Below are 57,671 nucleotides of genomic sequence, written 5' to 3'. Positions count from 1 at the left end.
GCACACCCTCGAACACAAACGGCACCCGAGGACCACCGGACTCACCCGCCAACAACAACCCCACCGAATGCAACGCCGCATCCAACAACGCCGGATGCACCCCAAACGCGGCAGCCTCCCCCACCACATCCTCCGGAAGCGCCACCTCCGCGAACACCTCACCATCAGCTGCCCATGCCCGACGCAAACCCCGGAACACCGGCCCATACGACAAACCACGCCCATCAAGCCCGTCGTACCAACCACCCAAATCCACCTCCACCGCACCCACCGGCGGCCACACACCCCCCACCACCGGCTCCACCAACGACGACGGCTCCAACACACCATCCGCATGCCGAACCCACTCGGCCGCCGGGTCACCCTCGGTCTGCGAGTGCACCGCCACCGACCGCACGCCGGACACATCGGCCGCGCCGACCCGCACCTGGACGCGCACCCCGCCGGAGGCGGGCAGCACCAACGGCGCGGCCACGGTCAACTCCCGCACCCGTGACGCGCCCACCTCGTCCCCGGCCCGCACCGCCAACTCCACCAGAGCCGTACCGGGAACCAACGTCACCCCGGAAACCACGTGATCGGCCAACCACGGATGAGTCGCCACCGACAACCGGCCGGTCAGCACCACCATGTCTTCGCCCGCGACGGTTAGCGCCGCGCCGAGCAGCGGGTGTCCGGCGTCGCCGAGACCGGCGCCGGACACGCCGCCCGCCCGGGCCCGGCCGATCCCGAGCCAGTAGCGGTCGTGCTGGAAGGCGTACGTCGGCAGGTCGATCCGCTGCGGGTCCGTGCCGGCGTACCACTGCTGCCAGGTCACCGGGACGCCGTGGACGTGCAGGGCGGCCAGGGCGACCAGCAGCCCCTGCGGTGCGGAGCGGTCCCGGCGCTGAACGGCCAGCGCCAGGGTGTCGCCGGTCAGCAGGTCGGCGTTCATGGCGGTGAGCACGCTCTGCGGGCCGACCTCCAGGAAGGTGTCCACCCCGGCGGCGCGCAACGCGGTGATGCCGTCGGCGTACCGGACGGCCTCCCGGACGTGCCGCACCCAGTAGTCGGCGGAGGTGATCTCTCGTGGGTCGGCCAGCGCCCCGGTCAGGTTCGACACCACCGGCACCAACGGCGCGGCGAACGTCAACCCGTCGAGGACCGTGCGGAACTCGGCCAGCATCGGCTCCATGAGCGGGCTGTGGAACGCATGGGACACCGCCAACCGGCGGGTGCGCGCGCCCCGCTCCCGCCAGCCGGCCTCCACCTCGTCCAGCACGTCGACCGCACCCGAGACGACCACGGAGGAAGGCCCATTGACGGCGGCGATCCCCACCCGGTCGGTCAGGCCGGTGAGGGACTCCACCACGGAAGCCTCGGACGCGGCCACGGCCAACATCCCGCCACCGGCCGGCAACGCCTGCATCAACCGACCCCGCGCCGCCACCAACGCGCACGCATCGGCCAGGGAAAGCACACCGGCCACATACACGGCGGTGATCTCACCGACCGAATGCCCACCCACGAAGTCCGGCACCACACCGAAGGACTCCACCAGGCGGAACAACGCCACCTCGACCGCGAACAACCCCGCCTGCGTGAACAGGGTCTGGTCCAGCAACTCCGCTTCCGAGGAGCCCTCCGAAGCGAAGAGCACCTCGCGCAGCGGGCGGGGCAGCAGCGGGTCCAACACCGCGCAGACCTCGTCCAACGCCGACGCGAAGACCGGGTACACCCCGTACAGCTCCCGGCCCATGCCGGCGCGCTGCGCGCCCTGACCGGAGAAGAGTAGGGCGAGCGGGCCACGCGTCGATGCCAGGCCGGTGACCACCCCGCCGGCCGGCTCGCCGCCGGCAAGGGCGCGTAGCCCGGCCAGCAGTTCGTCGGGGTCCGCTGCGGCGACCACGGCGCGGTGTTCCAGGGCTGCCCGGCCGACCATGGACGACCAGCCCACGTCGACGGGGCGCGGGGTCTGGTCGGCGGCGAGCCAGCGGGCCCAGCGGTCCGCCTGCGCGGCCAGGGCCACGTCCGAGCGCGCGGAGAGCAGCACCGCTGCCGGCAGGGCCGGCTCGGGCCCGTCGCCGGCCCGGGGCTGCCGGGCCTCGGCGGGCGGCTGCTCAATGATGATGTGGGCGTTGGTGCCGCTGACCCCGAACGAGGAGACCGCGGCGCGGCGCGGCCGGCCGGTCTCCGGCCACTGCCGAGCCTCGGTGAGCAGCTCCACGGCACCCGCCGACCAGTCGACGTGCGGGGACGGCTCGTCCACGTGCAGGGTGCGCGGCATCGTCCCGTACCGCATCGCCATGATCATCTTGATGATGCCGGCCACCCCGGCCGCCGCCTGGGTGTGCCCGATGTTGGACTTGATCGAGCCGAGCCAGAGCGGGCGGTCGGCCGGGCGGTCCTGCCCGTACGTCGCCAGCAACGCCTGCGCCTCGATCGGGTCGCCCAGTGTGGTGCCCGTGCCATGCGCCTCGACCGCGTCCACGTCGCCCGTGCTCAGCCGCGCGTTGGCCAGCGCCTGCCGGATCACCCGCTGCTGCGACGGCCCGTTCGGGGCAGTCAGCCCGTTGGACGCACCGTCCTGGTTGACGGCGGTGCCCCGCACCACGGCGAGGATGCGCCGGCCGTCCCGCCGGGCGTCGGAGAGTCGCTGCACCAGGAGCACGCCCACGCCCTCGGACCAGCCCGTCCCGTCCGCCGAGGCGGCGAAGGACTTGCACCGCCCGTCGGCGGCGAGACCACGCTGGCGGGAGAACTCGACGAACGTGCCCGGCGTCGCCATCACCGTCACCCCACCGGCCAGCGCCAGATCACACTCACCGCTGCGCAGCGCCTGCACCGCCAGGTGCAACGCCACCAACGACGACGAGCAGGCCGTGTCCACGGTGAGGGCCGGCCCCTCCAGACCGAACGTGTACGCCACCCGACCGGAGACCACGCTGCCGGAGTTGCCGGTGCCGATGTAGCCCTCCAGCCCCTCCGGCAACTCCTGCACCTGCGAGGCGTAGTCGTGGTACATCAGGCCGGCGAAGACGCCGGTGCGGCTGCCCCGCACCCGCGCCGGGTCGAGCCCGGCGGACTCGAACGTCTCCCAGGACGCCTCCAGCAGCAGCCGCTGCTGCGGGTCCATGGCGACCGCCTCCCGGGGTGAGATCCCGAAGAACGCGGGGTCGAACTCGGCCGCCCCGCGCAGGAACCCGCCGTGCCGGGCGTACGAGGTGCCGGGGTGGTCGGGGTCGGGGTGGAAGAGCCCGTCGAGGTCCCAGCCCCGGTCGGTGGGGAACTCACCGATGCCGTCGGCCCCGGCGGCCAGCAGCTCCCAGAGTTGCTCGGGGCTGGACACCCCGCCCGGGTAGCGGCAGGCCATGCCGACGATCGCGATCGGCTCGTCGACGCCGACGGCGGCGACCGCGTCGGCCCGGGCGTCGGTCTCTCCGGTGAGCCGCTCGTGCACGTGCACCGCGAGGGCGGCCGGCGTCGGGTAGTCGAAGACCAGCGTGGAGGCCAACCGCAACCCGGTCACCGCATTGACCCGATTACGCAGATCCACCGCCGTCAACGAGTCGAAGCCCAACTCCCGGAACGCCCGATCGGCCGGCACCGACTCCGCACCACCATGCCCCAACACCTGCGCCACCAGGCCCCGCACCAACAGGCCGACCTGCGCGCGGGCCTCGTCGGGGGCGAGCGCGGCGAGGCGCTGCGCCCAGCCGCCGGCCGCGCCGCCGCCGGCCTGCCGCCGGGTGGTCACCGTTCCGACCAGGGCGCGCAACATCGGCGGTACGCCGGCGGCGGTGGCCGCCGCGCGCAGGGCCGGCACGTCGACGACGGCGGGTACGAGGGCGGGGGTGTCGGTGGCGACGGCCGCGTCGAAGAGCGCGACGCCGACCGGCCCGGTGATCAGGCCGAGGCCGGAACGGGTGACCCGGGACCGGTCGGTGGCACTGAGGGTGGCGGCCATGCCGTCGGTGTCCCACATGCCCCAGGCCAGGGAGTGGCCGGGCAGTCCGGCGTCCCGGCGGTGGCCGGCGAGGGCGTCGAGGAAGCTGTTGGCCGCCGCGTACGCGCCCTGGCCCGGGGAGCCGAGCACCCCGGCGATGGATGAGAAGACCACGAACAGGTCGAGGTCCAGCTCGGCGGTGGCCTCGTGCAGCCACCAGCCGGCATCGACCTTCGGGGCGAGGACCCGGGCCAGCCGGTCCGGGTCGATGCCGGTGACCACGGCGTCGTCGAGGACACCGGCGGTGTGCACCACCCCGGCGAGCCGGTCGCCGTCGGTGAGCCGCCCGACGAGGGCGCGCACGGCGTCCCGGTCGGTGACGTCGCAGGCGAGCACCCGGACCCGGGCACCGAGGCCGGTCAGCTCGTCGGCCAGCTCGGCCGCGCCGTCGGCGTCGGGGCCGCGCCGGCTGACCAGGGCGAGGGAGTCCACGCCCCGCTCGGTGACGAGGTGCCGGGCGAGCAGCGCGCCGAGGGCACCGGTGCCGCCGGTGACCAGGACGGTGCCGCCGCGAAGACTCGGGGCGGTCGCGGGCGGGGCGTCGGCGCGTACCAGCCGGGGGGTGCGGGCCGCGTCGCCACGGACCGCGAGCTGCGCCGCGGCCGGGTCGTCGGCGGCGGCGGCGAGCAGCGCGACGGCCGGTCCGTCGAGGTCCCGGTCCAGGTCGGCCAGGACGATCCGGCCGGGGTGCTCGGACTGGGCGGAGCGCACCAGGCCCCACACGGCCGCGCCGGCCAGGTCCCCGGCCGGGTCGCCGTCGCCGGCCTGCACCGCGCGGTGGGTGACCACCGCGAGGCGGGCGTCGGTCAGCTCGTCGGCGGCCAGCCACGCCTGCACCGAGGCGAGCACGCCGGCGGTGATCTCCCGGACCGCCGCCGGCAGCTCCTCCGCCGGCAGGCCGATCGGCGTCGCGGGCACAACCAGCAGAACCAACCGGGGTACGTCGCCGGCGGCGAGCAACTCCGCGACCCCCGGGTACGCCTGGGCGCCGGGCAGCGCGGGCGCACCCAGCAGGGCGTACCGGGGCAGGTCGGTGGGGGCGAGCGGCTCGGCCTGCCAGGCGACCCGGAACAGCGACCGGGCGGCGAGGGTGGCCGCCGACGGGTCGACGGTGGTCATCTCGCGCAGCACGAGGGAGTCGATCGAGACGACCGGGCGGTCGGTGTCGTCCACGGCGAGCAGCCGCACGGCCGCGCCGGCGCGGGTCAGCCGGACCCGCAGGGTTTCCGCGCCGACGGCGTGGACCTGGACGCCCTCGAAGGCGAAGGGCGCCCGGGGGCCGCTGGTCCCGTCGGCCAGCAGCAGGGCGGTGGGGTGCAGGGCAGCGTCGAGGAGCGCGGGGTGCACGCCGAAGCCGGTGTGCCCGTCGGGGGTGGTGGGGAGCGCCACGTCGGCGTAGACGGTGTCGTCGCCGGCCGTCCAGGCCCGCCGGAAGCCCCGGAACATCGGCCCGTAGGTCATACCGTGGCCGGCGAGGGTGTCGTACCAGCCGGTGAGGTCGACCTCGACGGCGTGCGCCGGTGGCCACGCGCCGAGGCCGGTGTCGGCGGCGGCGTCGACGGCGGTGAGGATGCCCTCGGCGTGTCGCACCCAGTCGCCGTCGGGGTCGTGGTCGGGCTGGGAGTGCACGGTCACGGTCCGCCAGCCGACGCCGTCGCGGGGGCCGACCCGGACCTGGACCCGGATGCCGCCGGTCTCGGGGAGCACCAGCGGGGCGGAGATGGTCAGTTCGCGCACCCGGCAGGGGCCGAACTCGTCGCCGGCCCGCAACGCCAGCTCGACCAGCGCCGTACCGGGGACGACCACTGCGCCGGCCACCACGTGGTCGGCCAGCCAGGGCTGGGTGGAGACGGAGAGCCGGCCGGTGAGCACGGCGGCGTCCTCGCCGGCGAGCCGGACGGCGGCGGCGAGCAGCGGGTGCCCGGCCGCGCCGAGGCCCGCGCCGGAGACGTCCCAGGCCCGGCCGGCGGGCCGCAGCCAGAACCGCTCCTCGGCGAAGGCGTACGTGGGCAGGGCGACCCGGGTGGGTGCCGCGTCGGCGAAGATCGGGGCCCAGTCGACGGTGCGGCCGGCGGCGAAGAGCTCGGCGAGGCCGGTGAGCAGGGCGCGGGGTTCGGGGCGGTCCCGGCGCTGGGCCGGCACGGCGAGGACGGTGTCGGAGTCGCCGGTCAGCGTCTCGCGGACCAGGGCGGTGAGTACCGCGCCGGGCCCGATCTCCAGGAAGGTGTCCACCCCTGCTGCGCGCAGCGCGGTCACCCCGTCGGCGAAACGCACCGCCTCCCGAACATGCCGCACCCAGTAATCAGCGGAGGTGATCTCCTTCGGATCCGCCAACGCCCCGGTCAGGTTCGACACCACCGGCACCAACGGCGCGGCGAACGTCAACCCGTCAAGGACCGTGCGGAACTCCGCCAACATCGGCTCCATCAACGGACTATGGAACGCATGGGACACCGCCAACCGACGAGTCCGCACACCCCGCTCCCGCCACACCCGCTCGACCTCGTCCAAGGCGTCCACCGCACCCGACACGACCACCGCGTTCGGCCCGTTCACCGCCGCGATCCCGACCCGATCAGTCAGCCCAGCGAGAGACTCCACCACCTCCGCCTCGGACGCGTTCACCGCCAGCATCCCGCCGCCGGCCGGCAACGCCTGCATCAACCGACCCCGCGCCGCCACCAAGCAGCACGCATCCGCCAGGGAGAACACACCGGCCACGTGCACGGCGGTGATCTCACCAACCGAATGCCCACCCACGAAGTCCGGCACCACACCGAACGACTCCACCAGGCGGAACAACGCCACCTCAACCGCGAACAACCCCGCCTGCGTGAACAGGGTCTGGTCCAACAACCCCGCTTCCGAAGAACCCTCCGCCGCGAAAAGCACCTCCCGCAACGGGCGGGGCAGCAACGGATCCAACACCGCGCACACCTCGTCCAGCGCCGACGCGAACACCGGGAACACCCCGTACAACTCCCGACCCATGCCGGCACGCTGCGCACCCTGACCGGAGAAGAGCAGGGCGATCGGTCCCCGGTCGGTGGCGCGGCCGGTGACCACGGCGTCGGTGGGTTCGTCGGCGGCGAGGGCGGCCAGGCCGGCGGTCAGCCCGGCGTGGTCGGCGACGAGCAGCACCGCCCGGTGTTCGAGGGCGGCGCGGGCGGTCAGCGACGTCCAGCCGGCGTCGACCAGCCGGGGCGGGTCGCCCGCGCCGGGCACGTCGAGGGTGCCGGGGTGCCCCGGCTGTCCGAACCGCTCGGCCCAGCGGCGGGCCTGCCGAATCAGGCCGCCCTCGCCCCGGGCGGAGAGCAGCACCGGCACCAGCGGCGGCGCGGCGGGCTCGACCACCTCACCGGAGATCACCTCGGCCGGGGGCTGCTCGATGATGATGTGGGCGTTGGTGCCGCTGACCCCGAACGAGGAGACCGCGGCGCGGCGCGGCCGGCCGGTCTCCGGCCACTGCCGGGCCTCGGTGAGCAGCTCCACGGCACCCGCCGACCAGTCGACGTGCGGGGTGGGCTCGTCCACGTGCAGGGTGCGCGGCATCGTCCCGTGCCGCATCGCCTGCACCATCTTGATCACCCCGGCGACGCCGGCGGCGGCCTGGGTGTGGCCGATGTTCGACTTGATCGAGCCGAGCCAGAGCGGCCGGCCGGCCGGGCGGTCCTGCCCGTACGTCGCCAGCAACGCCTGCGCCTCGATCGGGTCGCCCAGCGTGGTGGCGGTGCCGTGCGCCTCGACGAGGTCGACGTCGGCGGTGGTGAGTCCGGCGTTGGCGAGGGCCTGGCGGATCACCCGCTGCTGCGAGGGCCCGTTCGGGGCGGTCAGCCCGTTGGACGCGCCGTCGGAGTTCACGGCGGTGCCGCTCACCACGGCGAGGACGCGGTGGCCCCGGCGCTGCGCGTCGGAGAGCCGCTCGACCAGCAGCACCCCGACGCCCTCGCCCCAGCCGGTGCCGTCGGCGGCGGCGGCGAAGGACCGGCAGCGGCCGTCGGCGGCCAGCCCGCCCTGCCGGCTGAACTCGACGAACGCGCCGGGGGTGACCATCACGTTCACGCCGGCGGCGACGGCGAGGTCGCACTCGCCCTGCCGCAGCGACTGCACGGCGAGGTGCAGCGCGACCAGCGACGACGAGCAGGCGGTGTCCACCGTGACGGCCGGCCCCTCCAGGCCGAACGTGTACGCGACCCGGCCGGAGATGACGCTGTGCGCCCCGCCGGTGAGCCGGTAGCCATCCAGGTCGGGGGTCTCGTCGCCGGCGCCGTAGCCGGACGGGGACGCGCCGACGAACACCCCGGTTGCGGTGCCGTGCAGCGCGTCGGGGTTGACGCCGGCCTGCTCGAACGCCTCCCAGCTGCCCTCCAGCAGCAGCCGCTGCTGCGGGTCCATGGCCAGCGCCTCGCGGGGGCTGATGCCGAAGAAGACCGGGTCGAAGTCGGCGGCCCGGTCGATGAACCCGCCGTGCCGGGTGTACGAGCGACCGGCCGCACTGTCGTCGGCGGACAACAGCCGGTCCAGGTCCCAGTGCCGGTCGGTGCGGAACTCGGTGATGCCGTCGCGGCCGGCGGCAACGAGGTCCCACAGCCCGTCGGGGTCGCTGACCCCGCCCGGGTAGCGGCAGCTCATCCCGACGATGGCGATCGGCTCGTCGGCGACGGCCGGGCCCGCCCCAACGACGGGGGCCGGCTCCGCCTCGTGCAGCCGCAGCAGGGACGCCAGGTGCCCGGCCAGCGCGGCCGGGTTGGGGTAGTCGAAGATCAGGGTGGTGGGCAGGGCCAGCCCGCTCGCGCCGGTGAGCTGGTTGCGCAGCTCCACGGCGGTGAGCGAGTCGAAGCCCAGCTCCTTGAACGCCCGCTTCGGCGGGACCGCGTCGGTGCCGGCGTGGCCGAGGACGGCGGCGGCGTGGTCGCGGATCAGGTCGGTGAGGTGCCGGTCCTGTTCGGCGCGGGTGAGCGCGGCGAGTTGCTGGCGCAGCCCGGTGGCCTGGTCGGTGGCGCCGTCGGCGGGGTGGGCGGCGAGCGCCTCCCGGGCCTCGGCGATGTCGTCGAGCAGCGGGCGCGGCCGGGCCGAGGCGTACGCGGGGGCGAAGTGCTCCCAGGCGACATCGGCGACGATCAGGTTGGTCTCGCCGTGTTCGACGGCGCGGCGCAGGGCGAGCAGCGCGGCGGCCGGCTGCATCGGGTTGAGGCCACGGCGGCTGAGCAGCCGTTGGGCCTCCTCGGTGGTGGCCATGCCGCCCTCGGCCCAGGCACCCCAGGAGATGGAGGTGGCGGTGAGCCCCCGGGCGCGGCGCTGCTCGGCGAGCGCGTCGAGGTACGCGTTCGCCGCCGCGTACGCGGCCTGGCCGCCGCTGCCCCACACGCCGGAGATCGAGGCGAAGGTGACGAACGCGTCGAGTTCCCGGTCGCCGAGCAGCTCGTCGAGGTGCAGCGCCCCGGCGACCTTGCCGGCCATCACGTGGTCGAGGACGTCGAGGTCGGTGTCGACAAGGGCGGTGAGCTGGGTGATGCCGGCGGCGTGCAGCACGGCGGTGAGCGGGGCGACCTCGTCCAGCCCGGCGACCAGCGCGGTCACCTGGTCGCGGTCGGCCATGTCGCAGGCGACGACGCTGACCCGTACGCCGGTGGCGGTCAGCTCGTCGGCCAGCTCGCGGGCCCCGGCGGCGTCGAGGCCGCGGCGGCTGGTGAGCACCAGGTGCTCGGCGCCGTTGGCGGCCAGCCAGCGGGCAGCCTGCGCGCCGATCGCGCCGGTGCCGCCGGTGACCAGGACGGTGCCGCGCGGCTGCCACGGGGTGACCTGCCGGGCGGCGCCGGCGGTGGCGCGGGCGAGCCGGCGGACGAAGGTGCCGAAGGTGCGGACGGCGAACTGGTCCTCGTCGCCGCCGCCGGTGACGATGCGGGCGACCTCGGCCCAGCTCGCCGCGGCGGGCTCGGCGGGCAGGTCGACCAGGCCGCCCCAGCGCTGCGGGTGCTCCAGGCCGATCACCCGGGCCATTCCCCACAGGGCGTGCTGGGCGGCGCTGGCGACCGGCTCGCCCGCGCCGGTGCCGACGCCGCCGACGGTGACGCACCACAGCGGGGCGGGCAGGTCGGCGTCCTGCGCGGCCTGCCCGAGGCGGATGGTGGCGACCAGCCCGGTGGGGATGCCGGGGTGGCCGGGGTACTGCGCCTCGGCGAGGCCGAGCAGGGAGACCACGGCAGCCGGCGGGGCGTCGGAGTGCCCGGCCAGCGCCTCGGCCAGCTCCTCCCGGGTGACCCGGGCCGGGTCGACGGCGAGCCGACGCACCGGAGTGCCGAGAGCGGCGGCGAGCTGGTCCACCCAGCCGTCGACTCGGGCATCGCTCGCGGGGTGCACCACGAGCAGGTCGCCGTGAAGGGTCGGCCCGGCGGGCGACGGTGCGGGCTTCCACACCACCCGGTAGGACCAGCCGTCGAGGACCGCCCGCTGCAACCGGGCCCGCCGCCAGGACGACAGCACCGGCAGCGCCGGGGCGAGCACCTCCAGGTCGGCCGGCGCGCTGTCGAGCTGGGCGGCGAGCGCGGCCACGTCGGAGCGCTCCACCGCCGACCAGAACTCCACGTCGAGCACGTCGGGGCTGACCGGCCCGGCGACGGTGGCCGTCCGCTCGGGCCAGTAGCGCCGGCGCTGGAAGGCGTAGGTGGGCAGATCGGTGAGGACCGGCGCGGGGACGAGGATCCGACGGGGGTCCACCGGCAGGCCGTGGGCGTGGGCGGCGGCGAGGCTGGTCAGCAGCCGCACCGTCGCGTCCTCGCCCCGGCGCAGGGTGGCCAGCGCCCGGCCGGCGACGCCGGCATCGTCGAGGATGGCGGTCAGCGGCATGTTCAGCACCGGGTGCGGGGACACCTCGACGAAGTCGGTGTGTCCGGCGTCGATGGCGGTCCGCACGGCCGTGTCGAACAGCACCGGTCGCAGCAGGTTGTCGGCCCAGTAGTCGGCGTCCATGTCGACACCGTCGATCCAGGTGCCGGTGACCGTGGAGACGATCCGCACGTCCCCTTCGCGGGGGGCCACGCCGGCCAGTTCGGTGCGGAACCGGTCGGTGACGGGTCGCACGTGCGGGGAGTGCGACGGGTAGTCGACCTCCATGATGCGGGCCCGGACGCCCTCGGCGACGCAGGCGGCGACGAGGTCGGCGACGGGCTGCGACGGCCCGGAGACGACGGTGATGCGGGGGGCGTTGACGACGGAGACGCTCACCCCGTCGGGGAGCCGGGCGGCGACCACGTCGGCGGGCAGGTCGATCGCGGCCATCGCCCCGGTGCCGGCGATGTCGGTGAGGGCGAGGGCCCGCAGCGCCATGGTCCGCACGGCGTCGGCCAGGGTGAGCACCCCGGCGACGTGGGCGGCGACGATCTCGCCCTGGGAGTGGCCGATGACCGCGCGCGGGGTCACGCCGGCGTGCCGCCACAGCCGGGCCAGGCCCACCCCGACGGCGAACAGGGCCGGCTGGACGATCTCGGTGCGCCGCAGCCAGGAGTCGTCGGCGCCGGTGAGGACGGCGACCACGTCGAGGTCGAGCCACTTGTCGAACTCGGCCTGGCACTCGGCGAGGGCGGAGTCGAAGACCGGGCAGGCGCCGATCAGCTCGGCGGCCATCGTCACGTACTGGGCGCCCTGGCCGGGGAAGACCCAGACGGGGCCCTCGCCGGGCTCGCCGGCCACGCCGGTGACGACGGTGCCGGCCGGTGCGCTGGCGGCGAGGGCGTCCAGGCCGGCGAGCAGCTGCGCGGGTTCGGTGGCCACGACGGCGGCCCGGTGCTCGAACACCGACCGGGTGGTGGCCAGCGACCAGGCCAGCCGGGCCGGGTCGAGTTCGTCGTGGGCGCGCACGTGGCGGGCCAGCCGGGCGGCCTGCTCGCGCAGGGCCGCCGTGGAGCGGGCCGACAGCGCCCACACGGTCGCGGGCGTGCTGAGCAGGGCGGGCTGGTCCTGCGGCGCGGCGGCCGGGTCGGGCGCGGGGGCGGCCTGCTCGAGGATGATGTGGGCGTTGGTGCCGCTCATGCCGAACGAGGACACGGCGGCCCGGCGCGGCCGGTCCACCTCCGGCCAGGGGCGGGCCTCGGTGAGCAGACAGACCGCCCCGGCGGACCAGTCGATGTGCTCCGACGGGGCGTCGACGTGCAGGGTGGCCGGCAGCAGGCCGTGCCGCATCGCCATGACCATCTTGATGATGCCGGCGATGCCGGCGGCGGACTGGCTGTGCCCGATGTTCGACTTGATCGATCCGAGCCAGAGCGGGTCGCGCCCGTCGCGTTCCCGCCCGTACGTGGCGAGCAGGGCCTGTGCCTCGATCGGGTCGCCGAGGGTGGTGCCGGTGCCGTGCGCCTCGACGGCGTCCACGTCGGCGGGGGCCAGCCGGGCGTTGCTCAGCGCCTGCCGGATCACCCGCTGCTGCGACGGGCCGTTCGGGGCGGTCAGGCCGTTGGAGGCGCCGTCCTGGTTGATCGCGGAGCCCCGGATCACGGCGAGGACCCGGTGGCCGTTGCGCTGGGCGTCGGAGAGCCGCTCGACGAGCAGCAGGCCGACGCCCTCGGCCCAGCCGGTGCCGTCGGCGGCGGCGGCGAAGGCCTTGCACCGGCCGTCGGAGGCGAGGCCGCGCTGCCGGGAGAAGCCAACGAACGCGCTGGGCGTGGCCATCACGGTCACGCCACCGGCCAGGGCCAGGTCGAACTCGCCCTGGCGCAGCGCCTGGCAGGCGAGGTGCAGCGCGACCAGCGACGACGAGCAGGCGGTGTCGACGGTCACCGCTGGCCCCTCCAGCCCGAGCACGTACGCGATCCGGCCGGAGACGACGCTGCTGGCGGTGCCGGTGAGCAGGTAGCCCTCGTCGGTGCCGTCCGCGGTGCCGTCCTGGCCGACTCCGTAGCCGTTGGAGGCGGTGCCGACGAAGACGCCGACCTTCTGCCCGCGCACCGACGACGGGGCGATGCCGGCGGTCTCGAACGTCTCCCACGACGTCTCCAGCAGCAGTCGCTGCTGCGGGTCCATGGCCAGCGCCTCGCGGGGGTTGACGCCGAAGAACTCGGCGTCGAAGTCGGCCGCGTCGGGCAGGAAGCCGCCCTGGTCGGTGGTGGAGCGGCCGGTCCGGCCGGCCTCCGGGTCGTACAGGTTGTCCAGGTCCCAGCCCCGATCGGTGGGGAAGGCGCCGACCGCGTCACCGCCCGCGGCGACCAGGTCCCAGAGCTGGTCGGGGGTGGACGCCCCGCCGGGGTAACGGCAGGACATCGCCACGATGGCGATCGGCTCCCGGGCGGCGGCTGCCAGCTGCTGGTTGAGCTGCTTGAGCCGGCTGGTCTCCTTGAGGGAGGCCCGAAGCGCCTCGACGGCCTTATCTGCAGACGTGGACATCATGTACTCCGTACGTGGGGCAAGGGTCAGGACTCGGAGCCGTCGAGCGCCAGCCTGATGAGGGTGTCGGCGTCCATTTCGTCGATGAGGTCGGCCTCCTCGTCGGTGGAGGTGGGTTCGGCCTCATCGCCGTCGCCGAGCTTGAGCAGGAGGTCGAGCAGCCCGGCCTCGCGGATGCGGGCCAGCGGGATGGTGGCCAGGGTGCGGCGTACCGCCGTCTCGGCCGGGTCGGCCGACTCGTGGCGGTGCGCCTCGGGAACCAGCTCGGTGAGCAGGTGCCCGGCGAGGGTGACGGGGTCTGGGTAGTCGAAGACCAGCGTGGTGGGCAGTGCCAGGCCGGTGGCCCGGGTCAGCCGGTTGCGCAGTTCCACGGCGCTCAGCGAGTCGAAGCCGAGGTCCTTGAACGCCCGCCGGGGTTTGACCAGTTCGGGGCCGGGGTGGCCGAGCACGGCCGCGGCCTGGGCCCGGACCAGGTCGGTGAGGTGCCGGTCCTGCTCCTCCCGGGGCAGGGCGAGCAGCCGTTCCCGCAGGACACTTCCGCCCTCGGCGGGCTCGTCGCCGCCGGCGGGCGGGGCGGCCGGCCGGGTCTCGGGCAGGTCGGCCAGCAGCGGCCGGGGCCGGGCCGAGGCGTACGCCGGGGCGAAGGTCGCCCAGTCGACGTCGGCCACGGTGAGGCAGGGCCGGCCCCGGCCCACGGCGACCCGCAGCGCGTGCACGGCGTCGGCCGGGGCCATCGCCCGCAGGCCACGTCGGGACAGCTCCCGGCGGGCCTCGTCGGTAGCCATCCCGCCGTCGGCCCACGGCCCCCACGCCACGGAGGTGGCGGTGCGGCCCCGCGCGCGCCGCCGCTCGGCCAGGGCGTCGAGGTACGCGTTGCCGGCGGCGTACCCGGCCTGCGCGCCGCTGCCCCAGATCCCGGCGATCGAGGCGAAGAGCACGAACGCGTCGAGCGGCCGGTCGCCGAGCAGTTCGTCGAGGTGCACCGCCCCGGCGATCTTGCCGGTCATCACCCCGGCCAGCCGGCCCAGGTCGGTGTCGAGCAGCGGCGTCACGTCGCTGAGTCCGGCGGCGTGTACCACGGCGGTCAGCGGCGCCTCGGCACCGTCGAGCCGGTCGAGCAGCGCGGCCACCGCCGTGCGGTCGGCCACGTCGCAGGCGGCGATCGTGACCCGTGCGCCGAGGGCCGTCAGCTCGTCGCGCAGCTCCGTTGCGCCGGGAGCGGTATCGCCGCGCCGGCTGGTGAGCACCAGGTGGGCGGCGCCGTTGCCGGCCGCCCACCGGGCCACGTGCGCGCCCAACGCGCCGGTGCCGCCGGTGATCAGCACCGTCCCGGAGGGCTGCCAGCGGTCGGCCGCCGCCGCGTCGGCCGGGGCGGCCCGGGTCAGCCGGCGCGCGTACACGCCGGTGGACCGGAGCGCGAGTTGGTCCTCGTCGCCGGGGGCGGTGAGCGCCGCCGCCAGCCGGGCCGGGTCGGCGTCGGACTCGGGCAGGTCGAGCAGGTTGACCCGCAGCGGCAGCTCCAGGCCGGCGACCCGGCCCAGGCCCCACAGCCCGCCCTGGGCAGGGCTGCGCACCGGGTCGCCGTCGCCGGTGCCGACCGCACCCCGGGTCAGGCACCACAGTGGCGCGGTCGCTGCGGCGTCGTGCAACGCCTGGATCAGCAGCAGCGTGGCCGCCGTGCCGACGGGCACGGCCGGGTGGTCGGGGTGGGGGTCGTCGCGCAGGCCGAGCAGCGACACCACGCCGGTGACCGGCCCGGCGGCCAGGGCGGCGGTGAGCCGCCCGGCCAGGCGGCCACGGGTGACGGTCGCCGGCTCGACGGTCACCCGCCGCACGGCCCCGCCCGCGGCGGTCAGCGCGGCGGCGACCGCCTGCGCCGTCGCGTCGCCGGGGGGGCCGACCAGCAGCCAGTCGCCGGCCGGGCCAGGCCCGTCGCCCAGCTCGATCCGCGGCCACCGGACCTGGTACGACCAGGCGTTGACGGCGGTGTCGCGGGTGCGGGCCCGCCGCCAGTGCGACAGCACGGGCAGGGCCGGGGAGAGCGCGTCCAGGGCGGCGGTGTCGCCGAGTTGGGCGGCGAGGGCGGTCAGGTCGCCGTCCTCGACGGCGGCCCAGAACTCGGCGTCCCCGCCGGCTGCGGTGGCCTGCCGGCGGGGAACCGGTTCGGGCCAGTACCGCTGGTGCTGGAACGCGTACGTCGGCAGGTCGACCCGGGCCGCGCCGGTGTCGGCGAACCACGGCGTCCAGCTCACGGCCGCGCCGTTGACGTGCAGCTCGGCCAGGGCGGCCAGCAGGGCGGGAGCCTCGGGCCGGTCCCTGCGCTGGGCGGCGACGGCGAGCACGCCGATGTCGCCGGGCAGCACGTCGGCCGTCATCGCCGTGAGCACGCTCTGCGGGCCGATCTCCAGGAACGTGTCCACCCCCGCCTTGCGCAGCACGGTGATCCCGTCGGCGTACCGGACGGCCTGGCGGACGTGCCGCACCCAGTACTCCGGGGTGCGGATCTCGTCGGCGTCGGCCAGCGCGCCGGTCAGGTTCGACACGATCGGCAGCAGCGGCGCGGCGAACGTCAAAGCGTCGAGGACGGTGCGGAACTCGGCGAGCATCGGCTCCATCAGTGGGCTGTGGAACGCGTGGGACACCGTCAGCCGGCGGGTCCGCACGCCCCGGCCCTGCCAGCCCCGCTCCACCTCGTCCAGCGCCTGCACCGCGCCGGAGACCACCACCGCGTTCGGGCCGTTGACGGCGGCGATCCCCACCCGGTCTGCCAGCCCCGCGATCGACTCCGCCACGGCGTCCTCGTCGGCGGCGACCGCCAGCATCCCGCCGCCGGCCGGCAGCGCCTGCATCAGCCGCCCCCGCGCCGCCACCAACGCGCACGCGTCGGCCAGGGAGAGCACCCCGGCCACGTGCGCGGCGGTGATCTCCCCGATCGAGTGCCCGCCGACGAAGTCCGGCACCACCCCGAAGGACTCCACCAGGCGGAACAGCGCCACCTCGACCGCGAAGAGACCAGCCTGGGTGAAGACGGTCCGGTCCAGCAGTTCCGCCTCGGCGGAACCCTCGGCCGCGAAGAGCACCTCGCGCAGCGGGCGGGGCAGCAGCGGATCCACCACCGCGCATACCTCGTCCAGCGCCGACGCGAACACCGGGAACACCGCCGACAACTCCCGGCCCATGCCGGCGCGCTGCGCCCCCTGGCCGGAGAAGATCAGCGCGAGTTGGTGACGCTGCTCCGGGACTCCGGTCACCACGGCACCGGACGGCTCGCCCGCAGCGAGGGCGCGCAACGCGGCGAGCAGGCCGTCACGGCCGGCGGCCGTCACCACGGCCCGCCGCTCCAGGGCCGGTCGGGTGGTTACCGACGACCAGGCCACATCCACCGGGCGCAGCGCCTCGTCGCCGGCCAGCCACCGCACCCACCGACCCGCCTGCCCCACCAACGCCGCCTCGGACCGCGCCGAGAGCAGCACCGGCAGCACCGGCGGCACCGCCGCGCCAACGACCTCACCCTCGACCACATCCGCCGAAGGCTGCTCGATGATCACATGCGCGTTCGTGCCGGAAATCCCGAACGAGGAGACCGCCGCCCGACGCGGCCGATCCAACGCCGGCCACGGCATCGCCTCCGTCGCCAGAGCAACCGCCCCAGCCGACCAGTCAATATGCGGAGACGGCTCGTCCACATGCAACGTGGCCGGAACGAGACCGTGCCGCATGGCCAGGACCATCTTGATGATGCCCGCGACGCCCGCCGCAGCCTGGGTGTGGCCCATGTTGGACTTGATCGAGCCGAGCAGCAGCGGCCGGTCGACCGGCCGGTCCTGCCCGTACGTGGCCAGCAACGCCTGCGCCTCGATCGGGTCGCCGAGGGTCGTGCCGGTGCCGTGCGCCTCCACCGCGTCCACATCGGCCGTGGTGAGGCCGGCATTCGCCAGGGCCTGCCGGATCACCCGCTGCTGCGAGGGCCCGTTCGGCGCCGTGAGCCCGTTCGACGCGCCGTCGGAGTTCACCGCCGTGCCCCGCACCACCGCGAGCACCCGGTGCCCGTGCCTCCGTGCGTCGCTGAGCCGCTCGACGAGCAGCATGCCGACGCCCTCGGACCAGCCCGTGCCGTCGGCCGACGCGGCGAACGACCTGCACCGCCCGTCGGCAGACAGGCCGCGCTGCCGGGAGAAGCCAACGAACGCGCTCGGGGTGGCCATCACGGTCACCCCACCGGCCAGCGCCAGGTCACACTCGCCCGACCGCAGTGACTGCGCGGCCAGGTGCAGCGCGACCAGCGACGACGAGCAGGCGGTGTCCACGGTGACCGCCGGCCCCTCCAGGCCGAAGACGTACGCCACCCGGCCGGAGGCGACGCTGCCGGCGGTGCCGTTGACGAGGTAGCCCTCCAGTTCCTCGGATGCCTCCAGCCGCCCCGCGTAGTCGTGGTGGATCAGCCCGGCGAAGACGCCGGTGGTCACCTTCGCGTCGCGTGGGTCGAGGCCGGCGTGTTCGAACGCCTCCCACGAGCTCTCCAGCAGCAGCCGCTGCTGCGGGTCCATCGCCAGGGCCTCGCGCGGGCTGATGCCGAAGAAGTCCGGGTCGAACTGCGCCGCCTCGTACAGGAAGCCGCCCTGCCGGGTGGTCGACGTGCCCGCCCGGTCCGCGTCCGGGTCGTAGAGCGCGTCGAGGTCCCAGCCCCGGTCGGTGGGGAACCCGCCGATGGCGTCGCCGCCCGAGGCCACCAGGTCCCACAACTGCTCCGGGTCGGACACCCCGCCCGGGAAGCGGCAGGACATCCCGATGATCGCGATCGGGTCGTCGTCTCCGGGGGTGGTGACGGCACGCGCGGCGGCGGTGGCCGGCGACGAGGACTGGCCCAGTTGCTCGTGCAGGTGCTCGGCGAGGCGTTCCGGGGTCGGGTAGTCGAAGACGAGGGTCGCCGGCAGCCGCAGCCCGGTCGCCGACGCCAGCCGGTTGCGCAGCTCCACCGAGGTCAGGGAGTCGAAGCCGAGCTCCTTGAACGCCCGGCCGGCCGGCACCGCCTGTGCGGAGGCGTGCCCCAGCACAGCCGCCGCCTGGCCGCGCAGCAGCTCGACCAGCAGCCGGCGCGCCTCGTCCGGCGACAGCCCGGCCAGCCGGTCGACCCAGGCCGATCCCGTGCCGGCCGGGCCTGAGCGGACCTGACGGCGTCCCCCGGCGCGGGCGAGCAGCCGGACGATCGGCGGGACCTGCCCGGCGTCGCCGGTGATCCGCAGCCGGGCGGCCACCACCGCCGGCAGGGGGCCGGCCGTCGCCGCGTCGAAGAGGGCTGTGCCCTCGGCTCCGGTCAGCCCGGTCATACCGAGCCGGCCGAGCCGCTGCCGGTCGTCGGCGCTCAGCTCACCGGCCATCCCGCCGGTGGCCCACATGCCCCAGCCGATGCTGGTGGCCGGCAGGCCGCGTTCGCGCCGGTGGTGGGCAAGGGCGTCGAGGAACGCGTTGCCGGCGGCGTAGTTGCCCTGGCCGGGCGAGCCCAGCGTCGCCGCGATCGACGAGAAGAGCACGAAGGCGGAGAGGCCCAGGCCGGCGGTGGCCTGGTGCAGCGCCCAGGCGGCGTCGACCTTGGGCCGCAGGACGGCGGTGACGGCGTCCGGGTCCAGGGAGGTGATCGTGGCGTCGGCGAGGACGCCCGCGCAGTGCACCACGGCGGTCAGCGGGTGCGCCGGGTCCACCCCGGCGACCAGGCCGGCCACCTGCTCCGGGTCGGCGACGTCCACCGGCACGGTCGTCACGCTCGCCCCGGCCTCGGTCAGCTCGGCGACCAGCGCCGCGTAGTCGCTGCCCTCGACGGGGGCCCGGCGGGAGGCGAGCAGCAGGTGCCGGGCGCCGCCCGTGGCGACCAGGTGCCGGGCCAGTACGCCGGCCAGGGCGCCGGACCCGCCGGTGATCAACGTCGTGCCCTCGGGATCGGCCGGGGTCGGCACGGTCAACACGACCTTGCCGACGTGCCGGGCCTGGCTGATATGCCGCAACGCCTGCCGCGCCTGCCGCACGTCCCACACCCGCGTCGGCAACGGCGTCAACACACCACTCTCGAACAGGGCCAACAACTCCGCCAACAACTGCCCGATCCGCGCCCCACCAGCCTCGTTCAGGTCGAACGCCCGATAGGTGACCCCCGGATGCGCCGCCGCCACCGCGTCGGCGTCCCGCACATCACTCTTGCCCATCTCCACGAACCGGCCGCCACGCGGCAACAACCGCAACGACGCATCCACGAACTCACCCGCAAGCGCATCGAGCACCACATCCACACCCGCGCCGCCCGAGGTCGACCGGAAAGCGTCCTCGAACTCCGTGGTCCGCGACGACGCGATCCGCTCCTGCGCCACACCCAGGCCCCGCAGCACGTCCCACTTGCCGGGGCTGGCCGTGGCGTACACCGTCGAGCCGAAGTGCCTCGCGATTTGGATCGCGGCCATGCCGACCCCACCCGCACCCGAATGGATCAACACCGACTCACCCGACCGCAGACCCGCCAGATCACGCAACGCGTAGAACGCCGTCAGGAACACCACCGGCACCGACGCCGCCTGGGTGAACGACCAACCGGCCGGGATCCTCGCCAGCCGCTGCCGCTGCGCCACCACCTGCGGGCCGAAGCCGGGCTCGAACAACCCGAACACCGGGTCGCCGGGCGCGAGGCCCTCGACGCCCGCGCCGACCTCCAGCACGACGCCGGCGCCCTCGCTGCCCATCACCGCCGCCGGGTCCGGGTACATGCCCAACGCGATGAGGACGTCGCGGAAGTTCACCCCGGTCGCCCGCACCGCCACCCGCACCTCGCCGGAGGCGAGGACGGCCGGGGTGGCCGGGACGATCTCGACGCCGTCCAGCGTGCCGGGGCGCACCACGGCGAGGTGCCACCCGCCCTCCGCCGGCGGGGTCAGCTCCGCGCCGGCCCGCCGCACCAGCCGGGGTACGAAGACCCGGTCGGCGCGGATCGCGAGCTGGCCGCCCACGGTGGACGGGTCGGCCGCGACGGCCGCCAGCACGCCGAGCGCCCCCGCGTCGACGGGCCCGTCGGCGTCGGCGAGCACGATCCGGTCCGGGTGCTCCGACTGCGCCGAGCGCAGCAGGCCCCACACCGCCGCACCCGCCAGGTCGGCGACCCGGTCCTCGTCCCGCGCCGCCATCGCACCCCGCGTCACCACCACCAGGCGGGAGTCCGCGAGAACACCGGCCGCCAGCCAGGCCTGCGCCACGGCCAGCACCCGGGTCGTCGCCGCCCGTACCGCCTCCGGGACCGGGCCGGCGCCGGCCGCCACTGCCACGAGCACCGCCGACGGGGCCGGCTGCCCCGCCTCGACGGCCGCCACCAGCGCCGGAACATCCGGGTACGCCGCCACCCCGGGCAGGTCGTCGGGGGCGTCGCCGAGCGTCACCCAACCGGACGCCGGCACGGCCGTGATCTCCTCCACCCGCCAGGAGACCTCGAACAGGGATCGGTCCACCCCGGACGCCGCCGGCACCGCGCCCAACTCCCGCAGCACCAGCGAGTCAACCGACACCACCGGCGTGCCCGAGGAGTCGGCCGCGACGAGGCGCACCCCGGAGCCGGCCCGGGTCAACGTCACCCGCAGCGCCGACGCGCCGGAGGCGTGCACCTGCACGCCGGAGAACCCGAACGGCACCCGGGGGCCCCCCGCCTCGTCAGCCAGCAGCAGCCCGATCGGGTGCAGGGCCGCGTCGAGCAGGGCGGGGTGCAGCCCGAAGGCCGCCGCCCCGGACACCTGCTCGGGCAGGGCGACCTCGGCGTGCACCACCCCGTCTCCGGTCCACACCCGCCGCAGTCCCCGGAACACCGGCCCATACGACAGGCCGTGCCCGGCGAGGGCGTCGTACCAGCCGGTGAGGTCCGTCTCGGCGACGCCGACCGGAGGCCACGCCCCGAGGTCGGGCTCCGCAGCGGAGGCCGGTTCCAGCACCCCCTCGGCGTGCCGGACCCACTCGGCCTCCGGGTCCTGGTCGGGCTGCGAGTACAGAGTCACGTCCCGGCCACCGGCATCGTCGATCCCACCGACCCGGACCTGCACCCGGACGCCGCCGGTGGCGGGCAGGGCCAGCGGCGCGAGGACGGTCAGCTCCCGCACCCGGGCCGCGCCGACCTCGTCGCCGGCGCGCACCGCCAGCTCGACCAGGGCGGTGCCCGGCACCAGCACCGAACCCGCTATCACGTGGTCGGCCAGCCAGGGATGCGACGACACGGACAGGCGGCCCGTGAGGACCACCTCGTCGGCGCCCGCGAGCCGCACCGCCGCGCCGAGCAGCGGGTGCCCGGGGGCGGCAAGGCCGGCGCCGGAGAGGTCGCCGGGGCTCCCGGTGACCGCGTCGGGCCAGAACCGCTGCCGCTGGAACGGGTACGTCGGCAGATCCACCGGGCGCCCGGCAGCACCACCACCGGTCAGGGTGGCCCAGTCGACGGGCACCCCGCCCACGTATGCCTCGGCGAGGGCCCCGAGCAGCGCGGACCCCTCGGCGCGGTCCCGGCGCAGGACCGGTACGACCAGCGGGGCGGTGGCCTCGTCCGCGCCGTCGGCCAGGCAGTCCTGGATCATGCCGGCGAGGACGCCGTCCGGCCCGACCTCCAGGTACGTGCCGACGTTGCGCTGCCGCAGGTAGCCGATCCCGTCGGCGAAGCGGACGGCCTCGCGTACGTGCCGCACCCAGTACCCGGGGTCGCAGAGCTGTGCCGCGTCGGCCGCCACACCGGTCAGGTTGGACACCACCGGCAGCAGCGGCGGGGAGAACGTCAGCGCGTCGAGAACCGCGCGGAACTCGGCCAGCATCGGCTCCATCAGCGGGCTGTGGAAGGCGTGACTGACCCGGAGCCGGCGGGTGCGCACGCCCCGGTCCCGCCAGACGGTTTCCAGGTCGTCGAGGGTGTCGACGGCACCGGAGACCACCACGGCCGACGGCCCGTTGACGGCGGCGATCCCGACCCGGTCGGTGAGCGCGCCCAGGGTGGCGGCGACGTCGGCCTCCGGCGCGGCGACGGCGAGCATCCCGCCGCCGGCCGGCAGGGCCTGCATCAGCCGGCCCCGGGCGGCGACGAGCGTGCAGGCGTCGGCCAGGGACAGCACCCCGGCCACGTGCGCGGCGGTGATCTCCCCGACCGAGTGGCCGCCGACGAGGTCCGGCACCACCCCGAGCGACTCGACCAGCCGGAACAGCGCCACCTCGACGGCGAAGAGGCCGGCCTGGGTGAAGGCCGTCTGGTCGAGCAGCTCGGCCTCCGGGGAGCCCTCGACGGCGAAGAGCACGTCGCGCAGCGGGCGGGGCAGCAGCGGGTCCAGGTGCCCGCATGCCTCGTCGAGCGCGGCGGCGAAGACCGGGAACGTCTGGTACGCCTCCCGGCCCATACCGGGGCGCTGCGCGCCCTGGCCGGAGAAGAGGACGGCGAGCCGGCCGGGTCGCACCACGCCCGTGACGACGACGGCGGACGGCAGGTCGTCGACGACGGTCTCCAGGCCGGCGAGGAGGCTCTGCCGGTTCCGGGGCAACAGCACCGCGCGGTGGGTGAACGCGGACCGTCCGGTCGCCAGCGTGTGGCCCAGCTCGGGCAGCGTCACCGTCGGGTTCTCGCCCAGCCAGGCGTGCAGCCGGCGGGCCTGCTCGCGCAGGGCGTCGCCGTCGCGCGCGGAGAGCACGCAGGGCGTGGCGAGGTCGCCGGGGGCCACGGCGGCCGGCGCGGTCACGGCCGGCGCGGGCGTCGCCTCGGGGGCCTGTTCCAGGATGGTGTGGACGTTGGTGCCGCTGATGCCGAAGGAGGAGACGGCCGCCCGGCGGGGCCGGTCCACCGCCGGCCACGGCGTCGCCTCGGTCGCCAGGACGACCGCTCCCGCCGACCAGTCGATGTGCGGGGACGGCTCGTCGGCGTGCAGGGTCGCCGGCAGCAGGCCGTGCCGCATCGCCATGACCATTTTGATCACCCCGGCGACGCCGGCTGCGGCCTGGGTGTGGCCCATGTTGGACTTGATCGAGCCGAGCAGCAGCGGCCGGTCGGCGGGCCGGTCCTGCCCGTACGTGGCAAGCAGCGCCTGCGCCTCGATCGGGTCACCGAGCGCGGTGCCGGTGCCGTGCGCCTCCACCACGTCCACGTCGGCCGTGGAGAGCCGCGCGCTGGCCAGGGCCTGCCGGATCACCCGCTGCTGCGACGGCCCGTTCGGCGCGGTCAGGCCACTGCTCGCGCCGTCCTGGTTGACCGCGCTGCCCCGGATGACCGCGAGGACGCGCCGCCCGTTGCGCCGGGCGTCGGAGAGCCGCTCCAGCAGCAGCATGCCGACGCCCTCGGCGAAGCCGGTGCCGTCGGCGTTCGCGCCGAACGCCCGGCACCGCCCGTCGGGCGACAGGCCGCCCTGCCGGGCGAACTCGGTGAGCATGCCGGGGGTGGACATGACGGTGACACCACCGGCGAGCGCCATCGCGCACTCGCCGGAGCGCAGCGCCTGGGCGGCGAGGTGCAGGGCGACCAGCGACGACGAGCACGCGGTGTCGACGGTGACGGCCGGCCCCTCCAGCCCGAACAGGTAGGAGATGCGGCCGGAGGCGACGCTGCCGGCGCTGCCGTTGCCGACGTACCCGTCAAGCTCCTCGGACGTGCCGGCCGCCGCCCCGGCGTAGTCGTGGTAGATCAGGCCGACGTAGACGCCGGTGTCGCTGCCCCGCGAGGCGTGCGGGTCGATCCCGGCCCGCTCGAACGCCTCCCACGAGGTCTCCAGCAGCAGCCGCTGCTGCGGGTCCATGGCCAGGGCCTCGCGCGGGTTGATCCCGAAGAAGGCGGCGTCGAAGTCGGCGGCGTCGTACAGGAAGCCGCCGCGTCGCGGGGTCTCCCCGGCGCCGGTGAGCAGGTCGGCGGTGGTCCAGCCGCGGTCGGTGGGGAACGGCGCGATGACGTCCGCGCCGGCGGTGACGAGGTCCCAGAGCTGCTCGGGGGTCCGCACGTCGCCGGGGAAGCGGCAGGCCATGCCGACGATGGCGATCGGCTCGTCGACGTCGGTCGCCACGGTGACGGCCCGCGCCGGTGCCGGGTCGGCCCGTCCGGCGATCTCCTGGTCGAGGAAGTCGGCGAGCACGACCGGGCTGGGGTAGTCGAAGGCGACGGTCGCTGGCAGCCGCAGGCCGGTCGCGGCGGCCAGTCGGTTGCGCAGCTCCACCGACGTCAGCGAGTCGAACCCGAGTTCCCGGAACGACCGCTGCGGGTCGACGGCATCGGCCGAGCGGTGGCCGAGCACCGCCGCCACGCCGCCGGTGATCAGGTCGAGCAGTTCGCCGCGCCGCTGGGCCGGGCCGAGCGCGGCGAGCCGCCCGCCCGAGGAGAGGTCGGCGGCTGCCCGGGCGGCCACCCGCCGCGCCGGGCGGGCCGGGCGCAGCAGGCCGCGCAGCGGCGCGGGGACCCGGCCGGGCTCCGGCGCGTCGGGCACCGCCGGCAGATTCATGAGTACGACGTGCGCGTCCCCGTGTCGCCGGGCGGCGTCGAGGAGGGCGAGCCCGTCGGCGTCGGTGAGCGGGGCGCTGGCCGCGCGCCGGTGCCCGCCGGTCTCGAGGTGGGCGGTCATGCCGCTGGCGGTGGCCCACAGTCCCCAGGCCGCGCTGGTGGCGGGCAGACCCCGCTCGCGCCGGTGCGTGGCGAGGGCGTCGAGGAACGCGTTCGCGGCGGCGTAGTTGCCCTGCCCGGGCGTGCCCAACGTCGCCGCGACGGACGAGAAGAGCACGAACTCCGCCAGGTCCAGCCCGGCCGTCGCCTCGTGCAACGCCCAGCCCGCGTCCACCTTCGGCCGCAGCACCCGGGCCACTGCGTCCGCGTCGAGCGAGGTGACCGTCGCGTCGGCCAGCACGCCGGCGCAGTGCACGACCGCCGTGAGCGGGTGCGCCGGGTCCACCGCCGCGACCAGCTCCGCCACCTGCCCCGCGTCCGCCACGTCCACCGAGACGGCCCGCACCGACGCGCCCGCGCCGGTCAGCTCCGCGACCAACGCCGCGTAGTCGCCGCCCTCGGCCGGCAGCCGGCGCGACGCCAACACCAGCCGTCGCGCCCCGCCGGCCACCAGGTGCCGGGCCACGAGGCCGGCCAGCGTGCCGCTCGCACCCGTGATGAGGGTCGTGCCCTCGGGGTCGGTCGGGGCCGGGACCGTCAGCACGACCTTGCCCACGTGCCGGGCCTGACTGAGGTGCCGCAGCGCCGACCGGGCCTGCCGCACGTCCCACACCCGCACCGGCAGCGGCGACAGCGCGCCGGCCTCGAAGAGCGCCAGCAGCTCCGCGAGCATCTGACCGATCCGCTCGCTGCCCGCCTCGTTGAGGTCGAACGCCCGGTAGGCGACTCCCTCGTGTTCGCCCGCCACCAACTCGGCGTCGCGGACGTCGGTCTTGCCCATCTCCACGAACCGGCCGCCGCGCGGCAACAGCCGCAGGGAGGCGTCCACGAACTCACCGGCGAGCGCGTCGAGAACCACGTCCACGCCCGCCCCGCCGGAGGCCGAGGAGAACGTCTGCTCGAACTCCGTGCTGCGCGACGACGCGATCCGCCCGTCGGCCACGCCCAGGCCCCGCAGCACGTCCCACTTGCCGGGGCTCGCCGTCGCGTACACGGTTGCGCCGAGGTGGTGGGCGAGCTGGATCGCGGCCATGCCCACGCCGCCCGCGCCCGAGTGGATCAGCACGGACTCGCCCGCGCGGAGACCGGCCAGGTCCCGCAGCGCGTAGTACGCGGTCAGGAAGACCAGCGGCACGGATGCCGCCTGGACGAACGACCAGCCGGCGGGGATCCGGGCCACCCGCTCCCACCGCGCGATCACGCGCGGGCCGAAGCCGGGCTCGAACATGCCCATCACCCGGTCGCCGGGGGCGAGGTCATCGACTCCGGGGCCAACCTCGAGGACGATTCCCGCGCCCTCACTGCCCATCACCGCAGCCGGGTCCGGGTACATGCCCAGCGCGATCAGGACGTCGCGGAAGTTCACCCCGGCCGCGCGCACCGCGATCCGCACCTCGCCGGCGGCCAGCGGCCGCTCGGTTGCGGGCACCAGTTCGACACCGTCGATCGTGCCCGGGGTGACCGGCGCGAGGTGCCACGTACCGCCGGGCGGCGGGGCGAGCGTGTCGCCCGTGGGCCGGGTGAGCCGGGGCACCAGCACGCCGTCGCCGCGGACGGCGAGCTGACCGCCGGTCGGTGCGGGGTCGTCGGCCACCGCCGCGAGGAGCCCCGCCGCCTCGGCGTCCAGCCGGCCGTCAAGGTCGGCGAGCACGATCCGGCCCGGGTGCTCCGACTGCGCCGAACGCAGCAGCCCCCACGCCGCCGCGCCCGCCAGGTCGGTGACCCGGTCGCCCGGCTGCGCTGCCACGGCGTTGCGGGTGGTCACCACGAGTTTCGTGTCCGCGAGCACGTCGGCGGCGAGCCACCCCTGGACGGTCTCCAGGGCTGCCGTGCTGACGGTCCGGACGCGTGCGGGCAGGTCGTCGCCCGGCGCGTCGGCCGCGCCCACCGCCAGCAGCACGACCCGTGGGGCCGTCCCCGCCTCGGCCGCCGCCACCAGGGCCGCCAGGTCGACGAACGCCGGCACGCCGGGCAGTCCGGCGGTCGCGTCGCCGAGCGTGGCCCAGCCGGCGACCGCTGCGGCCGCGACGTCCTCCGGCTGCCAGGTGACCTCGAACAGGGAACGGTCCACCGCGCTCGGTGCCGCCACGGCGGCCATCTCCCGCAGCGCCAGGGAGTCCACCGACACGACCGGGGCGCCGGCCTCGTCGGCCGCCACCAGCCGCACCGCCGAACCGACCCGGGTCAACCGCACCCGCAACGTACGGGCACCCGAGGCGTGCACCTGCACACCCGAGAACTCGAACGGCACCCGCGGACCCGACCCCGACCCCGCGTCCAGCAAACCGATCGGATGCAGGGCCGCGTCCAGCAACGCCGGATGCACCCCGAACCCGTCCCCCGCCGCCCCCTCGGGCAGCACCACCTCCGCGAACGCCTCGCCATCGCCGGCCCACACCCGCCGCAGCCCCCGGAACACCGGCCCGTACGACAGGCCCCGCTCAACGAGCGCCGGATACCACCCGGCCAGGTCCACCTCGGGCACGTCCACCGGCGGCCACGCCTCGACGGTCGGCTCCTGCGCCTGCGCCGGCTCCAGCACCCCCTCGGCGTGCCGCACCCACCGCCCGTCGGCGTCCTCCTCGGGCTGGGAGAACACGGCCACGTCGCGTACGCCACCGGCACCCGCGGCGTCCACCCGCACCTGCACCCGGACGCTGCCTGCGGCGGGCAGCACCAGCGGGGCGGAGATCGTCAGCTCCCGCACCCGGGGCACGCCCACCTCGTCGCCGGCCCGCACCACCAGCTCGACCAGGGCCGTCCCCGGCACCACCACCGCGCCCGACACCACGTGGTCGGCAAGCCACCCGTGCGACGACACCGACAGGCGGCCCGTCAGCACCACCTCGTCGCCGTCGCCGGCCAGCCGCACCGCCGCGCCCAGCAGCGGATGCCCCGCCACACCGAGGCCCGCGCCGGACACGTCGCCGACCCGCCACGGCCGCGCCTCGGGCCAGTACCGCCGACGCTGGAACGGGTACGTCGGCAGGTCCGGCACGGACGTCGCGGCCACGCCGCCGATCAGTGCCGTCCAGTCGACGCGCACCCCGCCCGCGTACGCCTCGGCCAGGGCCGACAGCAGCGCGGACGCCTCCGGGCGGTCCTTGCGCAGGCAGGGCACCACCACCGCAGCCGGGCCCTCGCCGTCGCCCAGGCAGTTCTGGATCATCCCGGCGAGCATGCCGTCGGGCCCCACCTCCAGGAAGGCGCTGACGCCGCGCTCCCGCAGGCACGCCACCTCGTCGGCGAAGAGGACGGCCTCCCGCACGTGCCGCACCCAGTACTCGGGGGTGCAGATCTCCTCGGCGTCGGCGAGGGTCCCGGTCAGGTTCGACACGATCGGCACCAGCGGCGGGTGGAACGTCAGCGCCTCGAGTTCCGCCTGGAACTCGGCCAGCATCGGCTCCATCAGGACGCTGTGCCCCGCGAGGCCGACCGCCAGCCGATGGGTGGGCACCCCCCGGTCCCGCCAGCGCGCCTGCACCACGTCCAGCGCCGCTACCTCGCCGGAGACCACCACCCCGGCCGGGCCGTTCACGGCGGCGACGCCGACCCGGTCGCTCACGCCGTCGAGGGAGGACACGACGTCCGCCTGCGACGCGGCGACCGCGAGCATGCCGCCGCCGGGAGGCAGGGCCTGCATCAGGCGTCCCCGCGCCTCGATCAGCCGGCAGGCGTCCACCAACGACAGCACCCCTGCCACGTGGGCCGCGGTGACCTCGCCGACCGAGTGCCCGCCCACGAAGTCCGGCACCACGCCGAACGACTCCACGAGGCGGAACAGCGCCACCTCGACGGCGAGGAGGCCGGGCTGGGTGAACAGGGTCTGGTCCAGCAGCTCCGCCTCGGGGGTGCCCGCCTCGGCGAACAGCACCGCCTTCAACGGCTGCGGCAGCAGCGGGTCCAGCAGCCCGCACACCTCGTCCAGCGCCGAGGCGAACACCGGGAACGCCTCGTACAGCTCCCGGCCCATCCCGACGCGCTGCACGCCCTGGCCGGAGAAGAGGACGGCGAGGCCGCCGGGGCGGGCCGCCCCGGCCACGACGGTGGGGGACGGCAGGTCGTCGGCAACGGCCGCCAGGCCGTCGAGGAGGCCCTGCCGGTCGTGCGGCAGGAGCACCGTCCGGTGCTCGAACTGGGCCCGCCCGGTCACCAGCGCGCGCGCCACGTCCGGCAGCGCCGCCGTCGGGTTCTCCCCCAGCCACGCGTGCAGCCGGCGCGCCTGCGCCCGCAGCGCCGCCGGGGTCCGCGCCGTGAGCACGCACGCAACGGCGAGCTCGGCGGGGCCCGCCGCCGGCGGCCCGGCCACCGGCGGCGCGGGCGGCGCCTCGGGGGCCTGCTCCAGGATGACGTGGGCGTTGGTGCCGCTGATGCCGAAGGAGGAGACGGCCGCCCGGCGGGGCCGGCCCGCCTCCGGCCAGGGCCGGGCCTCGGCGAGGAGACTGACCGAGCCGGTGGACCAGTCGATGTGCGGGGACGGCTCGTCGACGTGCAGGGTCGCCGGCAGCAGGCCGTGCCGCATGGCGAGGACCATCTTGATGATGCCCGCGACGCCGGCCGCGGCCTGGGTGTGGCCGATGTTGGACTTGATCGAGCCGAGCAGCAGCGGCCGGTCGGCGGGCCGGTCCTGCCCGTACGTGGCGATCAACGCCTGCGCCTCGATCGGGTCACCGAGGGTGGTGCCGGTGCCGTGCGCCTCGACGGCGTCCACGTCGGCGGCGGTCAGGCGCGCGTTCGCGAGGGCCTGCCGGACGACCCGCTGCTGCGACGGACCGTTCGGGGCGGTCAGCCCGTTCGATGCGCCGTCGGAGTTGACGGCGCTGCCCCGGATGACCGCGAGGATGCGTCGCCCGTTGCGGCGGGCGTCGGAGAGCCGCTCGACCAGCAGCATGCCGGCGCCCTCGCCCCAGCCGGTGCCGTCGGCGGCGGCGGCGAACGCCTTGCACCGCCCGTCGGGGGCCAGGCCGCCCTGCCGGGAGAACTCGGCGAACATGCCCGACTGCGCCAGCACCGCCACCCCGCCGACGAGTGCCATCCCGCACTCGCCGGAGTGCAGCGCCTGGGCGGCGAGGTGCAGCGCTACCAGCGACGACGAGCACGCCGTGTCGATGGTGACGGCCGGGCCCTCCAGCCCGAAGACGTACGCGAGCCGGCCGGAGGCGACGCTGCTGGCGGTGCCGGTGAGCAGGTGACCCTCCAGCCCTTCCAGGCCGTCCCCGCCGCCGGAGGCGTAGCCGGAGGAGGCTGCGCCGACGAAGACGCCGGTGACGGTGCCGGGGCCCCTGGTGGGGTCGATGCCGGCGTGTTCGAACGCCTCCCACGAGGTCTCCAGCAGCAGCCGCTGCTGCGGGTCCATCGCCAGGGCCTCGCGCGGGCTGATGCCGAAGAAGTCCGGGTCGAACTCGGCGGCGTCGTAGAGGAAGCCGCCCTGCCGGGTGGTCGACGTGCCCGCCCGGTCCGCGTCCGGGTCGTAGAGCGCGTCGAGGTCCCAGCCCCGGTCGGTGGGGAACCCGCCGATGGCATCCCCGCCCGAGGCCACCAGGTCCCACAGTTGCTGCGGAGTGTGCACGCCGCCGGGGAAACGGCAGGACATCCCGATGATCGCGAGGGGCTCGGCGGAGCCCACCGTGCCGGCGGCGCGGACGACCGGCACGGCGGCACCGGTGGACTCGCCGAGCTGCTCGCGCAGGTGCCCGGCGAGGCGTTCCGGGGTCGGGTAGTCGAAGACGAGGGTCGCCGGCAGCCGCAGCCCGGTCGCCGACGCCAGCCGGTTGCGCAGCTCCACCGAGGTCAGGGAGTCGAAGCCGAGCTCCTTGAACGCCCGGCCGCCCGGTACCGCCTGCGCGGAGGCATGTCCCAGCACCGCCGCCGCCTGGCCGCAGACCAGCTCCACGAGCAGCCGGCGCGCCTCGTCCGGCGGCAGCCCGGCCAGCCGGTCGACCCAGGAAGCGCCGGCCGGGCCGGCGGGTCCGCCCGCCTGCCGGCGACCGCTCACCCGGGCGAGCAGCCGCACGATCGGGGGGACCTGCCCGGCGTCGCCGGTGATCCGCAGGCGGGCCGCCGCGATCGTCGGGAGCGCCCGGGCCGTGGCCGCGTCGAACAGGGCCGCGCCCTCGGCTGCGGTCAGGCCACCCATGCCGAGTCGCCGCAGCCGCTGTTCGTCGTCGCGGTCTAGGTGGGCGGTCATGGTGCTGGTGGTGGCCCACATGCCCCAGCCGATGCTGGTGGCCGGCAGGCCGCGTTCGCGCCGGTGGTGGGCGAGGGCGTCGAGGAACGCGTTCGCGGCGGCGTAGTTGCCCTGACCGGGCGAGCCCAGCGTCGCCGCGATCGACGAAAAGAGCACGAACTCCGCCAGGTCCAGGCCAGCGGTCGCCTCGTGCAACGCCCAACCGGCGTCCACCTTCGGCCGCATGACGGTGGCCACGTCGTCGGCGTCCAGGGACGTGACGATGGAGTCGGCGAGGACGCCCGCGCAGTGCACCACGGCGGTCAGCGGGTGCGCCGGGTCCACCCCGGCGACCAGGCCGGCCACCTGCCCGACGTCGGCGACGTCCACCGACACCGCCTCGACGGACGCACCCGCCTCGGTCAGCTCCGCCACCAGCGCCGCGTACTCGGAACCCGCCACCGGCAACCGCCGGGACGCCAACACCAACCGGGACCGACCCGACGCGACCAGGTGCCGGGCCAGCACGCCGGCCAGGGCACCCGACGCACCCGTCACCAACGTCGTGCCCTCGGGATCGACCGGGGCCGGGACGGTCAACACGACCTTGCCGACGTGCCGGGCCTGGCTGATGTGCCGCAACGCCTGCCGCGCCTGCCGCGCGTCCCACACCCGCGTCGGCAACGGCGTCAACACACCACTCTCGAACAACGCCAACAACTCCGCCAACAACTGCCCGATCCGCGCCCCACCAGCCTCGTTCAGGTCGAACGCCCGATAGGTAACCCCCGGATGCGCCGCCGCCACCACACCGGCGTCCCGCACATCCGACTTGCCCATCTCCACGAACCGGCCGCCACGCGGCAGCAACCGCAACGACGCGTCCACGAACTCACCGGCCAGGGCGTCGAGCACCACGTCCACGCCCGCGCCGCCCGAGGTCGACCGGAAAGCGTCCTCGAACTCCGTGGTCCGCGACGACGCGATCCGCTCCTGCGCCACCCCGAGGCCGCGCAGCACGTCCCACTTGCCCGGACTTGCCGTCGCGTAGACCGTCGCACCGAGATGACGGGCGATCTGGATCGCCGCCATGCCGACCCCACCCGCACCCGAATGGATCAACACCGACTCACCCGACCGCAGACCCGCCAGATCACGCAACGCATAGAACGCCGTCAGGAACACCAAGGGCACCGACGCCGCCTGGGTGAACGACCAACCGGCCGGGATCTTCGCCACCCGCTCACGCTCGGCGACGACCTGCGGGCCGAAGCCGGGCTCGAACATGCCCAACACCCGGTCACCCGGCACCAGACCCTCGACACCCGGGCCGACCTCCAGCACCACGCCCGCGCCCTCGCTGCCCATCCGGGCGGCCGGGTCCGGGTACATGCCCAACGCGATGAGGACGTCACGGAAGTTCACCCCGGTGGCCCGCACGGCGATCCGCACCTGTCCCGGCCCCGGCTTTCCGGCCGGGGCGGGTACCAGGTCGACGCCGTCGATCGTGCCGGGGGCGACCGGCGCGAGGTGCCAGTGGCCCGACGCCGGAGGCGTCAGGTCGTCGCCGGTGAGGCGCGTCAACCGGGGTACGCGCACCGCGCCCTCGCGGACCGCGAGCTGACCGCCGGTCGGGGCCGGGTCGTCGGCCACCGCCGCGAGCACCGCCATCGTCTCGGCGTCCAACGGGCCGTCGAGGTCGGCCAGCACGATCCGGTCGGGGTGCTCCGACTGCGCCGAGCGCAGCAGACCCCACACGGCAGCGCCCGCCAGGTCGGCGACCAGGTCTTCCGGCCGCGCGGCCATCGCGCCCCGCGTCACCACCACCAGCCGCGAGTTCACCAACACCTCGGCGGCCAGCCAGCCCTGCACCGCACCCAGGACCTCGGTCGTCACCGCTCGCACCCCGGCCGGAACCGAGGCGTCGTCGGCGGAGACCGGCAGCAGCGCGACCCGCGGTGCCGCCTCCCCCGCCGCCACCGAGGCGAGCAGCGCGGCCACGTCCGCGAACACCGGGACCCCGGGCAGCCCGACGTCGCCGAACGCCACCACACCCGACACGTCCCCGGCGGAGGTCACGTCCTCGACGGGCCAGCTCACCTCGAACAGCGAGCGGTCGGCGGCGGTCGGGGCCGCCACCGCGCCCATCTCCCGCAGGACGAGGGAGTCCACGGAGACGACGGGCGCGCCGCCCTCGTCGACGGCGACCAGTCGCACGGCCGAACCCGACCGGGTCAGCCGCACCCGCAGCACCCGGGCACCGGCGGCGTGCACCTGCACGCCGGAGAACGCGAACGGCACCCGGGGGCCGGAGCCGGTGCCGGCGTCGAGCAGCCCGATCGGGTGCAGGGCGGCGTCCAGCAGCGCCGGGTGCACCCCGAAGCCGGTGGCGTCGCCGGCAGCCTCGTCGGGGAGGGCGACCTCGGCGTACACGTCTCCGTCGCCGGAGAACACCCGCCGCAGCCCCTGGAACACCGGCCCGTACGACAGGCCGTGCTCGGCGAAGGCGTCGTACCAGCCGGCAAGCTCCACCTCGGACGCGCCGGTCGGCGGCCACTGCCCGATCGTCGGTTCCTCGACGGCGGCCGGCTCCAGCACCCCCTCGGCGTGCCGGACCCACTCCCCCTCCGAATCGTCCTCGGGCTGCGCGTGCACCGTCACCTGACGGGCACCGAAGGAGTCCCCGGCACCGACGCGCACCTGCACCCGCACGGCGTCGGCCGGCGGAAGCGTCAGCGGCGCCGACACGGTCAGCTCCCGCACCCGGGCCGCGCCGACCTCGTCGCCGGCCCGCACCACCAACTCCACCAGGGCCGTCCCCGGCACCACCACCGCACCCGACACCACATGATCGGCCAGCCACGGATGCGTCGACACGGACAACCGGCCCGTCAGCACCACCTCGTCGTCACCGGCCAACCGCACCGCCGCACCCAACAACGGATGCCCGGCCACCCCGAGACCGGCGCCGGACACGTCACCGACCCGCCACGACTGCACCTCGGGCCAGAACCGCTGCCGCTGGAACGCGTACGTGGGCAGCTCCACCCGGGTCGCACCGGCGTCGGCGAACCACGCCTGCCAGCTCACCGGCACGCCGTGCACGTGCAGCTCGCCCAGCGCCGTCAGCAGGGCGTGGGTTTCGGGCCGGTCGGCGCGCTGGGCGGCGACCGCGAGCAGACCATCCTCGGCGGGGAGCACGTCGGCGGTCATCGCGGTGAGCACGCTGCGCGGCCCGACCTCCAGGAAGGTGTCCACCCCGGCGGCCCGCAACGCGGCGATCCCGTCGGCGTACCGGACAGCCTCCCGGACGTGCCGCACCCAGTAGTCGACGGAGGTGATCTCCTGCGGGTCGGCCAACGCGCCGGTCAGGTTCGACACCAGCGGCAGCTCGGGCGCGGCGAAGGTCAGCCTGCCCAGCAGGGCGCGGAACTTCGCCAGCATCGGCTCCATCAACGGGCTGTGGAACGCGTGGCTCACGGCCAGCCGGCGGGTACGCACACCCCGCTCCCGCCAGGCGGCCTCCACCTCGTCCAGTGCCTCGACCGCGCCCGACACGACAACCGCGGCCGGGCCGTTGACGGCGGCGATGCCGATCCGGTCGGTGCGGCCGGTCAGGGACTCCAGCACGGACGCCTCGTCGGCGGCCACGGCCAGCATTGCGCCACCGGCCGGCAACGCCTGCATCAGCCGGCCACGGGCCGCCACCAGGGCGCACGCGTGTTCCAGGGAGAGCACCCCCGCCACGTGCGCGGCCGTGATCTCCCCGATCGAGTGCCCGCCCACGAAGTCGGGCACCACGCCGAACGACTCCAGCAGGCGGAACAGCGCCACCTCGACCGCGAAGAGCCCGGCCTGGGTGAACACCGTCTGGTCCAGCAGCCCCGCCTGCGGGGAACCCTCGGCGGCGAAGAGCACCTCCCGCAGCGGGCGCGGCAGCGCCCGGTCCAGGTGCCCGCACACCTCGTCCAACGCGGACGCGAAGACCGGGAACTCGGCCGACAACTCCCGGCCCATGCCGGCGCGCTGCGCGCCCTGACCGGAGAAGAGCACCGCGAGCGGGCCCGGGTCGGTCGCCTGACCGGTGACCACCGCGCCGGAGGGCTGGCCCGCAGCCAGGGCCCGCAGCCCGGCCAGCAGGTCGTCGCGGCCGGTGGCGGTCACGACCGCGCGGTGCTCCAGCAGCGAGCGGGAGGTGACCGACGAGAAGGCGACGTCGAGCGGGCCCGGGGCGTCGTCGGCGTCCAGCCGGGCGGCCCACCGGCCCGCCTGGGCGGCGAGCGCGGCGGCCTGCCCGGCCGAGAGGACGACCGGAACGGCCGGCAGCGCACGCGCGGGGGGCGCGTCCGTGGCGGCGGGTTCCGGCGCGGGGGCCTGCTCCAGGATGAGGTGGGCGTTGGTGCCGCTCATGCCGAAGGACGAGACGGCGGCGCGGCGGGCCCGCCCGGCGTCGTCCGCCCACGGGCGGGCCTCGGTGAGCAGGGCGACGGCCCCGCCCGTCCAGTCGATGTGCGGCGAGGGCCGCTCGACGTGCAGGGTGGCCGGCAGGAGCCCGTGTTGCATGGCCAGAACCATCTTGATCACCCCGGCGACGCCGGCGGCGGCCTGGGTGTGACCGAGGTTCGACTTCAGCGAGCCGAGCCAGAGCGGCCGATCGGCAGGCCGATCCTGCCCGTACGTGGCGAGCAGCGCCTGCGCCTCGATCGGGTCACCGAGGGTGGTGCCGGTGCCGTGCGCCTCCACCACGTCGACGTCGGCCGGGGTGAGCCGGGCGTTCTCCAACGCCTGCCGGATGACCCGCTGCTGGGCGGGGCCGTTCGGCGCGGTGAGGCCGCTGCTGGCACCGTCGGAGTTGACGGCGCTGCCCCGGATGACGGCCAGCACCGGGTGGCCGTTGCGCCGGGCGTCGGAGAGTCGCTCGACGAGCACCATGCCGACGCCCTCGGCCCAGCCGGTGCCGTCCGCGCTGGCGGAGAACGCCTTGCAGCGGCCGTCGGAGGCGAGGCCTCGTTGGCGGGAGAACTCGATGAAGCCGCCGGGGGTGGCCATCACGCTGACGCCGCCGGCCACGGCGAGGCCGCACTCGCCGTCGCGCAGGGCCTGACTGGCCAGGTGCAGGGCGACCAGGGACGACGAGCAGGCGGTGTCGATGGTGACCGCCGGCCCCTCCAGGCCGAAGGAGTAGGCGAGCCGGCCGGAGATGACGCTCGCGGCGGTGCCGGTCAGCACGTACCCCTCGACGCCCTCGGGGAGTCGGCGCAGCACCGAGGCGTAGTCCTGCCCGGCGGTGCCCACGAAGACGCCGGTGCGGCTGCCGCGCAGCGAGTCGGCGTCGAGGCCGGCCCGTTCGAACACCTCCCAGGTCGTCTCCAGCAGCAGCCGCTGCTGGGGGTCCATCGCGAGGGCCTCGCGGGGGGAGATGCCGAACAGGGTCGGGTCGAAGTGGCCGGCGTCGCGCAGGAAGCCGCCCCGGTCGCTGTACGTGGTGCCCGGGTTGTCGGGGTCCGGGTCGTACAGCCGGGAAAGGTCCCAGCCACGGTCGGTGGGGAACGTCCCGGTCGCGTCGGTGCCGGTGGCGACCAGGTCCCACAGCTCCTCGGGGGAGCTGACGCCGCCGGGGAAGCGGCACGCCATGCCGACGATGGCGATCGGCTCCGGTTCGGAGCTTTCGAGTTCCCGCAGACGCCGGTGCGCCTGGCGGAGCTCGGTGGTCACCCACTTCAGGTGTTCGAGGAGCTTCTCTTCGTCCGCCATGACCCACCCGCCCGAAGCTTGCTACCGATCGATTCCGCCGTACGCCACCGCACCGTCCGACCTCGAAATTGCCGGCGTCCGGCCGTCATCGTGAGTGGACGGTACTGAGCGGTGATCGGCCGCCCAACCCCTACGGACCCCTCAATCAGCCCTCCCCGCAGGGCACCGTCCAGGCCGAATAATCGCAGGATGAGGCCGGTAGGAGGGGCTCCGGCGCACCCGTCCCGGAGGCGTCAGTCGGTGCGCCCGGCGGGGGCCGGCAGAATCGTCCGCGGCTGCCCCGGCGGGGTGGCGCGGCGACGCCACTCACGCGGGTAGCCGACGCTCACCTCTTCGAACCGGACGCCGTCGTACCAGGTGGTACGGGGGATGTGCAGATGGCCGTAGACGGCGACCCGGGTGTCGTAGCGCAGGTGCCAGTCGGCGGTCAGGTCGGTGCCGCACCACTGGGCGAACTCCGGGTAGTGCAGGATCCGGGTCGGCTCGCGGACCAGCGGGTAGTGGTTGACCAGGACGGTGGGCAGGCCGTCGCGCTCCGCGTCGAGCCGCCGCTCGGTCTGGATCACCCGCGCCCGGCACCAGGCGTCCCGGCTCGGGTACGGGTCGGGATGCAGCAGGATCTCGTCGGTGCAGACGACGCCGGTCTCGTGCGCCAGCGCCAACGCCTGCTCCTTGGTGTACGTCCCCGGGGGCCGCCACGTGTAGTCGTACCCGACGAAGAGCGGGGCGATCAGGACGGGGTCGCCCTCGGCGTCCCACACCGGGTAGGGATCCTCCGGGGTCACCACGCCGAGGCGGCGACACAGCTCGACGAGGTGCCGGTAGCGGACCTCGCCGCGCAACTGGACGGCGTCGTCCCGAGGGGTCCACAACTCGTGGTTGCCCGGCGACCAGATCACCTTGGCGAACCGGTCGCTGAGCAGTCCGAGCGCCCACTCGACATCGGCGGCGAACTCACCGACGTCACCGGCGACGATGAGCCAGTCGCCGTCGTTGCCGGGGCGCAGCGCCTCGACGATCGCGCGGTTCTCCGCGTACACGACGTGAAGGTCGCTGATCGCGAGGAGCCGGCCGCCATGGGATCCGGTCACCGGGCACCTCCCGTGTCTCCGGGCACCCGCGCACCCCACACCGCCGCTCGTCCCGCGCGCGGACGCGAGGACGCGGGAACGACAACCTGTCAGCTCGGACCCTACGGAGAGAGGCAGGTGGCGGCACACCCCTAGCCATGACCGGCGCACCCCTAGCTCGATCTTGCACCGGGCTCGGGCGCGGCCTGGTCGTCACCATCCCGTCATTTCGTGGCGCGAGGACGGCACCCGCTAATTGCGTCATCGAGCAGAGTGCGGCACGGCATGGGCTGGACCAGCCTTGCCGCAATAGAATATTTTCCCCAAATCAATACCACATACCGAGACTCCACTGGCAGCTATCGGCATTTACGCTTATCTTGTCCCCCGCGATTTCCAGTCAAGTGCTTGACCGCTCAACTTGTTGATGGTAGCTTTGTCGCTGATCAACATATGTCAATTCACAAGGAGTCCCCGTGAAATTGAAATCCATTGTTGTTTCTCTATCTGCAGCAGGCTTGCTGGCGACCGCCCCCGCCGCATCAGCGGCGGCCGCGCCGACGGATGAGGCATGGCCGCCCGGGAACTGCCCGCAAGGCAAGTTCTGCGTCTGGCCCCACTGGGCCCACCCGGAACCCGCCCCCGTGGAGACTCCGTCTCTTGCGACCGCCACCGAGTGGTCCGGCAACGCCCCGGCGTTGACCTACTACAACTACACGACCCACAACGTCGACATGAAGTGGTCCTACACGTGGCCCGACGGGTCATCGAGCTCCAGCACGACCTGCGTTCCCGCCGGCGGCAACATCTTCTACATGCCGGTGACAGTGACGAAGGTGAGTTGGCACCAGGGCTCCTGCTAACTCGGCGGGCCAGGGCCTCGCCCGGCAAAGTCGTGCGGATCTTCGAGGTCGAGATGGGTGGGTGGAGCCTCCGTCCACGTATCGACCACCGACTACGGACTACCCGGGTACGGGACAGGACCTCCGCAAGGCAAGACCAACGGCGCAACAGAGCGACCGAAGCGCGATGACCGCCACACCGGCGGCATTCACCCACCCGACTTCGAGCTGCGCAAATCTACGCAGCGCTGGACACTCCGCGACCATGCCAAGGCCCTGGATAGAAACGGCGCGGTCATTCTCAGGTCACCCCGAGGGTGATGGCGAGTTGGATGATTGTGGCCGGGGCGTGGGGGTCGCGGGCTACCTGGGCAAGCACTTCCCGGGCGGCGGGGCGGTGGCGTATCTCGGCCGGTGCCGTGCGATCGGCGACGATGAGGAGGCGGCCGGCGTTGGCGGGGTCGTCGGTCTGGAGGTAGGCGCGGGCGGCGTCGAGCAGGTGAGCGGCGCGGTGTTCGGCGGGTAGCCACCGCCAGGCGTCCCGCTTGATGGTTTTCTCGTGCCAGGCGACGGCCTCGCCCGCGTTGCCCAGTTCGAGGGCTGCGGCGACCCGGGCCAGGTCTGCCGCTGTGGGCCCGAAGGCGGTCCGATGGTGGTCGTGGCCGTCTCCTACCCGGGCGGCCATGTCGGCGGCCTCGTCGATCAACTCGGCGGTGGCGCGGTCGTCGCCGTGTCGGGCCGCCGCCAGGGCGGCCTGGATAAGCAGCGTCCCGCACAGCGACAGCTCCTGCGGCGTGCCGTCGTCGGGATCGGGTGGGGCGATCCGGTACGCGGCGGCCAGCATCGCCGACTTCGCCGCCCGCGTCCGCCCCGATGCGCGGAGCACCTGGCCGAGCTGCACCGCTGCGGCAGCTACCAGCACTCGATCACCGGTGGCGGCAGCCATGGCCCGGTCGACGGCCAACCAGGCCAGGTCGGCCTCACCGAGCTTCACGAGCAACGCTGTCGCCACCCGGTACGCCTCCACCAGCGGCACACGCCCCGCAGCAGGATCCTCGGCGTGTGTGCGCTGCGCGTCGGTCAGCAGTTGCGGCAGCAGGTCGATCGCCTGCGGGTACCGGGCATGCTGATAGGTGATCCACGCGTGCGCGACCTCCCTGGTCAGCTGGTCGGCCGGCAGGGCGGGGCGGCGGGCCGCTTGCCGACCGAGCGCGATCTCGTACGTCGACAGCGCCGCCCGGATCCGCTCGACCCCCTCGGTCCGCTCGGTCAGGGCTGCGGGTCGCGCGTCCCGGCCCAGCAATATCGCGGTGTCGATGCGCAGCACAGTGGCGATGTCCCGGAGGGTGGACACCTTGTCGAGGGACCGCACACCGCGCTCGACCTTGTCCACCCAGCTCTTGGACTTGCCGAGCCGGTCGGCGAACACCTGCTGCGACAGCTTCCGCCGCCCCCGCCAGTACGCCACCCGCCGACCGATCGGCAGCCTGTCACTGTCCACGACGCCACCGCCGGTCCGGCACCGCCCGGGTCGTCTCGTCCACCGGTATCCGATCCGCCTCGGCCTGGGCGAGAAGCCGTTGCTTCGCGGTCTCATGCTCCGCCGCCTCCGCCTGCTCGCTCCGGCTCGGCGCTGGATCGCGCTGCGTACCGCCCACCTGCAACCCCTTCGGTAAGGGACGCGGCGGTGGGCTCAGGGAAGGACCGCCACCGCCGCGCCGGCTCAGGGGCGCGGCGACAGTCGTACCAGTACAGATTCAGGCAACCGCGCCCGTGATCAGGACGCTACGGACAGCACATGCGGCCACTGGAACACTTACGCACCACTACCGGCCGACTACTGCACGTTCATGCTCATCCGCTCGCAGAGGCCCCGCAGCTCCGCCGAGGTCGCACCCCCGCGCAGCAGCGACCGCACCGTCTCCCGGGCCGACGTCGACGACCGGGCATGCTGCGGGCCGACCCGTTCCGCAGCGAGCAGCATCCGTACCGCGTCCCGGTCCCGACCGACAGCCTCAGCGGCCCGGCCCATGTCGAGCCAGAAGTACACCTGCCGCACCGCCGGCAGCCCCGCCAACTCCACACCTGCGGCCGTCTGCATCGCCGCCTCCGGGCGACCCGTGTCGAGCTGAAAAGCCATCCGCCACAGCGCCACGTTCCGTGGACCCCAGGCAAGATCCCAGCTCTCCGTCTCCCCCGTATGCGCGGCGATCCGCGCCGCCTCGGCAAGATGCTCCTCGGCGCTCACCCCGTCACGCAGGCCGGCAAGATGATGTGCCCGCGCCAGATGCAGGAAGCCGAGCACATCCAGAGCGCCGTCCGCCCCGCTGCCCGCGAGGTCGGCACCCGCCGCGTCACACAACGCCCGTGCCGGCCCGTACGCCCCCGAGTAGGCAGACACCCGGGCCCGGTTCGCCGCCGCCACCCCGGCAACCACCGGATCGTCGAGCAGCCCGGCCGCCTCCGCACAGCGCTCCGCCGCGAGCCACGCATGAGCCGGATAGCTGACGCTGAGCAGGGAACCCATCGCCACGCCGTACGCCGGCACCATCTCCGCCAACGCCGCACGCCGGTCAGTCAGACTGTGCAACGCCGGCACCAGGTCGACGAGTCGGCGCAGGGCACCCGCATAGTCACACCGCCCGTACAGAACGCGCACGAGCCCGGCCTCCCGGCGCACCTGCTCGACGGTGGCCGGCACCTCACGCCGGGCCGCCATCGGCGTGTCCATCATGACCCGCCACACCCGCTCCGCGTCGATCCGAGCAGCGTCGAGCTGCCGATCAGCAGGCGTGTACGGCTGCCCGGTCAGATCGACTACCGAACACTCAAGAGCAGCAGCCAGATCCACGACCATGTACCGGTCGGTACGCTGCTGACCACGCTCGATACGCAACCACGACGTGTGGGAGATACCGGCACGACTGGCGGCATGCCGGATGCTCCAACCACGCAGCTCACGACGGGCCCGGATGCGCTCACCGATCGACGGATCAGCAGGTATGGGGCGACGAGACATCAGCGGCGCTCCCAGGTAGAGGACCGGTTGGCTTCCCTGTCGGCCTCTACCCGACATGTTGCCACATCGGACGGTACACCCACACTCCCTCACGGTAGGTGCCGATACACATGCAGGTCCCCCGGCCGGATCCCGGGAATGGTCAGGGTCATCATCGGGGCCTCCTTCGTCGCGATGCCACCAACCATGACGCCTTGATGTCGCCGGCCGCGACGACGTAAGACGCGACATCCCAGCCACATCACCGGCGACATTCAGGCGACATGCCGCTATCGTGACGGGCATGACCATCCCGAACACCGCCCTGCGCGCCGTCCGTGCTGGGATGCGCATGAGCCAGGACGACTTCGCCCGCGCGCTCCAAGCCGCCGGCCACCGTGCCGGCGAGCCCAACGACGCCAACAAGAGACTCGTCCAGCGATGGGAGTCCGGTGCGATCGCCGCGCCGCGGCCCGTCTACGCCCGTGCGCTCGAAATCGTCACTGGCCTACCCATCTCGTTGCTGGGCTTCGCCTCGATGCCAGACGGTCACGTCGCCGACGACCAGCACGGCGGCCACGACCTGGCATCTCCCATGTCCAGCCTGGCCACGCCGACGCCAACACCAACGCCCAGGCCAACTGCGGGTCACCGGTCGCACGAGGGCGTATGGCTCAGCCGCTACCAATACCATTCCAGCGGTCGGGAGAAGTCCTTCGCCGGGCAGCACTTCGTGGTCGTGCTTCAGCACGGCGACCGGCTGACCGCGCGCAGCCTGCCCGGCTCGGCGGCATCGTCGCTGTCGCTGGATCTCACCGTGGACGGTGCCGTCGTCACTGGCACCTGGGTGGAGCAGACCGACCCCGCCGGCTACTACCGAGGTGCCCGATACCACGGCGCAATCCAGCTTCTGGCCGAGCCCACCGGTCGACGGCTGGCCGGAAAGTGGGTTGGCTTCGGCAAGGACATGGACGTCAACACCGGCCCGTGGGAACTGATTTTCCGGGATGCTTCCACGTCCAAGGCGACGCTCGATCGGTACAACACGTCGGCCGAGTAGCCGCGTGCCTTGCTCAGGCGAGGCACCCCGTCGGGCACGCGTAGACGAAGGTCTACGCGCTAAACTCCACCGCCTCGTCGCCAGCCAGATCCTGGCCGAAACCGAACCCGGCCTTTCACTCGCCTCGCCATCGCAGTCCGCGCAGTCCCACGAGCAAGACTTCTGACGTACGGTCGAACCACAAAGGTCATACGCTCCTGGATTACCTTTTGACGCCTGACCCTTGCCAGCCGGACACCCACGGCGCGTACGACAGGAACGACGATGACTGCGACCGAGACTGAGATCATCGCGGGGGTGCAGCAGCACTACCGCGACGATGTTCCGCGGCTGTCGCGACGACCTACGAGAGACGTACCACTCTGGAATCGAGGACCACGTCGGCGCACGCGGCCTGGTCCTCAGCTGAGTGCCCTCGTGGAGCGCCGCCTATCTCGCGCGATCCTGGCACAGCTTTGCATTGACGGGCAGACCGTGCTTGACGCCCACGTCGTCCGGCTCTCGCCCTACGGGTATGGGCACGTAGATACCCAGGGCCATGACGCGTTCCACCCACCGCCGCCGGGCCGGCGGCGTGTGCTACCCGAGGCCGGCCGATGCAACGACCCGTGAGGTGCCCGCACGCTCACAGGTCGGCTATCGCGGGTGAAGAGGGGATGCGGCGTGGGTGTGGTCGAGACGGCACTGTTACGCACGGCAGGCTCGGTGGTGACGCCGGCGGTGAAACGGTGGCTGGGACGCCGCCGTGAGCAACGGGAACGTGATACTTCCCTGATCGAGCTGATCGGCTCGGGAATCACCGACGACCTCGGAGTGCGCCGGGCCGGCCGGCGGTTGGACGACATCATCGACACCGTCTACGAACGGCTTCAGCCGTTGGCCCGCCGCCGCGATCAGGCGCTGCCCGACAACGAGGTCGCTGCTGCCCTGGACGCGGTGGCCGACACGTTGCGGGCCGCGGACCTGTCCGATGCGGCGGTGTTCACCGATGACGTCGACCCGGCGCTGATGGCTACCCGGCTGCGCCGGCAGCTGCCTGACGTTCCCGACCGGGCCGGGCTGAGCGAGGCAGCCGCCCACCTGTACGGCAGGGTCCTCGACGAATGCTGCACCTGCCTGACCCAGCTGGTCGTCCAGCTCGGCCCGTTCCAAGCCCGCGCCACCGTGCAAGCCCTGGAACGGTTGACCACGGTTGCCGACAGCCTCGCCCAGGTCCTGGCACGGCTACCGGTTACCAGCCTGGACGCCCCTACCGGCACCAGCCACGACACCCAGTTCCGCACCCGGTACCTGGCCCATCTGCTCACTGTGCTGGACCATCTGGAACTGTTCGGCATCGACGTGCACCGCTACCGGCTACGGACTTCGCTGAGCATCGCCTACATCAGCCTGGCCGTCACCGGGGCCAACACCCGCAGCCTGCGCCGTGGCGGCTCCCGCTGGGACCCCGGCCTGCTGCGTGCCGACGGCACCGGTGACAGCGCCTCGGTCCGGGCCGAGCAGGCCCTCGGCGACGCCGCCCGGGTCCTGCTACGCGGCGATGCCGGCTCCGGCAAGACCACTCTGATGCAGTGGATCGCGGTCACCGCAGCCCGGCATGGGTTCACCGGAGAGCTCGACAGCTGGAATGGGCGCACCCCGTTCTTGATCCGGCTACGTGACCACGTCGGCCAGCCCTTGCCACCCCCGGAACGGTTCCTCGACCTGATCGCCGCCACGGTTGCCGGGCTGATGCCTCCCGGCTGGGTGCACCGCCAACTGGCCGCGGGTGCGATCCTGTGCGTCGACGGCGTCGACGAGGTGCCCGGAGCCCAACGGCGAGCAGTCCGGGACTGGCTACGCGGCCTGCTGTCCGCCTACCCCGACCTACGGGTCGTGGTCACCTCCCGGCCCGCCGCCGCATCCGCCAGTTGGCTGAACTCCGAAGGTTTCACCTCGGTGTTCCTGGAACGGATGGGACCGGCCGACGTCAAGGCCCTGATCCGCCACTGGCACGAAGCCGTCCGCCGCGCCGGGGACCTGCCCTGCGAACCCCACCTGTTGCCCGGCTACGAACAACGACTGCTCGCCCAACTCGATGGCAACGCCCACCTGCAGAACCTGGCCGGTAGCCCGCTGCTGTGCGCGATGCTGTGCGCGCTGAACCTCGACCGCGACAGCAATCTGCCTCGAAACCGGATGGACATCTACCAGGCCGCCATCGACATGCTGCTCCACCGCCGCGACTCTCAACGCGGCGTCTTCACCGACCTGCCCGAGCTCACCAGCCGTGACCAGGCCCAACTCCTGCAGGAAGTCGCCTGGTGGCTGACCCAGAACAGCCGCACCGAACTCACCCGCGCCGAAGCCGAGCAGCGCTTCGCCCACCGGCTGGCCGGGATCCGGCGCATCACCGCACCCACCACCGCCGTGCTCGACCACATGATCCACCGCAGCGGCATCCTGCGCGAACCGATACCCGACCGCATCGACTTCGTCCACCGCACCTTCCAGGAATACCTGGCTGCCCGCGAAGCCGCCGACCAAGGACACACCGGTGCGCTACTCGAACACGCTCACCTCGACACCTGGCGCGAAACCATCATTCTGGCCACCGGCCACGCCAACGCACCCATCCGCACCCAACTGCTGACCGGCCTGCTCGCCCGCGCCGACGAGCAACCGAAGAAGGCCCGCAGACTGCGGCTGCTCGCCGCGGCCTGCCTGGAAACCGCACCCGCAGTCGAGCCAGAAATCCTCACCCAGATCCGCTCACACCTACACAACCTGCTGCCTCGGTCCATAGCGGAAGCCCGATCCCTGGCCGCCGTCGGGGAGCCACTACTCGCCGAACTACCCGCAGACCTCAGCAGCCTGAGCGAGGCGCAGGCCGCAGCCATCGTCCGAACCGTCGCCCTGGTCAACGGACCCGCAGCCTTGGCCGGCCTCGCCCGCTACGCCCCCGACCCCCGCCCTCGCGTCCAACGGCAACTCATCACCGCCTGGGAATACTTCGACCCCCACGACTATGCCGAAAAGGTCCTCGCTGACGCACCGCTCATCGACGGCGAAGCAACAATCCGCAGCGCAAAACTCCTGCCAGCGCTGCCCCGGCTCCGTCACCTCACCAGCACCACATTCATGTCCTCTGAGAATCTGGATCTCGAACTGCTTGCGGATGTGCCCCACCTGACCCGGATACACATTCACTCAAGTTTCACCGGAAGCATCGAACACCTCGCGAAGCACACCGACCTGAGATTCGTATGGCTTATCGCGGGTGACAAACGACTGGACCTGGCCGCCTTCGCCGCTCTGCCCAACCTCAAGCAACTGTACCTTGGCGCAGCCGCGGTCAATCAAGATTTGAGGACCTTGGCTGGTTTCAACAAACTAACCGCCCTCAGTGTGCCGGGAACACCACTCACCCGAGAGTTCTTCACAAGCCTTCCGGCGTTGACAGAACTGCATATTTCTCCGCCGTCCTCGTGGGACGTTGACGCCCTTGTCCCGCTATCCCGCCTAACTGAACTACATTTGGCGGCGGCCGCAGAGCCTGCCGGCGGCCTAGATCAACTCGTGGTCCAGCTCAGCCAGTTTAATGTCACCCACCTGACTCTCTGGGGGTGTCGATGGGTGACAGATATTCAATTACTTATGCAACTTCCTTCCCTCACCAGCTTAAACATCGAAGGCACATCAGTAACCGATTTAACCCCACTGTCGGGCCTCACCCGTTTGTGGTCATTGGACATCGGTAACACCGAGCAGGTTCTCGACCTCACGCCGCTCGGCGACCTATCGGAACTAAAGCACCTGTGGATAGCGAATTCGGCACCCGGGATCGATCTGACGCCGCTGCGCGGGAAACGCACCATCGTGCATCTGTCAAGAAACGTCAAGCTGGATGACACGGCCAGGCCCGACGGTGTACGGATCAAGCGCTTCTGAACTGCCGGAGGTGCTCGGCATGCTGGGGGCGGTCGATCTCGCCAAGTTGGTCAACACCGGCCAGGTCCGCCCCGTTGACGTCATCGAGGCAGCCTTGGCGCGGATCGCCGCCGCCGACGTCGGGCTGCGGGCCTTCCACGAGACCTGGCCCGAGCAAACCCGGCGTGCCGCCTGCGAACTGGAACGCACCCTCGCCGCAGGTCGGCTGCCGCTGACCGGCGTACCGCTGGGCGTCAAGGCGGGCGAGGGTGTCGACTCCCCACAGGTTCGCCGGCTGGTCGCCGCCGGTCGCAGTTGAGCGCAGTCGCCGCGACACTGTCGTGCTGTCGGATCGCTGACGACCGGCGTCCCGGAAAATTCTCTCAAAGAGATCCGGGAGTCGGTGTCGGATCGGGGCGGTGGTGTTCGTAGCAGGGGTGGGGCCGCCCACAAGGGGCGGTGCCAGGGCAAAGGAACCGCGATCATGAAGCTGACGACCATGACTCAGGTAACCATCGATGGAGTTATGCAGGGAAACGGCGCCGCGTCGGATGACCGCAGGAACGGATTCGAGCGCGGCGGATGGGCCCGGGGGAAGGGCGACGACGAGACCAGGACCTTCATCACGCAGACCTTCCAGCGCGCAGAGGCGTTCCTGTTCGGCCGGCGCACCTACGAGCTGTTCGCCGGCTCCTGGGGATCAATCAACCAGATGCGCGCACATGCCATCGGCGTGGCCTTGAACGAGGCCCCCAAGTACGTTGCCTCGACCACGCTCACCGCCCCGCGCTGGGAGGACACGACCGTTCTCCGCGGTGACCTCGCGGCGGCCATCAGTGAGCTGAAGGCCAAGCCCGGGGGCGAGCTGCAGGTGCACGGCAGCGGCGCCCTGACCCGGTGGCTGCTGGAGAACGATCTGGTCGACGAGATGACTCTGATCGTGATCCCGGTGATCCTCGGACAGGGCGCAAGACTGTTCCCGGAGACCGGCCCGGATCTTGCGCTCGACCTGGTCGAGTCGCGAGTCGACTCGAAGGGCGTGACGATCCAGGTCTACCGGCCGGCCGGGCGCCCGCAGTACGTAACGGCCTGAAGTCCCTGACCACCGAACCCCGCTGTCTTGACAGCACAGGAGATGATCTTCGATGCAGTATCTGGTTTCCGTGATCGATGACAAGAGCAATCCCGGCAGCACGGACAGGCAGCCTGCCATCAGCGCGTTCAACGAACGACTGATCGCCGAGGGCTACTGGGTTTTCGCGGGCGGACTCGCGGACACCGACGCGGCCACGGTCATCGACAACCGGGGCGAGCAGGCGGTGTTCAGCGACGGGCCCTTCGTGGAGTCGAAGGAGTACCTCGTCGGCGTCTGGGTGTGGGAGGCCCCCGATCTGGATGTGGCGCTCAAGCTCGCTACCGAGGCGTCGAAGGTCTGCGATCGGAAGATCGAGGTGCGGCCGTTCCAGTGATCGACGTCGAGGAGGCAATCACCCGGGCCCACCACGACGAGTGGGCCCGGGTGGTCGCCGCCCTGACCAGGCGCTTCGGTGACCTCGACATCGCCGAGGAGGCAGCGGCCGAGGCGTTCACGACCGCCGTCGAGCGGTGGCCGGCCGACGGCGTGCCCGCCAACCCCGGCGCGTGGCTGACCACCACCGCCAACCGCAAGGCCATCGACCGGATCCGGCGCGAGAACAAACGCAACGACAAGCACAAGGAGGCTCAGGTGGTATACGACAACACCCCACCCGAGCCTCTCGGCGCCATCGACGACGACCGGCTCCGGCTGATCTTCACCTGCTGTCACCCGGCGCTGGCGATGGAGACCCGCGTGGCGCTGACGCTGCGCATGGTCGGCGGTCTGACCCTGCCCGAGATCGCCCGTGCCTTCCTGGTAACCGAGAGTGCCATGGGGCAGCGGATCACCCGCGCGAAGGCCAAGATCAAAGCGGCGCGCATCCCCTATCGCGTGCCGGCCGCCGAGGACCTCCCAGCCCGCGTCTCCAGCGTGCTCACCGTCCTGTTCCTCGTGTTCAACGAGGGCTACCTGGCGACCGGCCCCGACACCGATCCGGTACGTCACGACCTGACCGCCGAGGCGATCCGGCTCACCCGCCTGATCCGTGCCCTCCTGCCGGACGACGGTGAGGTGGCCGGGCTGCTGGCGCTGATGCTCCTCACCGAGGCCCGCCGCACCGCTCGGGTTTCGGCGAGCGGCGAGCTGATCGCCCTCGGCGGGCAGGACCGTGGGGCCTGGGACGCGGCGCTGGTCGCCGAGGGTCACCGGCTGGTGCGCGAGCGCCTCGCCGCTGCCGCCGCCGGGGTGGCTCCGGGTCGCTACCAGATCCTCGCAGCGATCAACGCCGTGCACACCTCCGCCCGCGACGTACGCGACACCGACTGGTCACAGGTCCTCGCCCTCTACGACCAGCTCGTCCGCCTCGACCCCTCCCCGGTCATCGTCCTCAACCGGGCCATCGCGGTCGCCGAGCTCGACGGCCCGGAGGTGGCACTGGTGGCCGTCGACCGTCTCCAGGACGAGCTGGCTGGCTATTACGCCTACCATGCGACCCGCGCCGACCTGCTGCGCCGGCTGGGCCGCGGCCATCAGTCGCGCGCGGCCTACGACAAGGCCATCAAGCTGGCGGGCAACACCGCCGAGACCGCCTACCTGACCCGCCGACGCGACCAACTGCGGTAGCGCCCACGGATCCCGATCGAAACCCCGCGCGCCGGTCAGGACTTGCCGAACTCCCGTTGGATGATGTCGAAGATGTCGTCCTCCGTGGCGGCGGCCAGGTCGTCGGCTGTCTCCTCGGCCGGGGCGTCCGGCGTCGCCGGCCCGCCGTCGCCCCGCCAGCGGGCGAGCAGCCCCTCCAGCCTGCGGGTGATCTCCGCGTCGGCGCGTCGGTCGTCGGGGACGGTACGCAGGAGCTGGTCGAGCCGGTCGATCTCGGCGACGACCGGGGTGGCCGCCCCGTGCGGCACCAGCTCGACGCGTAGGTGCTCGGCGAGCGCCGCCGGGGTCGGGTGGTCGAAGACGAGGGTGCTGGGCAGCGCGAGGCCGGTGGAGGCGGTGAGCCGGTTGCGCAGCTCCACGGCGGTGAGCGAGTCGAAGCCCAGGTCCAGGAAGCCCCGGCCGGCCCGGATCGCGGTCGGGGTGCGGTGGCCCAGCACCGTGGCCGCGGTGCCGCGTACCAGATCGAGCAGGATGCGCTCCCGCTCGGTCCCGCCGGCGGCGGCCAGCCGGCCCCGCAGCACCTGCGGAGCGCCCGCGTCCGACGGCGGCGGCTCCGGCCGGTCGGCCGGCCTCGCCTCGGGAATGCCGCCGAGCAGGGGGCTGGGCCGCAGGGCGGTGAACGAGGCGGCGAAGCGGTCCCACGTCACATCCGCGACCACCACCGACACGTCGTCCCGGTCCAGGGCACCCTGCAACGCCGCGACCGCCGACTCCGGGGCCATCGCCGGCAGACCCCGACGGCCGAGCTGCTCCTGCTGGTCGCCGTGGGCCATCCCGGCGCCGGCCCACGGACCCCAGGCCACGGCGGTGCCGACGGCACCCCGGGCCCGCCTGCGGGCCACCAGGCCGTCGAGGAAGGCGTTGGCCGCCGCGTAGCCGGCCTGACCGGCCGAACCCCACACCCCCGCGATGGACGAGAAGACCACGAACGCGTCCAGCCCGTCGTCGGGCAGCAACTCGTCCAGGTTCACCGCGCCGTTGACCTTGGCCCGCAGAACCTGGGCCAGCTCGTCGGCGGTCATCTCGGCCAGCGGGGTGGACTGCGCAGCCCCGGCGGCGTGCACCACGGCCCGGACCGGTTCGCCCTGGGCCGCCAGTCCGTCGAGCAGCCCGGCCAGCGCCGCCCGGTCCGCCACGTCGCAGGCCGCCACCGTCACCCGCGCCCCGGCGGCCCGCAGCCCGTCGGCGAGCTCCACCGCACCGGCGGCCCGCTCACCCCGCCGGCTTGTCAACACCACGTGCCCGGCGCCCGCGCCGACCGCCCACCGCGCCACCCGTGACCCGAGAGCACCGGTGCCGCCGGTGACCAGCACCGTCCCCGACAACCGGAACTCCCGCCGCGCCGCGCCGCCGGACGCCCGCACCAGCCGTCGGACGAACACGCCCGACGATCGCACCGCCACCTGATCCTCCACCCCGGCGGCGAGCACGCCACACAGCCGCCGGGCCGCCCGCGAATCCACCACCTCCGGCAGATCCACCAGGCCACCCCACCGGCCCGGCGCCTCCAGCGCCGCCACCCGACCCAGGCCCCAGGTCGCCGCGGCGACGGCGTCCACGGGGACGTCGGAAGCGCCCACCGACACCGCGCCCCGGGTCAGCCACCACACCCTGCCGCCCACGCCGCAGTCGCCCAGCGCCTGCACGGCAGCCAGGGCCGCGCCGACGCCCGCGCCGGACAGGGAGAGCAGCGACACCACCCCGGCGGCCTCGCCGACGTCGCGCAGCGCCCTCGCCACCTGCTCGCGGTCGTCCGCCGGGCCGTCGAGCACCACCTGCCGGGCCTTCGCCCCGGCCACCATCAGACCGTCGGTCACGGCCCCGAGCACCGCGTCGTCGATGCCGCCGTACGGCACCAGCACCAGCCAGGTCCCGGTCAGCTCCGCCGGGGCGTCGGGTGCCGCCTGCCAATCGATCCGGTAGCGCCAGGAGTCGACGGTGGACCGCTGCTGTCCCGCCTGCCGCCAGGAGGCGAGCTTCGGCAGAATCGTGCGCAGCGGCTCATCCGCCGCCAGGCGGAACTCCTCCCCCAACCCGGCCAGGTCGTCACGCTCCACCGCCGCCCAGAACCGCTCATCGGTCTCGGAACCGGCGGTCGCGGTCGCGCCGGCGGCCACCGGCGGGGCGTCGTGCAGCCAGTACGGCCGGTGTTGGAAGGCGTAGCTGGGCAGGTCCACGACGCGGGGCCGACCACCCCCCTGGGTGAACCATGCCGCCCAGTCGACCGGCGTGCCCGTCACGTGCAACCGGGCCAACCCGGCGACCACGGCGGCGGCCTCCGGCTGGTCCCGACGCAACACCGCCACCTGCTGCACCGACCGGTCCGCCGGGGTCTCGGTGGCCATCGCCGTGAGCGTCGCATCCGGCCCCAGCTCCACGAACGTCGTCACGCCCAACCCATGCAGCGTGACGACAGAATCGCCGAAGCGCACCGCCTCCCGCACATGCCGCACCCAGTACTCCGGGCTGGTCAGGTCGGCCGCCTCGGCAACCCGGCCGGTCAGGTTCGACACGATCGGCAGCCGGGGGGCCTGCCACTCCAACCCTTCGAGAACCGCCCGGAACTCGGCCAGCATCGGCTCCATCAACCGCGAGTGGAACGCATGACTCACCGACAGACGTTTCGCCCGCCAACCCCGGCCGGCACACTCCCGCGCGACCCGGTCCAGGTCGGCCACCGCACCCGACAGCACCACCGAAGCCGGCCCGTTCACCGCCGCCACATCCACGGCCTCGCCGGCCAACTCCCGCACCAAATCCTCGGCCGCACCCACCGCCAACATCCCGCCACCCGACGGCAACGCCTGCATCAACGCACCACGCGCCGCCACCAACACGCACGCATCCTCCAACGACAACACCCCGGCCACGTGAGCCGCCGTCACCTCACCGATCGAATGCCCCACCAGGTAGTCGGCCGTCACCCCCCACGAGGCCAGCAACTCATACAACGCCACCTCCACCGCGAACAACCCCGCCTGCGTATACGCCGTCTCATTCAACAACCCCGCAAAATCGGTGCCCGGCTCGGCGAACACCACCTCCCGCAACGGCCGATCCAACCGACCCGCGAACAGGGCGCATACCCGATCGAACGAATCCGCGAACACCGGGAACGTTTCGTACAACTCCCGACCCATCCCCGCCCGCTGCGCGCCCTGCCCCGAAAACAGCAGCGCCCGCCGGCCCGCGGCGACCTCGCCAGTGATCAAGCCGGGGGTGGTCGCCTCCTCGGCCAGCGCGGTCAGCGCTTCCCGCAGTTCGTCGTCGGTCGCGCCCAGCACAACGGCGCGGTGCTCCAACGCGGCCCGCGAGGTCGCCAGGGACCAGCCCACGTCGACCGGCGACACCTCGGCGTGCCCCCGGACGAACCCGGCCAGCCGCCCCGCCTGACCCGACAGCGCCTTCGCCGACCGCCCCGACACCAACCACGGCACCACCGGCAACTCCACCGCACCCGAGGACTCCACCGCCCCGGCAGCCCCCACCGCCCCGGCAGCCTCGGCCTCGGCCGGTTCCGCCTGCTCCACGATCACGTGGGCATTCGTCCCCGAAATCCCAAACGACGACACGGCACCCCGTCGCGGGCGGTCAACCGTCGGCCAGGGCCGCGACTCCGTCACCAAACTGACCGCACCCGAAGCCCAATCCACCTTCGACGACGGCTCATCCACATGCAACGTCGCCGGCACCACCCCATACCGCATCGCCAACACCATCTTGATCACACCAGCCACACCCGCCGCCGCCTGCGTGTGGCCGATGTTCGACTTGATCGAGCCGAGCAGCAGGGGCCGATCCTCCGGTCGCTCCCGCCCGTACGTGGCCAGCAGCGCCTGCGCCTCGATCGGGTCACCCAACGTCGTACCCGTGCCGTGCGCCTCCACCACGTCCACGTCGGCCGGCGACAACCGGGCCGACGCGAGCGCCTGCCGGATCACCCGCTGCTGCGACGGACCATTCGGCGCGGTCAGCCCGTTCGACGCACCGTCCTGATTGACGGCCGAACCCCGCAGCACCGCCAGAACCCGACGGCCCTCCCGACGCGCGTCCGACAACCGCTGCACCAGCAACACCCCGACACCCTCACCCCAACCGGTCCCGTCCGCCGACTCCGCGAACGACCGACACCGCCCATCGGCGGAAAGGCCACCCTGCTTGGCGAACTCGACGAAGGTGGCTGGGGACGCCATGACCGTCACGCCGCCGGCCAGGGCCCAGTCGCACTCCCCCGACCGCAGCGACTGCGCCGCCAGGTGCAACGCCACCAGCGACGACGAACACGCCGTGTCCACGGTCACCGCCGGCCCCTCGAACCCGAACGAGTACGACACCCGCCCCGACAGCACGCTGGTCGCGGTGCCGGTCAGCAGGTGACCGCCGACCTCCTGGTCGCGGCCCATCGCGGTCGAGGCGTACCCCTGGAAGCTGGCACCCGCGAAGACCCCGACCCGCCCGCCCTTCAGCCGCGACGGGTCCACGCCCGCCGACTCGATGGCCGCCCAGGATGCCTCGAGGAGCAGCCGCTGCTGCGGGTCCATGGCGAGAGCTTCCCGCGGCGAGATCCCGAAGAACTCCGCGTCGAAGCCGCCCGCGTCGTAGACGAAGCCGCCCTGCCGGGGGAACGAGGCGTCGGAGAGTCGGCCATCGAGGAAACTGTCCCAGCCCCGGTCGAGGGGGAAGTCGGAGATGCCGTCGCGGCCGGTGGCGAGCATGTCCCACAGTTCGTCGGCGGTGTCGACGCCACCGGGCAGGCGGCACGCGAGGCCGACGATGACGATCGGGTCGTCGTCGACCGCCGTGGCCTGCTCGATCGCGGGCGCTCCGGCCGACACGCCGAGCAGTTCGGCGCCGAGGTGGGCCACCAGGGCCAGCGGGGTCGGGTGGTCGAAGACGAGGGTGGTGGGCAGCGCGAGGCCGGTGGAGGCGGTGAGCCGGTTGCGCAGCTCCACGGCGGTGAGCGAGTCGAAGCCCTGGCGCTGGAACGCCCGGTCGGCCGGGACGGCGTCGGGCGTCGAGTGACCGAGCACCGCGGCCACCTGGGCGCGTACGAGGTCGAGCAGGTGGGCTTCCCGGTCGGCCGGTGACATGCCGGCGAGCCGGCGGCCGAGCTGCCCCCGCTCTGCGCCGTCGGCGGGATCGCCTACGGCGTCGGCCGGCGCGGGCCTGGCCTCGGGAATGTCGCCGAGCAGGGGGCTGGGCCGCAGGGCGGTGAACGAGGCGGCGAAGCGGTCCCACGTCACATCCGCGACCACCACCGACACGTCGTCCCGGTCCAGGGCACCCTGCAACGCCGCGACGGCCAACTCCGGGGCCATCGCCGGCAGACCCCGACGGGCCAGTTGCTCCTGCGCCTCGCCCTGGACGGCCATTCCCGCCCCGGCCCACGGGCCCCAGGCCACGGCGGTGCCGACGGCACCCCGGGCTCGCCGGCCCGCGACGAGCGCGTCCACGAAGGCGTTCGCCGCCGCGTAGCCGGCCTGACCGGCCGAACCCCACACCCCCGCGATGGACGAGAAGACCACGAACGCGTCCAGCCCGTCGTCGGGCAGCAACTCGTCCAGGTGAACCGCGCCGTCGACCTTCGCGCGGAGCACGTCGCGCAGCTCCTCGGGCGTGACGTCGGCCAGCGGGGTGAACTGGGGGGCCCCGGCGGCGTGCACGACGGCCCGGACCGGGTCGCCCTGTCCCGCGAGGTCGCCCAGGAGCGCCGCCAGCGCGTCCCGGTCGGCCACGTCGCAGGCCGCCACGGTCACCCGTGCTCCCGCGCCACGCAGCCGCTCCGCCAGTTCCGCCACACCGGCGGCCCGCTCGCCCTGCCGGCTCGTCAGCACCACGTGCCCGGCACCGGCGCTGACCGCCCACTGCGCCACCCGGGAGCCCAACGCCCCCGTCCCGCCGGTGACCAGCACCGTCCCGGACGGCCGGAACTCCCGCCGGGCCGCCTCACCACCGGCCCGCGCCAGCCGCCGGACGAACACCCCCGACGACCGCACTGCCACCTGGTCCTCGGTTCCGGCCGCCAGCACCTGACAGACCCGCCGGACCGCCCGCGCATCCACGACCGGGGGCAGGTCCACCAGGCCACCCCACCGGCCCGGCGCCTCCAGCGCCGCCACCCGACCCACGCCCCACACCGCCGCCGCGGCCGGCTCCCCGGGCGCGTCCGACCTGCCCACCGACACCGCGCCCCGGGTCAGCCACCACACCCTGCCCCCCACGCCGCAGTCGCCCAGCGCCTGCACCATGGCCAGCGCCTCGCCCACCCCCATTCCGGGCAGCGACACCACCCCGGCGATCTCGCCCGGCCGGGGCATCGCGGCGCGCAGCCGCTCGGCCACCTCGGCGCGGCTCATCGCCGCCGGGTCGAGGCGCACCGTCACGACCTCCACGCCCTGCGCGGCCAGGCCCTCGGCGATGGGGTGGTCGGGCTGCGTCGAGGGCGTCAGGACCAGCCAGGTCCCGGTCAGCCCCGCCGACGGTACGCTCGGAGCGGGCCGCCACTCGACGCGGTAGCGCCAGGAGTCGACGGTGGACCGCTGCTGTCCCGCCTGCCGCCAGGAGGCGAGCTTCGGCAGAATCGTGCGCAGCGGCTCATCCGCCGCCAGGCGGAACTCCTCCCCCAACCCGGCCAGGTCGTCACGCTCCACCGCCGCCCAGAACCGCTCATCGGTCTCGGAGCCGGCGGTCGCGGTCGCGCCGGCGGCCGTCGTGGGCTCCGGCCAGTACCACCTGCCCTGGAAGGCGTAGGTGGGCAGGTCGACCGTGCGGGGCCGCTGACCGGTGTGGGTGAAGAACCATCCCGCCCAGTCGACCGGGGTGCCCGTCACGTACAGCCGGGCGAGGGCCGCCACCACGGCGGTCGTCTCCGACTCGTTCCGCCGCAACACTGGCACGTGCTGCACGGGCCGATCGGCGGGAGCCTCGGCGGCCATCGCCGTAAGCGTCGCGTCCGGACCGACCTCCACGAACGTAGCCACCCCCAACCCGTGCAAGGTGGCGACGGCGTCGGCGAACCGCACCGCCTCCCGCACGTGCCGCACCCAGTACTCCGGGCCGGCGATCTCAGCCGCCTCCGCGACCTTGCCCGTCAGGTTCGACACGATCGGCAGCCTCGGGGCACCCCACTCCAGACCGGCCAGGACCGCCCGGAACTCCGCCAGCATCGGCTCCATCAACCGCGAGTGGAACGCGTGACTGACCGACAGGCGCTTCGCCCGCCAACCCCGGCCGGCACACTCACCAGCAATCCGGTCCAGGTCGGCAACCGGGCCGGACAGCACCACCGAAGCCGGCCCGTTCACCGCCGCCACATCCACGCCGTCCCCGGCCAGCCTGCGGACCTCGTCCTCGGCCGCACCCACCGCCAACATCCCGCCACCGGACGGCAACGCCTGCATCAACGAACCCCGCGCCGCCACCAACACGCACGCATCCTTCAGCGACAACACCCCCGCCACGTGAGCCGCCGTCACCTCACCGATCGAATGCCCCACCAGGTAATCAGCGGTCACCCCCCACGACGACAGCAACTCGTACAGCGCCACCTCCACCGCGAACAAGCCCGCCTGCGTGAACACCGTCTGATCCAGCAGACCCGCGAGTTCGGTGCCCGGCTCGGCGAACACCACCTCCCGCAACGGATGGTCAAGCCGGCCCTCGAACAGGGCACACACCCGGTCGAACGCGTCCTCGTACACCGGGAACCGGTCATACAACTCCCGGCCCATCCCCGCCCGCTGCGCACCCTGACCTGTGAACAGGATCGCCCGGCGACCCGGCGACGGCTGGCCGGTGACGACCCCGGCAGCCGGGGCTCCGCCGACCAGCGCGGCCAGGCCCTCCAGCAGTTCCTCGCCGGTCGCGCCCAGCACGACCGCCCGGTGCTCCAGAGCCGCCCGCGAGGTGGCCAGGGACCAGCCCACATCGACCGGCGACACCTCGACATGCCCCCGGGCGAACTCCGCCAGCCGCCCCGCCTGAGCGGCCAACGCCTCCACCGACCGCCCCGACACCAACCACGGCACCACCGGCAGCCCCACCGGTGCAGACGCCTCCGCCTCCACCGGCTCCGCCTGCTCCACGATCACATGCGCATTCGTCCCCGAAATCCCAAACGACGACACCGCCGCCCGACGCGGCCGATCCA

General features: G+C 73.8%; 14 protein-coding genes (1 of these 14 running past the window's edge). 7 read left to right on the top strand and 7 right to left on the bottom strand.

Going from position 1 to position 57,671, the window contains the following annotated elements; all coding sequences use genetic code 11:
* From SNR22_RS21430 to SNR22_RS21420, 3 genes are all read right to left on the bottom strand, one after another.
* Positions 1 to 13,360: the 5' portion of a type I polyketide synthase gene (locus tag SNR22_RS21430; RefSeq protein WP_320068417.1), read on the bottom strand. The gene continues 16,667 nt to the left of window position 1, outside the view; the window shows 13,360 of its 30,027 coding nt (coding positions 1-13,360); its start codon is at positions 13,358 to 13,360; the stop codon falls past the left edge of the window.
* A gap of 26 nt (positions 13,361 to 13,386) precedes the next feature.
* Positions 13,387 to 36,903 carry a type I polyketide synthase gene (locus SNR22_RS21425; protein WP_320068416.1) on the bottom strand — a complete coding sequence of 7,839 codons (23,517 nt, stop codon included), beginning with the start codon at positions 36,901 to 36,903 and terminating at the stop codon, positions 13,387 to 13,389.
* 233 nt (positions 36,904 to 37,136) lie between these two features.
* Positions 37,137 to 37,994 carry a metallophosphoesterase gene (locus tag SNR22_RS21420; RefSeq protein ID WP_320068415.1) on the bottom strand — a complete coding sequence of 286 codons (858 nt, stop codon included), beginning with the start codon at positions 37,992 to 37,994 and terminating at the stop codon, positions 37,137 to 37,139.
* 623 nt (positions 37,995 to 38,617) lie between these two features.
* On the opposite strand from SNR22_RS21420, the gene SNR22_RS21415 reads away from it, so the two are divergent.
* Complete coding sequence (locus SNR22_RS21415; protein ID WP_320068414.1) at positions 38,618 to 38,836, top strand: hypothetical protein; 219 nt, start codon at positions 38,618 to 38,620, stop codon at positions 38,834 to 38,836.
* A gap of 280 nt (positions 38,837 to 39,116) precedes the next feature.
* Here SNR22_RS21415 and SNR22_RS21410 read toward each other — a convergent pair whose 3' ends face one another.
* The 3 genes from SNR22_RS21410 to SNR22_RS21400 form a co-directional block, all read right to left on the bottom strand.
* Positions 39,117 to 40,316: a helix-turn-helix domain-containing protein gene (locus tag SNR22_RS21410; protein WP_320068413.1), complete on the bottom strand. Its 1,200-nt coding sequence runs from the start codon at positions 40,314 to 40,316 to the stop codon at positions 39,117 to 39,119.
* On the bottom strand, positions 40,306 to 40,473 hold the full coding sequence (locus SNR22_RS21405) for a hypothetical protein (RefSeq protein WP_320068412.1): 168 nt from the start codon (positions 40,471 to 40,473) through the stop codon (positions 40,306 to 40,308). Before SNR22_RS21405 ends, SNR22_RS21410 begins: the two co-directional genes overlap by 11 nt.
* Before the next feature lie 179 nt (positions 40,474 to 40,652).
* Complete coding sequence (locus SNR22_RS21400) at positions 40,653 to 41,801, bottom strand: helix-turn-helix transcriptional regulator (RefSeq protein ID WP_320068449.1); 1,149 nt, start codon at positions 41,799 to 41,801, stop codon at positions 40,653 to 40,655.
* 307 nt (positions 41,802 to 42,108) lie between these two features.
* On the opposite strand from SNR22_RS21400, the gene SNR22_RS21395 reads away from it, so the two are divergent.
* The 6 genes from SNR22_RS21395 to SNR22_RS21370 all read left to right on the top strand — a co-directional run bounded on the left by SNR22_RS21395 (position 42,109) and on the right by SNR22_RS21370 (position 49,483).
* Positions 42,109 to 42,873, top strand: coding sequence for an XRE family transcriptional regulator (locus tag SNR22_RS21395; protein WP_320068411.1), 765 nt, complete (start codon positions 42,109 to 42,111; stop codon positions 42,871 to 42,873).
* Between the two features lie 663 nt (positions 42,874 to 43,536).
* Entirely contained in the window at positions 43,537 to 46,803 is a 3,267-nt protein-coding gene (locus SNR22_RS21390; protein ID WP_320068410.1) for an NACHT domain-containing protein, read from the top strand.
* A 19-nt stretch (positions 46,804 to 46,822) separates the two neighbouring features.
* Positions 46,823 to 47,101 (top strand): hypothetical protein, encoded by a 279-nt coding sequence (locus SNR22_RS21385; RefSeq protein WP_320068409.1) that lies wholly within the window; start codon positions 46,823 to 46,825, stop codon positions 47,099 to 47,101.
* A gap of 165 nt (positions 47,102 to 47,266) precedes the next feature.
* A complete protein-coding gene (locus SNR22_RS21380; protein ID WP_320068408.1) occupies positions 47,267 to 47,875 on the top strand; it encodes a dihydrofolate reductase family protein in 609 nt (202 codons plus the stop codon).
* A 52-nt stretch (positions 47,876 to 47,927) separates the two neighbouring features.
* Positions 47,928 to 48,251: a YciI family protein gene (locus tag SNR22_RS21375; protein WP_320068407.1), complete on the top strand. Its 324-nt coding sequence runs from the start codon at positions 47,928 to 47,930 to the stop codon at positions 48,249 to 48,251.
* A complete protein-coding gene (locus tag SNR22_RS21370) occupies positions 48,248 to 49,483 on the top strand; it encodes an RNA polymerase sigma factor (RefSeq protein WP_320068406.1) in 1,236 nt (411 codons plus the stop codon). Before SNR22_RS21375 ends, SNR22_RS21370 begins: the two co-directional genes overlap by 4 nt.
* Positions 49,484 to 49,518: 35 nt before the next feature.
* Here SNR22_RS21370 and SNR22_RS21365 read toward each other — a convergent pair.
* Positions 49,519 to 57,671, bottom strand: an 8,153-nt coding sequence (locus tag SNR22_RS21365; RefSeq protein ID WP_413775677.1) for a type I polyketide synthase, incomplete at its 5' end; no start/stop codon positions are given.

Source organism: Micromonospora sp. RTGN7 (assembly GCF_033804645.1).
GTDB lineage: Bacteria > Actinomycetota > Actinomycetes > Mycobacteriales > Micromonosporaceae > Micromonospora.
Note: the sequence above shows the minus strand (reverse complement) of the source record. Positions and strands in the feature narration are given on the sequence as shown.

What these genes read in the sequence shown, in the direction of transcription:
- SNR22_RS21425 (WP_320068416.1), bottom strand. Translation starts at nt 36,903, where the DNA reads ATGGCGGACGAAGAGAAGCTCCTCGAACACCTGAAGTGGGTGACCACC.
- SNR22_RS21385 (WP_320068409.1), top strand. Translation starts at nt 46,823, where the DNA reads ATGCTGGGGGCGGTCGATCTCGCCAAGTTGGTCAACACCGGCCAGGTC.
- SNR22_RS21375 (WP_320068407.1), top strand. Translation starts at nt 47,928, where the DNA reads ATGCAGTATCTGGTTTCCGTGATCGATGACAAGAGCAATCCCGGCAGC.
- SNR22_RS21380 (WP_320068408.1), top strand. Translation starts at nt 47,267, where the DNA reads ATGAAGCTGACGACCATGACTCAGGTAACCATCGATGGAGTTATGCAG.